The sequence below is a fragment of the Bacillus sp. Au-Bac7 genome (assembly GCF_021341655.1).
GTDB lineage: Bacteria > Bacillota > Bacilli > Bacillales > Cytobacillaceae > Niallia.
In genome coordinates, this window is sequence record NZ_JAJTTG010000004.1 from 1 (window position 1) to 57,671 (window position 57,671).

Here is a 57,671-nt window from a genome sequence, read left to right on the forward strand (position 1 = left end):
CTTAAAAAAGAGACAGCAGTCATTTTGACTGCTGTCTCTTTTTTTATTTTGTTTCTTTCAAGTATCGGTTCCTTTGTAATTTGTTTAAAGAAAACGCTTGCAAGATATTAGAAACTAGTTTATCATTTCCTTATCGAAACGTTTCGATAAATCAGATTAGGAGGAATCAATGATGGGCTTGAAAAAGAAGTGGTTTATTTTCGGCATTACAGCTTTACTGGCACTTGGTTTAATGGCAGGTTGTTCACAGAAAAGCAGTTCAAGTGATTCTGATGTATTAACAGTCTGGGGTATGGGAGATGAGGTAAAGCAGCTTCCAAAAATGGCAGAGGAATTTACGAAGGAAACTGGGATTGAGGTTAAAATACAGTCGATTCCGTGGGCGAGTGCTCATGATAAGCTGTTAACGGCAGTCGCCTCTAAAAAAGGACCGGATGTACTGCAAATGGGCACAACATGGATGCCTGAGTTTCAGGCAGCGGGAGCTCTTGCTGATATGGGGGAATACTTGGATAAATATCCGAATTTAAAACCAGACAACTTCTTTGAAGGTTCTGTTGAAACAACTCTTTTCGATAATAAATATTATGGTATTCCTTGGGCTGCGGAAACCCGTGTCCTTTTCTACCGTACGGATATTCTTGAATCCGTTGGATATAAAAAAGCACCACAGACTTGGGAAGAGCTTAAGAATGCTGCTAAAAAGTTATCTGAACGCGGTGAAAACATGTACGGACTTAATGTAGATGCAAAGGAACAAACCTTGGCATTTATGTTTGCAAGACAGAATGGATCTGCTTTGTTGTCTGAAGGGAAACCACAGTTTAATGAACAAGCGTTTAAAGACGCAGTTTCTTATTTAAATGATTTTATTCAAAAGGGTTATGCTCCAAAGCAGGATTTAGGTATGGATGTCTCCCAAACATTTTCAGGTGATGCCATTGTTCCGATGTTTATAAGTGGGCCATGGATGGTCAAGGCAGTGAACGATACAGTTGAAGGTATTGAGGGGAAATGGGCAACCGCGGTTCTTCCAACTGGCGCGGATAATAATCTGTCTAGTTTGGGCGGTTCGAATCTGACCATTTTTGAACACTCCAGTAAAAAGGATGAAGCAGCTCAGTTTATTGATTTCATGATGAAAAAGGAAAATCAGCTGAAATGGCTGGGACTGACTAATGCTATGCCAACAGTGAAATCAGCCTGGGAGGATGATAGATTAGCAAAAGATCCATTATATGAAGTTTTCGGTCAACAAATGGAGGCTTCCCGCTCGATGCCTTTAATACCTGAGTTTGAGGAAATCGCCCAAAATTACTTAAAGCATTTTGAACAAATCTATTTAGGTGGAAATAATGTTGAGAAGGAAATGGAAGCCTTTAATAGAGAGACAGAGGAATTGTTAAATAAGTAATAGATGAGTGAGGGTAGCTTAAACGGGAAGTTTACTCAGCAAGCATTTATTAGCAGCAGTTTAACATACCCTCCTTCATTTACAAAAGGGAGTGCTAGTTATGCGGAATTTTGTTAATAAAAGGGCGCCTTATTTATTCATTTCCCCTGCCTTAATTTTATTAATGATGTTTTCTTTAATACCTATTGTCGTAGCTTTTGTAATCAGTTTTACAGATATTAGCTTAATAGGCTTGGCAGATTGGTCACAAATTAACTTTGTTGGTATTGATAATTATATAGATATTATGACAGATCCTCTCTTTTTAAAATCTATTGGTAATACGTTATTTTATGTCATTATTGGTGTTCCGCTGGTGATTATATGTTCCTTAGGAATAGCTGTATTAATCAACTTTGGCGAGAGTAGAGTCTTTCAATTTTTTCGGCTGATTTTTTATACTCCATCCATTACAAATGTTGTTGCCGTAGCTGTTGTATGGAGCTACTTATATAACCCCAGCTTTGGTTTTCTTAATTATTTATTATCATTGGCAGATATCCCCCCAGTTCCGTGGCTTCAGCATCCAGTTGTTGCTAAAATTTCACTAATAATTTTAGCCCTTTGGCGTGCAATTGGAACAAATATGATCATATTTTTGGCTGCTCTTCAAGGCATTCCAAAAGAGTATTATGAAGCTGCTTCTTTAGATGGAGCTAACAAACGGCAGCAGCTGATTAAAATTACTGTGCCTATGCTGAAATTTGCAATCTTCTTTGTGACAGTCACGACGATGATAGGCTGGCTCCAATTTTTTGAGGAACCGTTTATTATGACGAATGGAGGACCTCTGGACAGTACTACTTCTGTATCTTTATTTATCTATCGCAATGGCTTTCAATTTAGTAAATTCGGCTATGCAGCAGCAGGATCTTTCCTATTATTTATAGCGATAATAATTGTCACCTTGATTCAATTCCGTATGCAAAAAGTTAAAACGGAGGATTAAATAGAGGAGGGATAAAATGAATACAGCACATAAAAAGACAAAAGCTAGCAAATGGGTTGTTGCCATCATCCTTACTGCAGGCGGTATGCTTATGGTGCTTCCTTTCATTTGGATGTTGTTATCCTCATTAAAAACAGACACAGAAATCATGCAGTTTCCACCAACGATTTTACCGCAAGATCCCACTATGGATAACTTTAAAGAACTATTCTCTGCTTTTAACTTCTTTGTTTATTTTAAGAACACAATGATTATCGTTCTTTGTTCATTTGGAGGACTTTTTCTTAATGCAATGGCAGGCTACGGTTTTGCTAAATACAAATTTAAAGGAAAAAACTTTCTTTTCTATTTAGTGCTTGCAACGATGATGATTCCTGGACAAGTCACGATGATTCCGGTGTATTTAATCTTGAATGCGATGGGATTAACGAATACAATGGCGGGAATAGTCCTTCCTGGCTTAGTAGGTGCATTTGGCATATTTCTGTTTCGGCAGTTTATGTCTACAATATCAAATGAAATGTTTGAAGCTGCAAGGCTGGACGGTGCTAGTGAATGGAAAATCTTTTGGAGTATAGTTCTTCCTGTTTCGCGCCCTGTTCTAGCAGTACAAGGCATACTGACTTTCATTGGAGCCTGGAATTCGTTCTTATGGCCGTTAATTGTCGCCAATGATGAAAAATATTATACACTATCTGTCGGGCTACAGCTGTTAAAAGGGCAATATGCAAGCAATTATGCCTTACAAATGGCTGGTTCAACCTTCATGATTATTCCCATTATTATCGTATTTTTAGTTTTTCAGAAGTATATTTTGCAAGGCTTCAATGTTTCTGGAATGAAGTAATAATAATAAATAATATGAAAAAGGCTTAAAAGGAGATTTTCCTTTTAAGCCTTTTCTATTTTAAATACTCATACATATAAATAGGAAGAGATTTGTTTACAATTAAAAATTAAGGTAATTATAAAAAGAAACGCACAATTAAATGCTGAAAAAAGGGTGATGGATTAATGCTGGAAAACAGTGTTACAATGGTCGTAATCATATTAGTCATTAATATTGTATATGTGTCATTTTTTACAATCAGGATGATATTGACTTTAAAAGGGCAAAGATATTTGGCGGCTTTTCTCAGCATGATAGAAGTAGTTATTTATGTCATCGGCCTCGGGCTGGTATTAGATAATCTTGATCAGATTCAAAATCTAGTGGCTTATGCTGTAGGTTATGGAATTGGTGTTATCGTAGGCATGAAAATAGAAGAGAAGCTTGCGTTAGGATACATAACAGTTAATGTTATTACGAAAGAATATGATAGAGATTTACCTAAGGCCTTACGGGAAAAGGGTTATGGAGTTACGAGCTGGGCTGCACATGGCTTAGAAGGAGACAGAATGGCTCTGCAAATACTGTCGCCGAGAAAATATGAGCTGCGCCTCTATGATACAATAAAGAACTTAGACCCAAAGGCGTTTATTATTGCATATGAGCCAAAGACAATCTATGGCGGCTTTTGGGTAAAGAGCGTAAAGAAAGGAAAGTTATTTAATGGGCAAAAAGATGAAGTTTGAAGTACAAGAAAATGAAACGATTGATCAGTGTTTAGATCGGATAAAGAGTGAAGGCTACACTCCTGTAAAAAGATTAGAAAAACCGATTTTTAAAGAAAATGTAGTTAATGGACAGAAATCTTATGAACCTGTAGCCAGCCAAATAGTGTTTGAGGCGGTTAAGCTGGAAGGGTAAATCACGAACAATAAATATGATATTAGTATAATTGTTCGATTTTTATGTTGACAACGGGTGAAAATGCTTGTTAATATGGTATTGTGTTAATAAATAATATAAATGACAAACTAAATTTTAATAGCCCTCATATATAATGGGAATATGGCCCATAAGTTTCTACCTGGCTGCCGAGAACTGCCGGACTATGAGGGAAAGCAATAGAACGCCAGCAGAAGGGATTGGTATTTTTCCAGTCTTTTCAGGTTATTTGAGCTCTGGACGGATGCTTTCTCTCTATGTAGTAGAAACATCTGGGCAGGGCTTTTTATATGTAATAATTCAGGAGGAGAAATATGACTGCTCAAATTGGCGTTATTATGGGAAGCAAATCAGATTGGGAGACAATGAAGCATGCTTGTGACATCTTGGATATGCTGGAAGTGAGTTATGAAAAGAAGGTTGTATCTGCACATCGCACCCCTGATTTAATGTTTGAATATGCCGAGAGTGCTAGAAGCCGGGGACTGCGTGCTATTATTGCAGGTGCTGGCGGTGCCGCTCACTTACCAGGGATGGTTGCAGCAAAAACGACATTGCCTGTGATTGGAGTTCCGGTCCAATCAAGAGCGCTTAACGGGCTTGACTCTCTGTTATCAATTGTGCAGATGCCAGGCGGTGTTCCTGTTGCTACAGTGGCAATTGGTAAGGCTGGTGCGACTAATGCAGGCTTGCTGGCTGCCCAAATAATAGCTGCCTTTGAACCAGAATTAGCTGAAAGAATTTCCTCTATGAGAGAGAAAACCAAAACCGAGGTTATAGAAAGTAGTGATGAACTTGTCTAACTCAGTGATTCTTCCAGGTCAAACTATTGGTATAATTGGTGGTGGGCAATTAGGCAGAATGATGGCATTGGCTGCAAAAGCGCAAGGGTATCGAATTGCTGTGTTGGATCCAACAGAGGACTCACCATGCGGTCAAGTGGCTGATTATAAGATTGTGGCTGCATATAACAGTATGGAAGGCATTAAACAGCTGGCGCAGGTGAGTGATGTTATCACATATGAATTTGAGAATATTGATGCAGAAGGATTGGAATGGCTGCAAACACATGCATATGTACCGCAGGGATCTTCCGTCCTGGAAATAACGCAGGACCGAATTAGCGAAAAATTAGCCATTCAAAAAGCCGGCGTTAAGGTTGCTCCATTCGAGGTAATCGAGGAGCCTGCAGACTTAAAAAAGGCACTGGAAACGATAGGTATTCCGGCTGTTTTGAAAACAGCAAGAGGCGGTTATGACGGTAAAGGTCAATTTGTAATCACTTCAAGCGCTGAAGTACAGGAAGCAGAGAAGCTGCTGACGCAAGGCATATGTGTTCTGGAAAAATGGATTCCTTTTGAAAAAGAAATCTCTGTTATTGTGACAAGAGGCACTAATGGAGAATCAACTGTCTTTCCAGTGAGTGAAAACATCCATATTAACAATATACTTCACCAATCAATTGTGCCTGCCAGAATAAGCGACCATGCAAAAGAGGCTGCGATTCAAAAGGCAGGAATTATCGCTGAACACCTGCAGCTAGTCGGCACATTGGCAGTGGAAATGTTCTTAAGCAAGGGTGACGATGTATATATCAATGAATTGGCGCCAAGACCGCATAACTCAGGACACTATACGATAGAGGCATGTGAAACATCACAATTTGAGCAGCATATTCGAGCAGTTTGTGGAATGCCGCTGGGAAGCACGAAGTTATTGAGACCAGCAGTAATGGTTAATATATTAGGTGAACATCAAGCTCCTATTATCAACGTACTTCCAGAACTGCAAGACTGGAAAGTCCACCTTTACGGAAAGCTAGAACCAAAGGAAAAGCGCAAGATGGGACATGCGACGTTGCTGCGTTCGTCTGTTGAAATTGCCCTTGATGAAATAGACAGGTCCAGTATTTGGAGCCTGCAAACAGAAAAAATCGGAGGATAAGATATGATTGATCGTTATACGAGACCAGAAATGGGAAATATTTGGACTGAGCAAAATCGTTTTCAAGCATGGCTGGAGGTTGAAATCCTTGCATGTGAAGCATGGGTGAAGCTAGGTGAAATACCTGAAGAGGATGTTAAGAAAATCCGCGAAAACGCGTCCTTTGACATTGCACGAATTCAAGAAATTGAGCAGGATACACGTCATGATGTTGTTGCGTTCACAAGAGCTGTTTCCGAAACATTGGGAGAAGAGCGCAAATGGGTTCATTACGGATTAACATCAACTGACGTAGTGGATACAGCATTATCTTACTTAATCAGACAAGCAAATGAAATTATTTTAAAGGACTTGGAGAACTTTATTGAAGTCTTGAAAAATAAAGCAATTGAACATAAATACACAGTCATGATGGGCCGTACACATGGTGTCCATGCAGAACCGACAACATTTGGGTTGAAGCTGGCATTATGGCATGAGGAAATGAAGCGCAATCTAGAACGCTTTAAAGCTGCAGCAGCAGGTGTAGAGTTTGGAAAGATTTCAGGAGCAGTTGGAACATATGCCAATATCGATCCATTTGTGGAGCAATACGTATGTGAGCAGTTAGGTTTGCAACCAGCACCGATTTCCACACAAACATTACAGCGTGACCGTCATGCAGACTATATGGGGACAATCGCTCTCATTGCAACATCAATCGAAAAGTTTGCTGTTGAAATCCGCGGACTGCAAAAGAGTGAAACTAGAGAAGTGGAAGAATTCTTTGCTAAAGGGCAAAAAGGTTCTTCAGCAATGCCGCATAAGCGTAATCCGATTGGTTCAGAAAATATGGCAGGTCTTGCTCGTGTTATCCGCGGCTATATGATGACTGCTTATGAAAATGTTCCGCTATGGCATGAAAGAGATATCTCTCATTCTTCAGCTGAACGAATTATCATTCCAGATGCAACAATTGCTATCAACTATATGTTAAACAGATTCAGCAATATTGTTAAGAACTTAACTGTATTCCCAGAGAACATGAAACGCAATATGGATCGCACATTAGGATTGATCTATTCGCAACGAGTACTATTAGCCTTGATCGATAAAGGACTTACAAGAGAAGAGGCTTACGATACAGTTCAGCCGAGAGCAATGGAATCTTGGGAAAAGCAAGTTCCTTTCCGTGAACTAGTAGACAATGACCCAACTATCTCATCTAAGCTGACTAAAGAAGAAGTTGATGATTGCTTTGATTACCATTTCCATATCAAGCATGTTGATACTATCTTTAACAGATTGGGACTTTAATAAATTTGGCATAAAAGCACCATGGGGCGCTTTTATGCCGAATACCCTAATTTAGCAAGTTAATCTTACATTCGTTTTATCCCTAATTTTTTTGATAAGGAGACTCTTCAAATGGAAAAGAGAGCTTTATTGTACGAAGGAAAGGCAAAAAGAGTTTATGGAACGTCTGATGAAAATATCGTCTGGCTTGAATATAAAGATTCTGCAACAGCATTTAACGGTGAAAAGAAGGCAGATATCACAGGTAAGGGCCGTTTAAATAACGAGATTACGAGCTTGCTATTTTTAAAGCTAAAAGACATGGGCATAGAATCCCACTTTATCGAAAAACTGTCAGAAACAGAACAGCTAGTGAAGAAGGTTTCCATCATTCCATTAGAAGTTGTTGTTAGGAATTTAGCTGCTGGGAGCTTTTCAAAAAGATTAGGAATAGAAGAGGGGCAGCCATTATCAAAGCCTCTTGTTGAATTTTATTATAAAGATGACTCGCTAGGAGATCCGATTATGACGGAGGATCATATAGAAGAGCTAAAGCTTGCGACAGAAAAAGAAGTTGCAATATTGAAAAAAAACGCTCTTGAAGTGAATAAAGCATTAAGTGCTTTCTTTGCAGAGTTAGGCATCCGTCTTATCGATTTTAAGCTTGAGTTCGGCAAGGACAGCAATGGAGAAATAATGCTAGCTGATGAGGTTTCTCCTGATACATGCCGTTTATGGGATATAAAAACAAACGCGAAATTAGATAAGGATGTATTTCGTCGCGATTTAGGAAATTTGACAGAAGCATATGAGAATATTCTAGCTAGATTAGGGGGAAAACAGCATGTTTAAAGTTAAAGTATATATCACATTAAGAGAGAGTGTTTTAGATCCACAAGGAAATGCAGTGAAAGGGTCTCTTCATTCCCTTAACTATCAAGAAGTAAATGATGTACGCATCGGGAAGTATTTAGAGCTTACTCTAGAAAAATCGGATAGAAATGTAGATGAGCTTGTAAAGGAAATGTGTGAAAAATTGTTGGCCAACACTGTAATTGAAGATTACACATATGAGGTTGAGGAGGTTGTTGCACAGTGAAATTCGCGGTAGTCGTATTTCCAGGGTCCAATTGTGATGTCGATATGTTGCACGCAATAACGGATGAATTGGGAGAAGAAGCAGAATACGTATGGCATGACGCAGATAGCTTGGAAGGTTATGACGGAATTTTACTGCCTGGCGGATTCTCATACGGTGACTATCTTCGCACCGGCGCCATTGCAAGATTCAGCAATGTCATGAAGGAAGTTGTAAAAGCAGCCGAAGCGGGCAAACCAGTATTGGGTGTCTGCAATGGATTCCAAATTTTACTGGAGGCTGGACTTTTGCCAGGAGCAATGAGACGGAACGATCAGCTTAAGTTCATCTGCCGTCCTGTTGAACTGAAGGTCGAAAACAACAGCACAATGTTCTCCAATGCATATAAAGAGCAGGAAGTCATCACTGTTCCTATCGCCCATGGAGAAGGAAACTACTATTGTGATGAAAAAACGTTAGCTAGATTACAAGAAAACAAGCAAATTGTATTCACATATAATGGCGAAAATCCAAATGGAAGCCTAGAAAATATTGCAGGAATCACTAATGAAAAAGGAAATGTCCTTGGCATGATGCCGCATCCAGAAAGAGCAGTTGATGAGCTGTTAGGCGGAGCGGATGGCCTAAAGATTTTCCAATCAATCGTTAAACAGTGGAGGGAAGCAAATGTCGTTAATGCTTGAGCCAAGTCCAGAACAAATTAAGTCAGAGGAAATTTACAAACAAATGGGTGTTACGGACGAAGAATTCGCTATGGTCGAAAAGATTCTTGGCCGCAAGCCTAACTACACAGAAATTGGACTGTTTTCAGTTATGTGGTCTGAGCATTGCAGCTACAAAAACTCTAAACCAGTGTTAAGAAAATTCCCGACATCTGGTCCGCAAGTGCTTCAAGGTCCTGGTGAAGGTGCAGGGATTGTGGATATTGGGGATGGGCAAGCAGTGGCCTTCAAAATTGAAAGCCATAACCATCCGTCTGCAATCGAGCCGTATCAAGGAGCTGCAACTGGAGTGGGCGGCATTATCCGCGACGTTTTCTCCATGGGAGCAAGACCGATTGCTATTCTGAACTCTCTTCGTTTTGGCGAATTGGATAATGCTCGTACAAAGTATCTTTTTGAAGAAGTTGTTGCAGGGATTGCAGGTTACGGAAACTGTATCGGTATTCCGACAGTGGGGGGAGAAATTGCCTTTGATTCATCCTATGCAGGCAACCCGCTTGTAAATGCGATGTGTGTTGGTTTAATTAACCATGAAGACATTAAAAAAGGCCAGGCACATGGAGTTGGCAACACGGTAATGTACGTAGGAGCAAAGACAGGCCGTGATGGTATTCATGGGGCAACATTCGCATCAGAAGAGCTGACAGAGAATTCAGATGAAAAGCGTCCGGCAGTTCAAGTTGGCGACCCGTTCATGGAGAAACTTTTACTTGAGGCATGCTTGGAACTGATCAAATCAGATGCTCTAGTCGGTATTCAGGATATGGGTGCAGCAGGACTTGCGAGCTCAAGTGCAGAGATGGCAAGCAAAGCTGGATCTGGAATTGAAATGAATCTTGATTTAGTGCCGCAGCGTGAAGTGGGCATGACAGCTTATGAAATGATGCTGTCAGAATCTCAAGAACGTATGCTGATTGTTGTTAAAAAAGGCAGAGAGCAAGAGATTAAGGATCTATTCGATAAATATGATTTGGAAGCAGTTGCTATCGGTGTTGTTACAGATGATAAAATGCTGCGACTTCTTCATAAAGGGGAAGTAGTTGCGAACGTACCAGCTGATGCTTTGGCTGAGGATGCTCCTGTTTACCAAAAACCTTCTGCAGAACCGCAATATTTCCGTGATTTCCAAGCAATGGAGAACACAATCCCTGCAGTTGATAATTATGGAGAAGCACTTGCTAATCTTCTTAAACAGCCGACAATCGCTTCAAAGGAATGGGTTTATAACCAATATGACTATATGGTTCGCACAAGTACAGTAGTTGCACCAGGATCAGATGCTGCTGTTGTCCGTATTCGCGGAACGAAAAAAGCGTTAGCGATGACGACTGACTGTAATGCGCGTTATCTTTACCTAGATCCAGAAACAGGCGGGAAAATTGCTGTTGCAGAGGCTGCTCGCAATATCGTCTGCTCAGGGGCAGAGCCATTGGCAATTACAGACAACTTAAACTTTGGTAACCCTGAAAAGCCAGAAATATTCTGGCAGATTGAAAAAGCTGCTGACGGTATAAGTGAAGCATGCTTAGCACTTAATGCACCGGTTATTGGCGGTAACGTGTCCCTATACAATGAAACAAACGGAACAGCAATCTATCCGACACCAGTAATCGGAATGGTTGGTCTGATTAAAGATACAAATGATATAACAACACAAAGCTTTAAAGCAAGCGGAGATCTTATTTATCTTCTTGGTGAAACGAAGGATGAATTCGGAGGAAGCGAACTTCAAAAGATGCTTGAAGGCTCCATTTCAGGAAAATCACCTGAATTAGACTTAGAAGTAGAAAAGAGCCATCAAGCTGCAGTGCTTGCTGCTATCAGAGCAGGTGTTGTTGAATCTGCTCATGATCTAGCTGAAGGCGGCTTAGCAGTTGCAGCTGCAGAAAGCTTGTTTGGACCGAACGGTTTGGGTGCGAAGCTTGATTTGGAAGGCAACCCTGTTTCTGCTCTATTCAGTGAATCTCAATCACGTTTCTTGCTTTCTGTTAAACCAGGTAACAAAGAAGAATTCGAAAAGCTAGTTCCTGCAACATTGATTGGAAAAGTAACAGACGACAATATTCTTGCTGTTAGCCAAGGGGAAAATATCCTAATTAAGGAACAGGTGGAAGTGTTAGAAGCCGCCTGGAGAGGAGCTATTCCATGCTTGCTGAAATAAGAGGGTTAAATGAAGAATGCGGAGTCTTTGGTGTTTGGGGCCATAACGATGCTGCGCAGCTTGCTTATTACGGGCTTCACAGCCTGCAGCACAGGGGACAAGAAGGTACAGGAATTGTTACAACAGACGGGAAACAGCTAAAAGGCATTAAAGGGGAAGGACTTGTTGCAGAGGTCTTCACACAGGATGCCATGAAGGAATTGACAGGAAAAGCTGCAATCGGTCATGTTCGTTATGCAACAGCAGGAGGTGGGGGCTATGAAAATGTCCAGCCCCTTCTGTTTCATTTCCAAAGCGGAAGCATGGCACTTGCTCATAATGGAAATCTTGTTAATGCTAATGCGCTCAAAAGCCAATTGGAAGCGCAAGGCAGCATCTTTCAGACTAGCTCTGATACAGAGGTACTTGCTCACTTAATTAGAAGAGGCGGTTTTTCTGCCTTTAATGAAAGAGTGAAAAATGCTTTGACAATGATTAAAGGGGCATATGCTTTCTTAATCTTGACAGAGACAGAGCTGATGGTTGCACTAGATCCAAATGGTATGAGACCACTTTCTTTAGGAAAACTGGGTGATGCTTATGTTGTTGCCTCAGAAACATGTGCATTTGATGTTGTCGGTGCAGAATTTATCCGCGATGTCCTGCCGGGAGAGCTTTTGATTATTGACGATAATGGTTTCCGTTCTGAGATGTTCTCAGTGGCTTCCAATATTGCAATGTGTACGATGGAGTATGTGTATTTCTCAAGACCAGACAGCAATATCAATGGTATCAATGTTCATACTGCCAGAAAAAACTTAGGGAAAAGACTGGCTTTTGAAGCGCCAATTGAAGCAGATGTCGTAACAGGCGTTCCTGACTCAAGTATTTCTGCAGCAATTGGCTATGCAGAGGAAACAGGCATACCTTACGAGTTAGGCTTAATTAAGAACCGATATGTAGGACGCACCTTCATTCAGCCATCCCAATCATTGCGTGAACAAGGGGTGAAAATGAAGCTTTCAGCAGTCCGTGGTGTCGTTGAAGGCAAACGTGTCATCATGGTGGACGATTCTATCGTTAGAGGAACAACAAGCAGAAGAATCGTGTCCATGCTTCGTGAGGCTGGTGCAACAGAAGTGCATGTATTAATCAGTTCACCACCTATTAAAAACCCGTGTTTTTACGGAATCGATACATCTACAAAAGAAGAGCTGATTGCATCGAGATACTCGGTTGATGAGCTTCGGGAAATCATTGGTGCTGACTCTCTCATTTTCTTGAGCACAGAAGGAATGGTAGAAGCGATCGGCAGAAATGAAGAAGGGGAGAATAGAGGTTCCTGCTTAGCTTGCTTTACAGGCAAATATCCGACAGAAATCTATCCTTCTGCACTGCAATCATATGAAAAGGTGTAAAAGTAAACAGAAGTGAAAAGCGGCATATGGGTGTGTCGCTTTTCCATTGAAATGCACATAAGAGATGTCTTTGAATAGTAGGAGGATACGTATGGCTGAAAGCTACAAACAAGCAGGAGTTAATATCGAGGCAGGCTATGAAGCAGTTTCGAGAATGAAGAAGCATGTAAATAAAACAATCAGACCTGGTGTAATGGGAGGTCTTGGCGGTTTCGGAGGCATGTTCGATCTGTCAGTATTAAACCTGAAAAATCCAGTGCTGGTTTCTGGAACAGATGGGGTAGGTACAAAGCTGATGCTTGCATTTATGCTTGATAAGCATGATACAATCGGCGTAGATGCTGTGGCAATGTGTGTAAATGATATTGTCGTACAAGGAGCAGAACCTATTTACTTCCTTGATTATATTGCGTGCGGCAAAGCAGAGCCTGCAAAGATTGAAGCTATTGTAAAAGGGATTGCAGATGGCTGTGAACAAGCTGGCTGCGCATTAGTCGGCGGGGAAACTGCTGAAATGCCAGGGATGTACAGCGAAGAGGAATATGACCTTGCTGGATTTGCTGTTGGTGCTTGTGAGAAAGAACGTGTCATTACAGGGGAGGATATTAAGGCTGGAGATGTTCTGATTGGTTTGGCTTCAAGCGGAATTCACAGCAATGGCTATTCTCTTGTCCGCAAGCTTTTCTTTGAAAAAGCTAATATGTCTTTATCTGATTATGTAGACGAATTAGGCTGTACGCTTGGAGAAGAATTAATCAAGCCGACGAAAATCTATGTAAAATCAGTTCTGTCTGCTCTTCAAAAGTTCGAGATTAAGGGATTATCCCATATAACAGGCGGAGGTTTCATTGAAAATATTCCTCGCATGCTTCCAGAAGGATTAGGGATCGAACTTGAAGAAACTAATTGGGAAGTGCCTCCTGTTTTTAAGGTGATGGAAAAAATAGGAGATTTACAGCGCGAGGAAATGTATAATATTTTTAACATGGGCACAGGAATGGTTCTTGCTGTGGACAGCGATGCGGAGCAAGATGTTCTAAAGCATTTTCAGGCAATCGGCGAAAAGGCATATACAATCGGCAAGGTAACAGATGATGGGGAAATCAACATCATTCTGAAACAATAACGGAGGAACAGACATGAAAAATATTGCTGTTTTTGCGTCAGGCAGCGGCTCCAATTTCCAAGCACTTGTAGATGCTGCAGAAAAAAATGAGCTGCAGGCGTCTATTAAATTACTAGTCTGTGACAAACCTAAGGCGTATGTTGTAGAAAGAGCTGCGAACCACAATGTTGATGTGTTTACATTCACAGCCAAAGATTATCCTTCAAAGGCGGAATATGAACAAGATATACTTCGGAAACTAAAAGATTACGAGATAGAGTGGATTATCCTTGCAGGTTATATGCGTTTGATTGGAGATACACTGCTTCAGGAATTCCCTGGTAAGATAATAAATATCCACCCGTCCTTGCTTCCTAATTTTCCTGGCAAAGATGCTGTCGGCCAAGCGCTTGCAGCAGGTGCAAAGGAAACAGGGGTAACGGTTCACTATGTGGATGAAGGAATGGATACAGGACCGATAATTGCTCAAGAGGCCGTCGGTATCATAGAAGGAGAAACGAATGAAAGCCTTCAAGCGAAAATCCAAAGCATCGAGCATGGACTGTATCCGAAGGTAGTTCAATCATTAGTCCTTTCCAATTGAGTAATTGCAGCAATAGACTACTATATGAAACAGGGGGAAATAAAGGAAATGAAAAAGCGTGCATTAATAAGTGTTTCAGATAAAACAGGAATTACAAGCTTTGCAAAAGAGCTTCATGAATTAGGATTCGAGCTGATTTCTACAGGTGGAACAAAAAAGGCCATTCAAGAGAGCGGCATCCCAGTACTTAGTGTCAGTGACGTAACTGGATTTCCGGAAATCCTGGAAGGCAGGGTAAAAACTTTAAATCCGTATATTCATGGCGGTCTTTTGGCGAAATTTGACGAACCTGGACACCAAGCACAGCTTGAGGAGCATAAAATTCAGCCAATCCAGCTAGTTTGTGTGAATCTTTATCCTTTCCAAGCAACAATTGCGAAGGAAGACGTAACAGTGGAGGATGCCATTGAAAATATTGATATCGGCGGTCCAACAATGCTTCGCGCTTCTGCAAAAAACCATCAATATGTAACAGTTGTAGTGGACCCAAGTGATTATACAACGGTTGTCGATGAACTAAAGCAAGATGGAGAAGTGAAGTTTGAAACAAGAAGAAAGCTTGCTGCTAAAGTGTTCCGTCACACTGCTGCTTACGATTCCATGATTTCTCAATACATGAGCGATCTTTCAGGTGAAGAAAACCCTGAATCATTGACTGTCACATATGAACTGAAGCAATCTTTAAGATATGGAGAAAACCCGCATCAAAATGCAGCGTTTTACCGTAAGCCTTTAGGTTCTGCATTTTCTATTGCGAATGCAACACAGCTGCATGGCAAGGAGCTTTCTTACAATAATATCAATGATGCAGATGCTGCAATTCAAATCGTCAAAGAATTCACAGAACCAGCAGCTGTTGCAATTAAGCATAGCAACCCATGCGGAGTTGGAACAGGCGAGGATATTTTCACTGCGTACACAAGAGCATTTGAGGCAGATCCTGTTTCTATTTTCGGAGGAATTGTCGCATTGAACAGAGAGGTTGACGCTGCAACAGCTCAGAAGCTGCATGAAATCTTTTTAGAAATCGTCATTGCGCCATCTTATTCAGAAGAGGCTTTAGAGATTCTTAAAGGGAAGAAAAACATTCGTCTGTTAACTATTCCATTCTCTGCAGGCAACAAGAAGGAAATGAAATTTACGACAATTGAAGGCGGCTTGCTTGTTCAAGATTTCGACCATTTTACATTGGATGATGCAACAATCACTATCCCAACTGACAAAAAGCCGACAGATGAAGAATGGGAAGCACTGAAGTTTGGCTGGAAGGTTGTTAAGCATGTGAAATCGAATGCGATTGTCGTTAATAATCAGGAAATGACTTTAGGAGTAGGTGCAGGTCAAATGAACCGTGTTGGTTCAGCAAAGATTGCCTTGGAACAGGCTGGAGAAAAGGCAGTTGGAGCAGTATTGGCTTCCGATGCGTTCTTCCCAATGGATGATACAGTCGAAGCAGCAGCAAAAGCTGGAGTCACTGCAATCATTCAAACAGGCGGCAGTATCAGAGATGAAGATTCCATCAAGAAAGCAAACGAGTATGGAATTGCCATGGTATTGACAGGAGTAAGGCACTTTAAACACTAAAAGCTTTGATGGAGGATGGAAATGATGAAGGTACTCGTAATCGGCCGTGGTGGAAGAGAGCATACGATTTGCACAAAAATTAAAGAAAGCAAATTAGTTGAAACTATCTTTGTAGCACCAGGCAATGTAGGAATGACAGATGTTGCCGAACGCGTTTCAATTGAAGAGACAGAAGTAGATAAGCTTGTTGAATTTGCTCTAGATAATAAAGTGGACCTGACGGTAGTAGGACCTGAAGTTCCTTTGCTGTTAGGTGTTGTTGATAAATTGGAGGCTGCTGGGCTGAAGGTTTTCGGACCAAGGCAAAAAGCAGCAGAAATTGAAGGAAGTAAATCCTTTGCGAAGGATTTAATGAAGAAATATGAGATCCCGACAGGAAAGTATGAAACATTTTCTGATTATGAGCAAGCTAAAGCATATATATTAGAGCATGGGGCGCCGATTGTTATTAAGGCAGACGGCCTTGCAGCAGGCAAGGGTGTAACAGTTGCAATGACATTGGAAGAAGCTTTGGCAAGCATTGAAGAAATGCTTGTCGGTGCGAAATTCGGTGATGCATCTGCGACTGTTGTTATTGAAGAATTCCTGGCTGGTGAGGAGTTTTCCTTAATGTCCTTCGTCAATGGGGACACAGTCATTCCATTAGAGATTGCTCAAGACCATAAAAGAGCATATGATGGTGATCAAGGACCGAATACTGGCGGCATGGGAGCTTATTCTCCTGTTCCTCATATCGATGAGAAAATCGTGCAGACTGCCATTGAAACAATCGTTAAGCCGACTGCACAGGCAATGATTACAGAAGACAGATCGTTTACGGGAATCTTATATGCCGGTCTTATTGCTACAGAAGAAGGCCCAAAAGTGATTGAATTTAATGCTCGCCTCGGCGATCCAGAAACACAGGTTGTTTTGCCTAGGATGAAATCTGATTTAGTTGAAGTGCTGCTTGCTATCCTTGAAGGAGAGACTCCTGTTATAGAGTGGCACGATGAGGATATGCTTGGTGTTGTCGTTGCAGCGAAAGGATATCCAGAAAGCTATGGAAAAGGTGCTGTCATCAAAGGTTTAAACACGATGGAGGATGTATCTATTTTCCACGCTGGCACAAGTTTGGACGAAGACGGTAACTTTACAGTGGACGGCGGCAGAGTATTGCTTGTTGCTGCTAAGAGCAAAACAATTAAGGCTGCCCAAGACAAGGTATATAAAGAGTTAGAAAAGCTGGAAAGCGATGGAGTTTTCTACAGAAAAGACATCGGCTTTAAAGCAATTAAATAATATGAAAAAAGATCCCAGTTGGGATCTTTTTTTGTTAGGCTAGTTCAATACCGCCTGTAATTCCATATACTTGTGCTGTTACGTAGCTTGATTCCTCAGATGCAAGGAACACATATACGGAAGACAATTCAACAGGCTGTCCGCTTCGCTGCAACGGTGTATTTTGACCAAATTGTGGAATTTTGTCACTAGGCTGTCCTCCAGTAACCTGCAATGCTGTCCAAATTGGACCTGGTGCCACCGTATTTACACGAATGCCTTTTGAGGCAACTTGTTTAGCCAACCCGCGTGTAAATCCGGTAATCGCAAATTTAGTAGAAGCGTAATCAAGCAGGTTCGGGCTTGGATTATAGCCTTGAACAGAAGTAGTCGTAATAATGGAAGCCCCTTTTGGCAGAAGTGGCAACGCTGCTTTTACAACCCAGAACAATGAAAATACATTAATTTCAAATGTGCTTCGAAGCTGTTCTGTCGTCAAATCAGCAATATCTTCAACTGCTTGCTGCTTGCCTGCTACTAACGCCAGCACATCAAGACCGCCGAGCTCATCATATGCTTTTTTAACTAATTCACCACAAAAAGCCTCATCACTTAAATCACCAGGGATAAGAACAGCTTTTCGTCCTTCCGCTTCAATCAGTTCCTTTACTTCTTCTGCATCGGGCTGTTCTTCTGGCAGATAATTGATTGCGACATCTGCGCCTTCTCGAGCATAAGCAATAGCAGCTGCACGGCCGATACCAGAATCTCCTCCGGTTACAAGAGCTTTGCGGTTTGTCAATCTGCCATTTCCTTTGTAGCTTTTTTCTCCGCAGTCAGGCACTGGCTCCATTTTTTGCTGCAGTCCTGGCGGGTCCTGATATTGCTTAGGGAAGTCTCCTGTAAAGTATTGTTCTAATGGATTGTTTAGATTAGACAATGCAATCTCTCCTTTTTGTTTTATTTCCGTTTACTCTTTTTCCATGCTTCTCTATTTGGATTCCCAATCATACACAACAATAAACAATACTTTGGTGAAAAATTACAAAGAGAAATAAAAGTAAGAGGTATGGATAATGAGTCTTTTGCATATTATTTACGAATACAATAAGAAGCCTGCAGGCTAGCAAGGCTGCAGGCATTAGTGGTTTATTTTTTCATATCCTCAGGTGAAAAGATGGTTGCAGGATTAAATTCGCTCATGATGTTTTGAATGTCCGCAGGAGAAGCTTTTTCACTATCCTTAGGTTTTTCCTTATTTTCCTTGTGGGCAGTGTGCTCATTGTCTTTTTTAGGTGTATGTCCCTTACTGTTGTCAAATAGAGCAACAATCGGACAATAACGCACAATTCCTTCTGCGATTTTCATTCCAGCAAGCATAGCTATCCATAAATAGGATTGCTGATTAGGTCTTTTTGCGAGCTTAGCTGTGCTCCAGGCTAAAAAGGTAAAGCCAAGTGTGATGCGAATCATTGCATTTATCAAGCTGATATTTTGCTTAGGGTTCATAATAAAAACAGCCTCCTTAGAAAATTTAACGTAATAGTAATATTAGAAAAATCTTTCTGTGATAAAATGATTTTAATGATAAACATTTCCATTTTTTTAAAATAAAAACAAAAGCTGCAAATACAAAGGGGAGAAAACAATGTTAGAGCAACGTTACCGTTGGAAGAACAAATTGTTAAGAAAACATGTTTCCGTCCTAAATGGCGAAATTGCGCCATCCATCATATTGCAAAACGCAAAATATCTTAATCAGATTTTGCGAAAATGGATTTGTGCAAACATTTGGATATACCAAGATAGAATCATTTATGTCGGGCAAGAGATGCCTGGAAATGTCCGCGGCAGTGAAATTATTGATTGTGATGGTCAATATTTAGTGCCGGGCTATATAGAACCGCATTCCCATCCTTTTCAAATATATAATCCCCTTACACTTGCTCAATATACATCTCAATTTGGAACAACAACGCTCATAAATGATAACCTTCTATTGGCTTTGCAGTTAGAAAAAAAGAAAGCGTTTTCTTTTATGAGTCAGATGCGGAACCTTCCAACGTCAATGTTTTGGTGGTGCCGGTATGATTCTCAGACAGAGCTTGCAGAAGAGGAAAAAGTATTCTCCCACAGCAATGTTAAAAGCTGGCTTGAGCATGATGCTGTCATTCAAGGTGGGGAGCTTAGCGGTTGGCCGCAACTGTTGGATGGTGATGATATGATGCTCCATTGGATTCAAGAGACGAAACGGATGCGAAAGCAAGTAGAGGGACATTTTCCCGGAGCATCGGAAAAAACATTAGCAAAGCTGATGCTGCTTGGAGTTGACAGTGATCATGAGGCAATGACAGGCAAGGAAGTGCTTGACCGGCTGATGCAAGGTTATATGGTCAGTCTCAGATACTCATCTATACGCCCTGATTTGCCAAAGCTTGTCAAAGAAATGAAGGAGCTTGGAATCAGCCAGTTTGATAAATGCATGCTGACAACAGATGGGTCTCCGTCCTATTTTTATGAAAGCGGGCATATTGACCAGCTTATCCGCATAGCAATGGAACAAGGAATTCCTTCTGTGGATGCCTATAATATGGCAACCATAAATATTGCAAGATACTACAATATTGAGCACCTGCACGGAAATATTGCGACTGGCAGAGTCGCTAATATAAATTTCCTAAAGGACATCGCTGATCCAACACCTCACTCCGTTTTGGCAAAAGGAGTCTGGGTAAAGCGGGCAGGTGAGATAGTGACAGAAGCGTACCCTTCCATTGATTGGGTGGAATTTGGTTTTGAGCCATTAAAGCTTGACTGGGAATTGACTTATGACGATATGCAATTCTCCATGCCATTCGGAATAAAGCTTGAAAACTCTGTTATCACAAAACCATACTCCATTTCCATTGATGTATCTGGTGAGGCGCTTTCCCAAAATCATGATGAGTGTTTCTTTATGCTGTTAGGAAGAAACGGAAATTGGAGAATAAACACACTTCTTAAAGGATTCTCGAAGGAAATAGGCGGTTTGGCAAGCTCTTATACAGGCGATGGAGATATTATCCTCTTAGGAAAAAATCAGAAAGACATGATAAAGGCTTTCAATAGGATGAAAGAGATAGGCGGAGGAATTGTCATATACAAGGACGGCCAATTGGCTTTAGAGCTGCCGCTGCCTTTAAAAGGTGTAATGGCTGATATGTCTGTTAATGAATTGATTAAGACAGAAAAAAAGTTATTACAATATATTAAGGATGCTGGCTTTCCTTTTGACGATCCAATATATACGCTTGTTTTCTTTTCTGCTACCCATCTACCGTATATAAGAATTACCCAGAGAGGTTTATATGATGTCATGAATAAAAATGTACTCTTTCCGTCAATAATGCGTTAAAATATAAAAGAGATCCTTTTATAAATGAGAATATTCTGATATATGTATAAAAAGGCAACAATATAGCAATAAAATATTGATTGTAGCCCGTGTAACAGCAAATCAATCTGGTACGTATTCTTAGTAAGTGCAGCCTTTTTAGCCTATTTTTACAGAGAACCACTGTTTGCCTTCAGCGTTTTTCCGCCCATTCTTCCTAGCAGGTTTAAAAAAAACGCGCTATTAGGAGGATTTATGAAAAAGAGCATAGTATTGTTTTTGGCGGCAGTTTTTCTTTTATTGACAGCATGCAGCAAAGAACCGGAAAGTGTAGGCACACATGATGAAAATCATCAGGGCGGTGATGCTGGCAAGGACGAAGGCAGTGTGGAGGATTTAGGGTATACATTTCCTCTGACAGGCCTGTCTGCAGATGTGAAAAGCAGTGAGCGAGCAGTCAGCGTTATGGTGAATAATCATCCGAAAGCAAGGCCGCAGACTGGTTTAACTGATGCTGATATTGTATATGAGGTTCTGGCTGAAGGAGAGATAACAAGGTTTCTTGCCATCTATCAGAGCAAGGCTCCAAAGCTGATTGGGCCTGTCAGAAGCGCAAGGGACTACTATATTGAACTTGCTAAAGGTTATGATGGCCTTTATATTGCGCATGGCTATAGTCCGGAAGCAAAGAGGCTGTTGACAGAGGGCTTTATTGATAATCTTAACGGTATGCAGTATGACGGAACATTGTTTCAGCGTTCCGCTCAAAGGCAAGCGCCTCATAATTCGTATATCAGCTATAGCAATATATTAAAAGGGGCGCAACAAAATAATTATGATATGGATGTATCACCTAGACCGCTCACCTTTTTAAAAGAACAAGAGGTAAACCAAATACAAGGGGAAGCAGCGAATAAAATATCCATATATTATGGTTCGAACCCACAGTACAATTCTTTATTCTATTATGATAAAGACACTGAAAAGTATATCAGGTATTCAAACGGCGAAAAAACCGTGGATTACGAATCCGGCATGCCTGTTGCCGTAAGCAATGTGTTCATTTTGGAAGCAGAACATCACACAGCCGACAGCAAAGGCAGACGAGATATAGATTTGCAATCTGGTGGAGATGGCTACTTGCTTCAAAAAGGCAAGTGGAATAAGGTTGAATGGAAAAACATAGATGGCCGGCTTCTTCCGTTTGACGGTGACCGGCAAATAGGACTTGTTCCCGGAAAGACATGGATAAATATCATACCTTCTGATCCTGGATTAGACGCAGCCGTTTCATTAGAGACACAATAAACTAATATACGTAACCGATGGAGGTCATGAAATGCAAATTGATAAACTAAGAGGGAAAGAGCTGGATCAGCTATTTAAATCCATCCTTTCATTAGAGAATTTAGAAGAATGCTATCAATTTTTCGATGATTTATGCACAGTTAATGAAATTCAATCACTTTCACAGCGTCTTGAGGTTGCAAGAATGTTGCGAGAAGGAAATACCTATCATAGCATTGAAAAAGAAACTGGTGCTAGCACAGCTACAATCTCCCGTGTGAAAAGATGCTTGAACTACGGCAATGACGCCTATGTTATGGCATTGGACAGAATTCAAGGAGACAAGACTTCGGAAGAAGAAAGTGAATAAGATATTTTCCTGAGCAGGCAATGATTGCCTGCTTTTTTGTTTAGTTAAAAAAGCTGAGCTTGCTGAAACATTGTCTCTTACAAAATCGTCCTATTATAAAGCAGAACTACGTGAAACTTATTGTTATTCATAACGAAATATCCTGCAAATATTTACATGCATAATTCCCGCCTTTCATTTCTTTTTTGTAACATACACAAATGCTATAATGATGTAATGGAAGTTAGAATGGAGGATTTTTGCATGTACAATGTCCGTGAGTGGCGTCACGTTTTTAAATTAGATCCGAATAAAGAAATTTCAGATGAACATTTAGAGAAAATAGCTGAATCAGGAACAGATGCGATTATCATTGGCGGGACAGATGGGGTTACGCTTGAAAATGTGCTGAGCATCATGTCCCGAGTCAGAAGATATACAGTTCCTTGCATACTAGAAATATCAACAATCGATGCTATTACTCCCGGTTTTGATCTTTACTTCATACCAACTGTCTTAAACAGCAAGGATACAAAATGGGTGACAGGTCTGCATCATGAAGCAGTAAAGGAATATGGTGAGATTATGAATTGGGAAGAGATACTTGTCCAAGGCTATTGCATCTTAAACAGTGATTGCAAAGCAGCTAAAGCAACAGATGCGAATACCGACCTCGATGCCCTTGATGTTGCTGCATATGCAATGATGGCAGAGAAAATGTTGCACCTGCCTATTTTTTATCTTGAGTACAGCGGTTCTTACGGAGACGTGGAGGTTGTCAAGGCAGCGAAAAGAAATCTGACCGATACTGTCCTTTTTTACGGCGGAGGAATAAGATCACTGGATGACGCGCAGAAAATGGCGCTCGAGGCAGATGTAGTGGTTGTTGGAAATATTATTTATGATGATATAGCGGCTGCTTTAAGCACCGTGAAAATAAAGAATCTGCATTGATTACAAAAACGGAAAAAGGTATTATAGAATATATGTTCTTATGGCGGTGAGATAATGCAATTTTTAACAGATAAAATATTAAATGGTTTAAATCCTGAACAGCAAAAGGCTGTTAAGGCAACAGAAGGCCCGCTTCTTATAATGGCAGGAGCAGGAAGTGGAAAGACAAGAGTGCTTACACAAAGAATCGCTTATTTGATGGTTGAAAAAGGGGTTAATCCATACAACATCTTAGCGATAACATTTACGAATAAAGCAGCAAAGGAAATGAGACATAGGATTGCAGGAGTGCTTGGCGGCGCGAGCGAGGATATCTGGATTTCCACATTCCACTCCATGTGTGTCCGCATCCTGAGGAAGGATATCGACAGAATCGGCTATAACAGAAACTTTACGATTTTGGATACGACAGACCAACAGTCTGTAGTAAAGCAAATTTTAAAGGAAAGAAACATCGATCCGAAGAAACATGATCCTCGGGCGATATTGGCAAGTATCAGCTCTGCTAAAAACGAACTGATTACACCAGAGGAATATGCAAAAACAGCAGGGGATTATTTCGCTCAGATTGCCAGTGATGTATATACCGAATACCAAAGACGTTTAAGAAAGAACCACGCTTTGGATTTCGATGACTTGATTATGCAGACAATCCACTTGTTCCAGCGTGTACCGGAAGTTCTTGAATTTTATCAACGCAAGTTCCAGTATATTCATGTAGACGAGTATCAAGATACGAATAGATCTCAGTATATGCTTGTAAAACTGCTTGCAAGCAGATTCCGCAATCTTTGTGTTGTAGGTGATTCTGACCAGTCTATTTATCGTTGGCGCGGGGCGGATATTGCCAACATCCTTTCATTCGAGAAGGATTACCCGAACGCAACGGTGGTCATGCTTGAGCAAAACTACCGTTCTACGAAGAAGATTCTTCAAGCTGCCAACAAAGTTATTGAAAACAACACAGGCAGAAAAGATAAAAATCTGTGGACGGAAAATGAAGATGGAAATAAAATTCATTACTATCGTGCAGACAGTGAGCAAGGGGAAGCACAATTTGTAATTGGTAAGATCCAAGAAATCAGAAGAGAAACCTCAAAAAAACTGGCTGATATTGCGATTCTTTACCGTACAAATGCTCAATCTCGTGTAATGGAAGAAATGCTTCTAAAATCAAATATTGAATATTCCATTGTCGGGGGAATAAAGTTCTACGATAGAAAAGAAATTAAAGATACACTTGCTTATTTAAGACTGATTGCAAATCCCGATGATGATATTAGCTTGCAAAGGGTCATAAATGTGCCGAAACGAGGGATTGGTTCAAGCTCTATCGATAAAATCGCTAATTTTGCAGCAATGCATGATATGTCTATGTATGATGCGATTGAATCAGTTGAGCTAATTGGATTAAGCCCAAAAATCACAAAATCAGTAGCAGAATTCCACAACTTCATCCGTAAGTACAGTGAAATGCAGGAGTACTTGTCTGTAACGGAGCTGGTGGAGGAAGTGATTGAAAAGTCTGGTTATCTAGAGGCGCTAAAAGCAGAGAAATCGATTGAATCCCAAAGCAGAATTGAGAATATCGAGGAGTTCATGTCTGTTACGAAAAACTTTGAGGACACAAATGAAGACAAGTCTTTAATTGCCTTCCTGACAGATTTAGCTCTTGTTGCAGACATCGATAAGCTTGATGATGACGGCAATCAGGCAGATGCTGTTGTACTAATGACGCTCCACTCGGCAAAAGGACTGGAGTTTCCAGTAGTATTCTTGATTGGTCTGGAAGAAGGGGTTTTCCCGCATTCCCGTTCCCTTATGGAGGAAGTGGAAATGGAGGAGGAAAGAAGACTTGCCTATGTTGGGATTACAAGGGCAGAACAGCAGCTGTTCATAACAAACGCTCAAATGAGAACATTGTTTGGTCGTACGAATATGAATCCTCCTTCCCGTTTCATTAAGGAAATACCAGAAGATTTATTAGAAGGAGTTCCAGAAAGAAAGAGCGAATCGAGATTCAGTGCCAGACCGGCAGCACCTGCAGCAAGAAAAGCAGTTATACGCCCTGCGGCAAGGACAACAGGTGGAGAGGATATTGGCTGGAATGTCGGAGATAAGGCGGTTCACGGTAAATGGGGAACCGGTACGGTAGTAAGCGTTAAGGGAGACGGAGACTCCAAGGAGCTTGATATTGCATTCCCAAGTCCGGTAGGCATAAAGAGACTATTGGCGAAATTTGCGCCGATCCAAAAAGGCTGATGAACGAGAAAGGAATGGAAGTATGGATCTACAAGCAGCAGAAAAAAGGGTAAAGGAATTGCATAACCTTTTAAATAAATATAACTATGAATATCATGTACTTGATAATCCCTCTGTTCCCGATGCAGAATATGATGCTCTTTTAAAAGAGCTTGTTGATTTGGAACAAACATTTCCTGAATTAAAGACAAGCGACTCTCCTTCCCAAAGGGTTGGAGGGGAAATTTTGGATATGTTCTCAAAGGTCCAGCATGAGACACCGATGCTTAGTCTTGGGAATGCCTTTAATGAAGCTGATTTACGTGATTTTGACAGAAAGGTGCGCCAAGCAATTGGAGACAACTTTTCTTATGTTTGTGAGCTGAAGATAGATGGACTGGCTGTGTCGCTTCGCTATGTAGATGGATTGTTTGAACTGGGAGCGACACGCGGTGATGGCACTACTGGGGAGGATATTACAGCGAATTTAAAGACAATTCGCTCCATCCCTCTTCGGTTAAATCAGCCTGTAAGCATTGAAGTGCGAGGCGAAGCCTTCATGCCGAAGAAATCCTTTGAAGCACTGAATAAAGCAAAAGATGAGAACGGAGAAGAGCCGTTTGCCAACCCAAGGAATGCGGCAGCTGGCTCTCTCAGACAGCTTGATCCAAGGATTGCGGCTTCCCGAAATCTTGACATCTTCCTTTATGCGATTGGAGATCCTGGAGAAACAGGTGTGCGATCTCACAGCCAAGGACTTGATTTGTTAGATGAGCTAGGCTTTAAAACGAATAAAGAAAGACAGCGTTGTGCAACAATTGAGGATGTACTTCAGTATGTGGAAGGCTGGCAGGATAAGCGCCCTCATCTTCCATATGAAATCGATGGAATTGTTATTAAGGTTGACAGCTTGGAGCAGCAAGACGAGCTAGGTACTACTGCGAAAAGTCCAAGATGGGCAATCGCCTATAAGTTCCCTGCTGAAGAGGTTGTCACAAAGCTCCTTGATATCGAGCTAAGCATCGGACGAACAGGTGTGTTGACGCCGACAGCGTTGCTTGCCCCTGTTAAGGTGGCGGGGACTACTGTCAAACGGGCATCTTTGCATAATGAAGATTTAATTCGCGAAAAAGATATTAAAATCGGCGACAGTGTTGTTGTAAAAAAAGCGGGCGACATTATTCCTGAGGTCGTGAATGTTCTTGTGGAAAGACGAACAGGCGAAGAGCAGGACTTTATCATGCCGACTGAATGTCCTGAATGCGGCAGTGAACTGGTAAGAATTGAAGGAGAAGTGGCTCTGCGCTGCATTAATCCTAAATGTCCTGCCCAAATAAGAGAAGGGCTAATCCACTTTGTGTCCCGCAATGCCATGAATATTGACGGACTTGGCGAAAGGGTTGTTAGTCAGCTGTTTTCTGAAAAGCTGATTGAAGATGTTGCTGACCTCTATAAGCTTACATATGAGCAGCTTATTAATCTGGAAAGAATGGGCGAAAAGTCTGTGACGAACTTGTTGAATGCTATTGCTGCATCTAAAAGTAATTCCTTAGAGAGGCTGTTGTTTGGGTTAGGAATTCGTCATGTTGGAGCGAAGGCTGCTAAGACGATTGCGATGGAATTCAGCAATATGGACGCATTGGCTAATGCGAGTGTTGAAGACTTAAAAGCAATTAATGAGATAGGCGATAAAATGGCTGATTCAATTGTTGCATTCTTCGAGCAGGAAGAGGCTGCAGAGCTGATTGAGGAGCTTAAAGCTTCTGGAGTAAACATGGAATATACAGGTGCAAGACCTGTTGCACTTGAGGATTCAGACAGCGTGTTTGCCGGAAAAACAATTGTTTTAACTGGTAAACTAGAGCAGCTTTCCCGTAATGAAGCGAAAGAAAAAATCGAGCTTTTAGGCGGGAAGATTACGGGAAGTGTCAGCAAAAAAACAGATCTCGTAATCGCCGGTGAGGATGCAGGCAGCAAATTGACGAAAGCAGAACAGCTGGGAATTGAAGTTTGGGATGAGGATAAGCTGTTGGAAGAACTAAAGGTTAAAGGTGTGTAATGTTGATGAAAAGAAGCTTTTTATTTATAGCCAGTCTCGTTTTTCTACTTACTGCCTGTGCCCCCAACTTCCAGAAAGAAGAGGAAGTAAAGAGTGAAACAGGCGATAATGAAACGGAGACAGCCATCCTGCCGAAATTCAAAATATCGGATGAGTATTACAGCATGAGTCTTCCTTTCAAAACATCGGAGGCGAGAGGGCTTGTCGTCAATAATTTGAATTCAAGGTACGACATCAGTGAGTTTGAGAGCGGTTTGATGCGAGTTGCCCAAAACACATTCAGTACAGAAAACTATTATTTTCAAGAGGGGCAGTATTTGAATAGTTCAACAGTTGCTTCATGGCTGAACAGAAAGTACACAGCGAAGGAACTGAAAGATAAGAAAATGTCTGAAAGTGACAATGTCGGGTTGAATCCTTCTGATGAAGATAAGAGCCAAGCAGAAAGTGGAGAGATGGATCCGATATATCTTGCACATATTCTCGAGCATGATTATTTAGTGAAAAATGAAGAAACAAATAAATTGGAGCTGGGCGGTGTGACAATCGGCCTTGCACTAAATTCGGTTTATTATTATCAGGAAAAAAATAACGGATCTACAAAAAAGAAAGATATTAGTCAGCAAACACTTCAAAGAGAAGGGAAGAAAATTGCTGCAGAGGTTATCAAAAGGCTCAGAAAAATCGAAGGCTTAGAAAATGTACCAATCAACATCGCCTTGTTTGAACAAAAAGAGACGTCCTCTGTTGTACCAGGCAATTTTATTGCTTATGAGAATGCAGGAAGTGGAGAATCTTCTTTAGGTGAGTGGAAAAGTATAAATGAGAAGTATGTGATTTATCCGAATAATGATAGCCAGTATAAAACAGAAAATGCTGCCTTCTCAAAATTTCAAAATGATATTGAAGAATATTTCCCGAATTTCAATGGTGTAATCGGCAAAGGATTTTATATAAACAATAAGCTGCGGAGCCTCAGCATTGAGATGAAGATACAATTTTATGGAGCGACAGAAGTCATCGGTTTCTCCCAATATGTAGCTGGGAAAGTGATGGATCGTTTCAAAGACACAAACCAGGCAGTACAGGTTAGCATAACTTCTGCAAATGGAGAAGAAGCACTGATAGTCAGAGATGCAGGTCAGGATGAACCGTTCGTTCATATTTATCAGTAAGGTATAAAGATTATCCCAATACGGGGTAGTCTTTTTTATTTTCCTTTTTTTGCAACAATTTCAATGACTGTAGGTGGAATTTTTTTAGTATAGTGGTAAAGAGTATCTATATAAGGAGTTGGAAAGAATGACAAATCCAAATTTAGATGATTACCTGCAGCAAGGTATGTACGGCACTAAAGAAACAAAGCCTGAAGAAAGAAGGCAGTTTCTCGGAACAATCAGGGAAAGGATTGTTCTTGCTTTGAGGCAGAGCCAAGTAAGAGAACCAGATGTCTATAAAGAGGCAGAGGAAGCTATTAAAGGCAATAAGGGGGCAAAACTTTATTTAAACGGCCACTTGGATTATTCCTATTTGTCTAAGTACTTAAAAATCGCCAATCAGCAAAACATGGAATATACAATTGTAACAAATAACGATTATAACAGTGATATCGGTTTGCTGATAGCATATGACCATGCAGTAGACAAAGAAGATATTTATGTAACAGAAAATTCAGCAGAAAAGAAGGCAGACGAACCGAAAGAGAAAAAAGGATTTTTTGCTAAGCTCTTCAAAAGATAATAAGGTTTATGGCGAGAGGGAAAAGAATGCTGATTCTTTTCCCTTGTTTCTTTAGATGAGGTTTAAAAGGGACAGGCACGTGATATACAAAAAACAACAGGATATTTCGTTTATTTATGGGAAATGTAAAAAAAGTAAGTTATATAACTTGTAATGTAAAATTAAATTGTGTACAATACAATTGTGTAAAACATTATTTAATTGGAGGGTTTAACGATGTCAGAAACATTGTTCACTACATCTGTAAAAGCGGTTGGCGGAAGAGAAGGAAGAGTAGAATCAGAGGATTATGTCATTCAATTAGAAACAGCAATGCCTGGAACACCAAGAGCAAAACAGCTTGAGGATGCAACTAACCCAGAGCAGCTGTTTGCAGCAGGCTATGCAGCTTGTTTCGATGGAGCTCTTCAGATGATCGCAGGAAAAGAACGTGTGAAATTTGAATCAGAAGTGACAGCAAGTGTCAGCCTGATAAAAGATCCAACAGATCAAGGTTTTAAACTTGGTGTTAAATTGTCTGTCAAAGGTACTGGCGTAGATAAAGCTACTTTAGAAGATCTTGTTCATAAAGCACATAATTTCTGCCCATACTCTAAAGCAACTAGAGGCAATATTGACGTTACACTTGAAGTTATTGCTGCATAATAAATCAAAAAACCATCGCCTACATGTGATGGTTTTTTTATACCTAAAAAGAAGCGCCTTTTTAAAGACGCTTCTTTTTTATTTGGCAAGCTGCTGTAAAAGATGAGCCAGGGAATTTTTTAACTGACTAAATTCCTGTGGTTCTTTATTAGAAAGCTTGAATATTTCTGCTGGAATGCAGGCTGCTTTTTCTTTAAGGCTTTTGCCTTGTTCTGTTAACGATACCATAACAGAGCGCTCGTCTTCTTGGGAACGTTCCCTCTTGATAAGACCGTTCTGTTCCATCCGTTTTAACATTGGAGTTAATGTGCCTGAATCAAGGTACAGCTCTTCTCCCATGCTTTTCACACTTAGCACCTCATGCTCCCATAATAACAGTAGAACTAAATATTGAGGATAAGTCACATCAAGATCCTCAAGCAAAGTTTTGTATTTTTTAGTCATTTCTCTTGAACTGGCGTAAAGCAAAAAACAGAGCTGATTTTCCAGTTTAAGCATATCTATTTCATTTGCCATTGTAGTTCACCAACTTTAAAGTATCTTAATAATATTACTATTGTAATCCAATTATAGCTTTTTTCCTAATGAAGTAAATTGGGGCAGCATTATAAAGGCAAGATTTTTGGAAGGATAACAAATACTTCATTGTTCTTGTTGCCTTAATAGAGGCTTGTTTGATATCATCAGATTATTGCATGGAACGTACTTGGAGGTGACAATTATGTCAAGGATTACAAAAGAAGAAGTAAAGCATGTTGCAAACCTTGCGAGGCTTGCGATTACAGAAGATGAAGCTGAAAAATTTCAGAAACAGCTTGATGCAATCATTTCATTTGCTGAGCAGTTGAATGAGCTGGATACAGAAGGTGTTGTACCAACATCCCATGTGCTCGATACGAAAAACGTATTGCGTGAAGATGTTGCAGGAAAAGGCCTGCCAATCGAGGATGTCCTGCGAAATGCTCCAGAGCATCAGGACGGCCAGATCAAGGTGCCATCAATTATAGAGTAAGGAGGGAAGAGGATGAGCTTATTTGATCAAAAAGCGGCAGATTTACAAGAAATGCTGCTTAAAAAAGAACTTTCTGTTACAGATTTGGTGCAGGAAGCATACACGAGAATTAAGGACGTAGATGAAAAAGTACAAGCCTTTATGACATTAGATGAGGAAAATGCCTTTAATCAGGCGAAGCAGCTTGATGCAAGATTGGCTGCAGGTGAAACGACAGGTCCACTGTTCGGTTTGCCAATCGGGATAAAGGATAATATTGTCACTAAGGATTTAAGAACAACATGTTCTAGCCGCATATTGGAGAACTTCCAGCCAATCTACAATGCGACAGTTATGGAGAAATTACATAATGCAGGCACGATTACAATCGGGAAGCTGAATATGGATGAGTTCGCGATGGGGTCATCAACAGAAAACTCCTATTATATGAACACAAAGAACCCTTGGAGTTTAGATAGAGTGCCAGGTGGTTCATCAGGCGGATCAGCAGCTGCAGTTGCTGCAGGAGAAGTTCTGTTTTCACTTGGATCTGACACAGGCGGCTCTATCAGACAGCCGGCTGCCTATTGCGGAGTTGTCGGCTTAAAGCCTACATACGGACGTATTTCACGTTTTGGTCTTGTGGCATTTGCGTCTTCTTTAGACCAAATCGGACCGATTACAAGAACAGTTGAAGACAATGCCTTCTTGCTGAAAGCTATTTCAGGAGTAGATCCGATGGACAGCACATCAGCAAATGTGGCAGTTCCGGACTTTACGAAGAGCTTAACAGGTGATATTAAGAACTTGAAAATCGCAGTGCCAAAAGAATACTTAGGCGAAGGTGTAAGCGAGGAAGTGCGTCAATCTGTGCTTGATGCTCTTAAGGTGTTAGAAAAGCTTGGAGCAACATGGGAAGAAGTATCATTGCCACACAGCAAATATGCGTTGGCAACTTATTATCTGCTGTCTTCTTCAGAGGCTTCTGCTAACTTGTCCCGCTTTGACGGAATCCGCTACGGCTACCGTGCAGAAGATGCAGGAAGCTTAATTGAACTCTATAAAAAGACTAGGGCAGAAGGCTTCGGAGATGAAGTGAAACGCAGAATCATGCTTGGAACTTTTGCATTGAGCTCTGGTTATTATGATGCTTACTATAAAAAAGCACAAAAAGTCCGCACACTTATTAAGAAGGACTTTGAGGATGTATTTGAGAAATACGATGTAATCGTAGGACCTACAACCCCAACACCAGCATTCAAAATCGGTGAAAATGTGAATGATCCATTGACGATGTATGCAAATGACATTCTGACAATTCCAGTAAACCTTGCTGGAGTGCCTGGAATCTCTGTTCCTTGCGGATTCACAAACGGATTGCCGCTTGGCTTGCAAATTATCGGTAAGCACTTTGATGAAGAAACTGTTTATAAAGTGGCATATGCATTTGAACAAGCAACGGACTATCATAAGCAAAAACCAACGCTGTAAGGGGTGAAATAAATGGAATTTGAAACAGTCATAGGACTTGAAGTCCATGTGGAATTAAAAACAGAATCGAAGATATTTTCTGCAAGCCCGAACCATTTTGGGGCTGCACCAAATACAAATACGACAGTTGTCGATTTAGGTTATCCAGGCGTATTGCCGGTCTTGAACAAAAAAGCTGTCGATTACGGTATGAAAGCGTCAATGGCATTGAACTGCCAAATTGCAACAGAAACAAAGTTTGACCGTAAAAACTATTTCTATCCAGATAATCCGAAAGCATATCAAATTTCTCAGTTTGATAAACCAATCGGTGAGCATGGCTATATCGATATAGAAGTGGACGGTTATAAGAAAAGAATCGGAATCACACGTGTTCATATGGAAGAGGATGCTGGAAAGCTGAACCATGGTGACGGTTATTCTCTAGTCGACTTTAACCGCCAAGGAACACCTTTGATTGAGATTGTTTCAGAGCCTGATATCAGAACACCAAACGAAGCATATGCATACCTGGAAAAATTGAAATCAATCATCCAGTATACTGGAGTATCTGACTGTAAGATGGAAGAAGGCTCTTTACGCTGTGATGCGAATATTTCCATTCGCCCTGTTGGACAAGAAGAATTCGGAACAAAAACAGAATTGAAGAACTTAAATTCATTTAACTTTGTTAGAAAAGGTCTTGAATACGAGGAAAAGCGTCAGCGTGAAGTTGTTCTTGGCGGCGGTGTGATAGAGCAGGAAACACGTCGTTATGATGAAGCAGCAAATACAACAATATTGATGCGTGTTAAGGAAGGTTCAGATGATTATCGATATTTCCCAGAGCCAGACTTAATGGACCTATATATCGATGAAGATTGGAAAGCTAGAATTCGTGCGGAAATTCCAGAGCTTCCTGATGCTCGTCAGAAGAGATATGTAGAAGAATTAGGCTTGCCTGAATACGATGCTAATGTATTGACTGTTACGAAAGAAATGGCAGATTTCTTTGAAGCGACAGTAAATGCTAAAGCAGATCCTAAGCTTGCCTCTAACTGGATTATGGGTGATGTATCAGCATACTTGAATGCAGAAGGAAAAGAGCTGGCAGATGTTGCACTGACTCCAGAGAGTCTTGCAAGCATGATTAAACTCATTGAAGATGGGACAATCTCCAGCAAAATTGCTAAGCAAGTGTTCAAAGAGCTGATTGAAAACGGCGGCGACGCAGAACAAATCGTTAAAGATAAAGGATTAGTGCAAATTTCGGATGAAGGAGCTCTCCTTCAGGTAATTTCCGAAGCATTGGACAATAATCCGCAATCAATTGATGACTTCAAGAACGGCAAACAAAAGGCTGTCGGCTTCCTTGTTGGTCAAATCATGAAAGCAACAAAAGGACAGGCTAACCCGCAAATGGTCAACAAGCTGCTTGTTCAAGAAATAAACAAAAGATAATGTAGAAAAACCAAGAGCTAACTGCTCTTGGTTTTTTCATTTATTTCGACATTTTCTCTGCATATTTCCCAGGAAAAGTGTTCTCTTGGCAATTTTCGAACTTTTTTTTGCAAAGCTTGTCCTAATGAAGATACTTAGCTAATCTTTTTCGGTCCGATGCGGTCTTTTTTTATTGTTTTATCATTTATTTTCGGTTCAGTGTGATTAAAGAAATTAATAATATTGGATCTGTGCAAGTATATAAGCAGTAAAAGATAGATGATAAATATAAGTTCATGTTCTAAAGTAGCATCGAATAGGGCATACAGCAATATCGTAATTCCGACAGATATGCTGCCGAGGAATACATATTTAGTTATCCAGATAACAGCGATAAATGTTAAGTAGACAACCAAGAACATAACAGGATTTGCGACAATCAGCATACCTGCTGTAGTGGCGATGGCCTTTCCGCCACGGAAGCCTGCGAACACAGGGAAACAATGGCCGATTACAGCCGCCAAACCTGTGTAAATCGGATCGATATCCTGGTGCAATAAAATTGGAAGAGCTGCAGCTAGTGCACCCTTGCCGATATCGAAGATGAGTACGGCGAGACCAGCTTTTTTCCCAAGAACGCGAATAGAGTTCGTTGCTCCTGGATTAAAGCTGCCGTGCTTTCTTATATCGATACCAAAAAACATCTTACCTATTATAATGGCAGCTGGAATAGATCCTATTAAATATGCGATTAATATCGTATACAAAAGCATTCTCCTTTGACGGTATGATAAATATTCCCATTTCCTATGTTAGTATATGCAAGCAGAAAAGTATACTTGTTCCTGAATAACATGATTTTAAAAAAACGGCAAAAAAGCCGCCAATTTTAATTGATAGGCGGCTCTTGTGACAAATATAGTCTATTCAAATCCTGCCATGACAAGTTCTTGGACACTGACAACAACCTCTTCTGTATCCATATATTTCACAGAAACATTCATCCCTTTTTCTAGGAAGATGCTGTAAGGGAAATCATTAGATGACACTTGGAATATTCGTTTATCTTTATCTACCATAAAGCGGACGACAGTGCTGCCTTCCATTTCTGATTTATAGACATTGCTGATTGTCCCTTGTAATTCCTTCATATCAGCCAAATCGGTAGGAACTGTGTTATCGTCCTTTAGCAATGTAGCAATTGCATATTTATAATCATTAAATAGCTTTGATTTTTCATTGCTGTAGCTGTAAACCTTCTCATCCTTGGCGTTGACAAGAACAATTTGTCTCAGCACGTTGTTGCTGTCCATCAAAGGAACTACCCATGTAAACTGGCCATAGATCGTATAAAGTATAGGCGTGCCAGCTTCATATTTTTCCGCTCTGAATGTCTTTTCCGCCACATTGATGGCAGACTTTCCATTTAACGATCCATTTGCATTCTCATAGAATGTGAGCTTGCCATCTCTGGCATTTATGAGAGAGTAGCCGACCATGCTGCCGCTGTCTGATTTAGGACGAGTGAAATCTGTAAACCAGTTTAACGCAAGATCCTTATTGAACACTCCATTCACTTCATCTATGTCTTCCCATTCTGTTGGCACCTTTATATCTTCTTTAGAGAAAATAGTATTCCAGAAGCCATGCACATATTTTCCATACCATTCATTCCAATCTTCCGCTACACTTGTTGGGATGACATGATCGATAAATGCAGGAATCTCGTTCATCTTATAATCTTTTATTTCCCCGCTTTCTGGGTCAATAATATAAATGCCCTTTACATCGACAATTTCCCTAAATTTATTGTAGTCCCCATATGGAACAACATAATAGGGCTTATCATTATCATCGGGTTCAAAGCTTGCTTCGAGCAGGACAGAGTCCTTGTGTTTTTTTCTTACAAGACGCTTTAAGTCTTCGTTGAAATAGGCAGATGGAACATAAGTCATTTCTGATTTTACTAAAACGGCATCTTTATTTTCATCCTCTGCACTCATTTTAACGAATCCAGGAACAGGCACATCTTTCATCCATTTAAAGAAGCCTGTGTATTCAATGGGCGTTACCCAATAAAGATGATCGTCGATTTTTTGCAAAGTAGATTCCCCGAGGTCATAGTAGGAGGCATGTGACAGCTCCCCAAGCTTTTTTTCACTTCGATACCTTGCGTATTTTTCCGGAACCACAGCAATATGCTGTTCATCTGTAGATTCTTCTTGCTCTTTGGCAACAGTGGCCTTTGCTGCTACAAAATCATACTTATCATTAGCTATTGTCAAAGGATAAACAAATTGGAAGTAAGCACTTGCGACCAGCATGGCAATCCCGAGAAAGCTTGTGTAATAAAATCCTTTTGCTTTCCGATAAATGATGTCAGCCAAAAAGAACAGCGCTAAATAAAATAAGCTAAACTTAATTGCAGCCTGCACAGAATAATCGATAAGCTGGAAATAAGTTAAAATAAAGATGATAATCGCTCCAAGTATGACGCGCAGAAGCTGTGTGTATAAAAAAACTTTACTGCGATAATAAGCTTTCCAAACAATTGGATTAAGCGTTAACGCGAGCAATGATAATAAATATATCATTAACATAAACCTCCTTATGATAATTGCTTCCATTGTAATACGGAATGTTCCCCATAATAGTTTCATAAATCATTCCTAACTTAATCCGACAAAAAACATCTTTATAAGATCAGAAAAATGTTACTATAAAAAAGTATGACTCGCTGGAAAGCTTATTAATTGAAAAAAATATAACATTGGTGTAGGGGTTGAGCATTTTATAACGTCTATTATGTGAACATGTTTAGAAGGGGGGAGAGAATAATAGCAGATCAAGAGTTGATTGAGTTAGTCAAACTTGGAGATGATGATGCATTTAGACAGCTCGTCGAGAAGTATCGCCAAGATGTATTTCGCACAATTTACAGCATCCTGAAGGATCAGAAGGAAGCTGAAGATGCTGCACAGGAAGTATTCCTTAAAATTTATTACTCTCTCCCTAAATATGAAAACCAAGGATTTAAGACTTGGATAACGAGAATTGCTGTCAATCATTCGATTGATGTTAAGCGAAAACAGCAAAGAAGAAAAGAGGACATTACAGAACAAATCGAGCTGGATACAGGAAAAAAAGACAATGTAGTAGCAGAAGTGCTCATTAGGCAGCAGCGCAAGCTGTTAAGAGAAAAGCTCAACGATATTCCAGATAACTACCGTGATGTTATTTATGGCTACTATATTGCGGAAAAGAGCTATCAGCAATTGGCAGAAGAGCAAAATGTTCAAGTCAAAACAATTGAAACAAAACTGTACCGGGCAAGAATCTGGTTGAAGAAGCATTGGAAGGAGGAGGATTTCTTATGATAACACACTATTCTTTTGAACAATGGCTAGAGTATGCAAAGGATGAACTGGACGAGGGTAATCGTTCACAAATGGAAGACCATCTATATGGATGTGATCATTGTCTTGATTTGTATGTCCAAGCAGTAGAAGCACAAGAACAGGAACTACCGTCTATTTCGGATGTGGAAGGCTTCACAGATCAAATCATGCAAAAAATTACACAGGAACAGGCAGAATTAATGGATATACCTGTTGTAAAACCGAAAAAGAAAAAATCATTCTATCAATCCTCTATCTTTCACTACGCAATTGCGGCCAGCATTACACTAGTTTTGATGACGACTGGAGTTTTCCAATCGATTATCAAACATACTGAAAGCATTCAGAAGGCAGAAATGCCAATGAAACAGGAAGAGGTAAAAGTAGGCTTTGTTGATAAAACATTTTCTTGGCTAAATACATTTGATGGGAGTATGAGTATGAAGGAGGAAAAGAAAAAATGAAAAACCCGTTTGCCGCATTTATATTAGCTTTCTTTCCGGGAGGCGGACTATTTTACATTGGAAACCGGATAAGAGGGTCCTTGTATGGAGCAGCTGTATTCGGACTGGCTGTATTCTCGATATTTCTGTTTAGCATGTCTGGATATATGGATGGGGTTGTTGCAGCCGTTATTTTTATTGGCTTTCTCATCTATTGCATAAGCATTTTGGACACTTATATTACAGCTAGCCGCTATTTTAAAAGACAGGTTCTCCCAAGCAGTCAGACAGGTGATGGAACGGAGAGAACAGTGCTTGTAAATACAATAGAATCACAGCGTTTTTACACCATTGTTTTATCCTTTGTGCCTGGTTTAGGACATATTCAATTAGGATTGATGTACCGAGGGATAACTCTATTGTCCACTTTCTTAGGGCTGATTATCATGGTGCTGTTTGTTTCCATATTGACAGGTGCAGGAGAGTTTCTGCTGTTTCTTGCTATCCTGCCGGTCATTTGGGTATATGGATTTTTTGATGTGATGCAGCAGTTTACCAAAAAGCAAAATGGAGAGGAATTGGTTGACCAGACGATTTTCCAAGACTTTGAAAAAAATCGTGAAGACGGAAAGAAAAGCAAAATCATTGCCACTTTTTTATCCATTTTTCCAGGAGCCGGCCATCTTTATTTAGGGTTGCAGCAAAGGGGGCTGCAGCTGATGGCAGCATTCCTGTTTGCAATCTTTTTAATCAATGAGCTTTACTTAGGGATTTTCCTATTTCTAATTCCGATTATTTGGTTCTACAGCTTTTTCGATGGACTCCAAAAAGCATCTAAAATAGGAGAAGTGGAGCTGGAGGATACACCTGTTATCGCCTATTTGACCAATTATCAAAAATGGGTTGGAGTTGGACTTCTTCTTGTAGGCTTCTATTACATGATCGTTAATATCCTGCTTCCTGCCTTTTCTTCAAGGCTGAAGGTATGGCTTGGAATTGATTTGCAATTCTTGTTCTATCATTATTTCCAGACAGGAGTAGTCTGCATCATTCTTATTCTAGGCGGATTGCGGGTGCTTGTCGGCAATAAGAAAAATACAGACAAATAAGCAGTCAGCAAAAAAAAATTGCATAAAGGGGGAGAAGCACGGAATGAGAACATGGAGAGTTGGAACATTTTCGATGGGGTTGTCACTTTTGTTTCTGGGGGTTTTCTTGTTATTGTCGCAAATATTGGATTGGAATATCACAACGGCATTAAAGCTGTGGTGGCCTGTCATTCTTGTAGTCCTTGGGTTGGAAATCCTTGTGTATCTGTTCCTTAGCAAGCAAGAGAAGCCATATTTGAATTTTGACCTTTTCAGCATCGTTATCGTTGGGATATTAGGTACAGCAGGGGTCATCATGGTTTTTTTGCAGACTTCAGGCGTTATGGATTTAATTCAAGATGAAATTAAAAAGGAAGCAATAACATTGGACCTTCCAGCCTTTAACCAAGATATAAGTAAGGATATTAAAAGAGTCGTAGTAGAAGGTGACGGCATAGAGCAATTTAGAGTCGAAGGAATAAACGAAAGAAATGTCTCCATGTTTGGTACATACAGACAAGACAGTACAATCGAAAAGATAGAAAAAGCAGAGGATTATCTTACCATTACGGATAAAGGAGATACACTGTATATTAGGGTGAAGGAGCGTCCGCATCAAACAGGATTGTATGAAGATTATTCAAGTTTGGATGCTACTCTGCTTGTGCCGACAGATGTCCAACTGGAGCTTGCTGATCTTTGGAGCAATATTTCTCTTAATCCAAGAAATTTGAACAGTGATTGGAAAATAGCAGGTACAGGGGAGATCGGATTGGATATTAGAGAGACAGATAATGTTCGTGTCTCCGTCCAAAATACGGACATATACAATAAAGAGGACCAGAATTGGAAGTTTGCTAAGCTGGATAATGACATAGACGGGAACGCGGATTCAGCTAGTGAAGTGGAAGTCACAACGCCTAATGCTACCCTTGAAAAAGGAAAAGCGGAAAATCATATATATGTATCCAATAGTGACACATTGATCTTAAATAATATGAAATAAGAATTTAATCAAACGTTTGTTTAATTTTATAAAACAGGCAAAAGCGGTTGGAACGCCTATTATTAGGGTATAATTGATAGCAGATTTCTAAATCCTGCAGAGCATTTTTCGCAGGATACTAAATATTGCCTAATGAAGTAGTTTTCGTATATGATGTTAGATGGTAGAAACAAGTCATGAAATTATGAAATAGGATGATGGGTATGAAAAGGGCTAGAATTATATATAATCCTACATCAGGCCGGGAAGCTTTTAAGAAGCATTTACCGGAGGTGCTGAAAAAACTGGAGAACGCAGGGTATGAAACATCCTGCCATGCTACGACAGGTCCAGAGGACGCTACAACAGCGGCAAGGATTGCAGTAGAAAGAAGATATGATCTTGTTGTTGCTGCAGGCGGTGACGGGACGATTAATGAAGTAGTAAATGGGCTTGCAGAGCAGGAGTACCGGCCGAAGCTTGGGATTATCCCAGTGGGAACGACTAATGATTTCGCAAGAGCCTTGCATATCCCCCGAGATATTGAAGCTGCTGCCGATATAATTGCAAAAGGAGACACAATTCCTGTTGATATCGGACGGCTGAATGAAGATAAGTACTTCATCAATATTGGCGGCGGAGGCAATTTGACAGAGCTTTCTTATGAAGTGCCAAGCAAGTTAAAAACAATGCTTGGACAGCTTGCCTATTATTTAAAGGGTATGGAAAAGCTGCCTTTCATTAAAGCAACGAAAGTAAAGATAGAATACGACGGCAAATTGTTTGAGGGAGAAGTCATGCTGTTTTTAATTGGGCTGACTAACTCTGTCGGAGGGTTTGAGAAACTTGCGCCAGGCTCTTCCATTAATGATGGTCTATTCTCTTTGCTAATCTTGAAAAAGGCAAATTTAGCTGATTTTATTCGAATCGCTACATTGGCTCTGCGCGGAGAGCATATTAATGATCCAAGCGTTATCTATGTTAATGCCAACCACATTAAAGTAACATCAGAGGAAAAGGTTCAACTAAATCTCGACGGTGAATTTGGCGGGGTTCTTCCAGCTGAATTTGTTAATTTGTACAGACATTTTGAAGTGTTTGTTCCAATAGACAGTATCCGTGATGAGGACCGTCCTGATAAAGAGACAGCAGTAAAAGAAACAGACGAGTAAAGCTATAGAGTGAGGATGACTCACTCTATCCACCACTCTTTTAACCCCCAAAAAAGCCCCTTTTTTCCATTGTTTTCAACTGACCAAAAACGAACAAGGATTATAGATTACAGGAAAAGTATGATACAATTTGTTCGGTATACTTTTTAAAAGATAAATGTAGCAAAGGAAGTAGACAATGAGCAGAACATTGCCCGTTCAAAAGAACGATATAATAGATATAGTATTTGAAGATTTGACACATGACGGCTCTGGTGTAGCAAAAGTTGAAGGTTATCCACTGTTTATCCCCAATGGACTTCCTGGAGAAAAAGCAAAAGTTAAAGTTATTAAAACGAATAAGAATTACGGCTTTGGCAGAATGCTCGAGCTGGAGGAAAAAAGCCCTTACCGAGTGGAAGCACCATGTCCTATTTATAAAGAATGCGGCGGCTGCCAGCTTCAGCATCTTAATTATGAAGGCCAGCTTATAATGAAGCATAAGCATGTCCAGGACGTTCTTACAAGAATCGGGAAAATAGACGCTGTTGTACACCCGACTATCGGGATGAGTGAGCCGTGGCGCTACCGCAACAAAGCACAAGTGCCGATAGGAGAGCATGAAGGCGGACTGATAGGCGGTTTCTATCAGCAGCGCAGCCACCAAATTATCAATATGGAAGCTTGCCTTATTCAACAAGAGGAAAATGATGATGTCGTAAGAGCAGTGAAAGAAATCTGCCAAAAACACGGAGTAAAGGCATATAATGAAGAGCGTCACAAGGGTGAGCTTCGTCATATTATGGCCCGCCGCGGGTTAGTTACCGGTGAAATTATGGTTGTTCTTATCACCAGAACAAATGAAATTACTAACAAAAATAAAATTGTGGATGAAATTGCACAAGCTGTTCCAGGCTTAAAATCAATTATCCACAATGTGAATAACAAAAAAACAAATGTAATTATGGGAGATACGACTAAGGTATTATGGGGACAAGAAACAATCACTGATTATATTGGTGATGTTAAGTTCGCTATTTCTGCCCGTTCTTTCTATCAAGTGAATCCAGAACAGACAAAGGTTCTCTATGAAAAGGCGCTCGAATATGCTAATTTGCAAGGAGAAGAAAGTGTTATTGATGCCTATTGCGGTATAGGCACCATTTCCTTATTCCTCGCTAAAAAAGCGAAAAAGGTATTCGGTGTAGAAATCGTTCCCCAAGCAATAGAAGACGCAGGCAAAAACGCCTTGCTCAATGATATCCACAATGTGGATTTTGCTGTCGGCAAAGCAGAAGAAGTTATCCCCAACTGGTATAAGGAAGGGAATACAGCAGACGTGCTCGTAGTCGATCCGCCAAGAAAAGGCTGTGATGAAGCACTATTGCAGACAATCATTGACATGAAACCGAAAAAGGTCGTATACGTTTCCTGTAATCCGGCAACATTAGCAAGAGATTTACGCGTCCTTGAAGACGGCGGCTATAAAACACTTGAAGTACATCCTGTGGATATGTTCCCGCAGACAATGCATGTAGAGGCTGTTGCGCAGTTGGTATTAAAATAGAATGCTTCCCGGGTTTTTTTCATGAAATCCGGGATTTATTTTTTTATGCATCTAATTTTAAAGTGCAGGGGAGCTATATGTAGAATTTAAAAGGGGAACTATTAACAGCATAAATAGCAACTAGACTTAGGGATTAATGTGTAAGGATGAAACTATTTATTTTTTTATGGAGTTATTGCTTAAAAACCATTGTTTCTTTCCATCCGAAGACCCCTAATCTTCCTTTTTGCAGTTCTCTAATGATTAATTCGTTTTGCTCTTTTAACAAACGACTTTTTACATCTGCAAGAGGTATGTTTGCTGTTCTTCTTATTTTTTTAGTTGGAGCTATTGCCATCACTATCACCGCCTTGAGTTCATATACGATAAGTAAAGAATTAATCACCTGTGCATCAAGAAATGTGCCCCATTTTTCTCTTAGTCTTATCTAATGATTCTTGCGTTCTATATCTATCTTCACTATCTCATAACCATTTCTCATCCTCTGTGCTTCCGTTAATGAGTAGTTGATTATTCTGTGAACAACAAGATAACTTAAAGGGAAGCCTCTAGTTAAAAGTCGAAATTCCTCGAAAAATAAAGCTATTCAGTTATTGACAGAGCCTATACAGCAACTTATAATTAACCTGTAAATTGAAAGGGTTTTCATTTTTGGGTTATCACTTTATGTGATATTTTTTTGATGTATTGATAAAACGTTTAATCATTTTTTACTTAAATATATAGTTGGTTTTATTCCTATATTTTTTACATAATGATAAAACGTTTAATCAATTTTTTTATGCTGCAAAATTATATAAAAGGTGGGGAAAATGAATGAAAAAATCTTTGTCAGTAATACTAGTTTTCATGTTGATTGTGTTGGCTGCTTGCAGTAAACCTGGCAGCAGTTCAACGGGAGGAAATGAAGCAAGTTCTGATTCTTCGAATGACTCTAAACAGGAAAACAGTGCAGAGATAGAACCGGAGGATGGAGCCGAGCTGGTAATGTGGACAAATGGAGATGAAGAAGCAGAATGGTCCAAATTTGTTGCAGAAAAGTACACCGATAAATATGGGGTTCCTGTCAAAATTGAAGAGGTGAGCCATGTGGAGGCTGCCGGGAAACTGGAAACAGACGGACCAGCAGGGCTGGGTGGTGATGTATTTACCGGGGCACATGATCATGTAGGGACAATGAACGCAGCAGGACTAATTTATGAAAACTATTTTGCTGATGAATATAAACAGCGTTTCATGGAAGGAGCCATCACTGGAGTTTCTTCAAAGACAGATGAGGAGATGAAAGTTTATGGATATCCAGTTGGTATTGAAACAATAGGATTATTTTACAACCAAGATTTATTAGATGAGATGGGCTTTAAGCCGGCAGAAACGATGGATGAGCTTATTGACCAATCAAAGCAATTTATGGAAAAGAATCCTAAGTCATACGGATTTATGGTTGAGCCAGGCAACTATTATTTAGTGCATGGGTTTCTTGGAGGATACGGCGGTTATATCTTTGGTGAGGATAATACAAATCCAGAGGACATTGGTTTGAACGGGGAAGGCGGACTTAAAGCTGCAGAGCTGATGACAAAAATACATGATGAAATTCTGCCGCTTAAAAAAGAAGACATTACTGGTGATGTTATCAGTTCCCAGTTTAATGAAGGAAAGTTGCTGTACTATATAACAGGTCCATGGGCAGTAAAAGGGCATCAAGATGCTGGAATTAACTTTGGTGTTAAAACAATGCCTTTATTGGACAATGGGGAACATCCTCAAACCTTCTCAAGTGTTAAATCATTATTTGTAAACGCATACAGCAAATATCCAAAGGCTGCAACATTACTTGCACAATTTGCAACCTCTGACGAAATGCTGCTGGAACGTTATGAAATGACAGGGCAATTACCGCCTGTAAAAACATTGATGGAGAATGAAACAATTAAAGCAGATGAGATGAATGCTGCTTTCTTGGAGCAAGCGCAATATTCTATATCAATGCCTAACATCCCAGCAATGCAGCATGTGTGGGCAAGTATGGAAGTCGCATTTACAGCATTATGGAATGGCCAGTCTGAACCAAAAGAGGCCCTTGATAAAGGTGTTCAGCAAATTAAAGATGCAATTGCTTCACAAACTGAATAGACATGTGTTGAGCCAATGCCTTCTTGGGATTGGCTCAACAGCATAACTAAGGAGGGAATGATAAATGGCAACACCAGAACGGAAGCTGAATGAGGGTCTGTTGACAAACAACGAAAAGGCGGCACCGCCTGTAAAGAAACAGTTCTTTACAAAACCTATGCTTGCAGCAGGTTTATCTGTTCTTTTTATGGGACTCGGACAGCTCTATAATAAACAATACTTAAAGGGATTAACTTTTCTGTTGCTAGAATTGTATCTTCTTATTTTTTGGACAGTGCCCTTCCAATGGGCGATGTGGGGTCTCACAACTTTAGGAGAAACTGTTCAGACTAGACAAGGGTTTGAAATTATTCAAGGAGACCATTCCATCTTTTTAATGATTGAAGGGATATTGTTTCTGATTTCATTCTTGCTGTTCCTGTGGTTTTATTATTTAAATATTCGCGATGCCTACAAGGTTGCTGCTAAAGCAGAAAAAGGCATCAAGCCTAATAATGCGAAACAAATGCTCAAAAACATTTGGGATAATGGGTTTCCTTATATTCTTTTGACTCCCTCTATCCTCTTTACCGCCTTCTTGACCATTTTGCCTTTGCTGTTCGGAGTATTGATTGCTTTTACAAACTACTCAGCACCAAACCATTTGCCGCCGAAGGCTTTAGTGGACTGGGTAGGTTTTGACACGTTTGTTCAACTTTTCAAAATGAAAACATGGAGCGCTACATTTTATGGTGTGTTTTCTTGGACAGTAATCTGGGCTGTTCTAGCGACGATTACAACTTATTTTCTGGGACTTGTTTTTGCTGTTTTGATATCCCAAAAAGGAATAAAACTGAAAAAGTTTTGGAGAAGTATATTTATCTTGCCATGGGCAATTCCACAGTTTGTATCCATTTTAATCTTCCGCAATATTTTTAATGGAGAGTTTGGACCAATTAATAAGTACTTAATGGACTGGGGAATTACAGACCAGGCAATTCATTGGCTTTCAGATCCAATTTTAGCAAAGCTTACACTGGTTATTGTAAACATGTGGTTTGGCTTTCCGTTTTGGATGGTGCTGATGAGCGGTGTTATGACAAGTGTGGATAAGGAAATTTATGAAGCTGCAGAGGTGGATGGTGCTTCTTCTGTACAAAAGTTTTGGAAAATTACAATGCCGCTTATCATGTTCTCAACAGCTCCACTGGCAATCATGTCGTTTGCGAACAATTTTAATAACTTCAACATTATTTACTTAATGACACAGGGTGGACCAGTTAATACTGATTACTCATATGCAGGTTCCACAGATATCTTAATCAGCTGGATTTATAAACTGACATTAGATAATAGCCAGTTTGCTGTTGCATCTGTTGTGTCTATCCTGATTTTCATTATTATCGCGATATTCTCGATCTATAATTTCAGGAAAACACGAGCATTTAAAGAGGAGGATATGATGTCATGATAGGGATATCTTTAAGAGAGAAAATAAGCAAATTTTTCACTTATACTATTTTAATCATTACAGCCATTTTCGTCTTGTATCCTGTTATTTGGATTATAACTGGATCTTTAAATCCCGGGGATTCACTATTTTCTACAAGTCTCATTCCAGATTCCTTATCATTAAAACACTATGTTTATTTATTCAATGAAACAGATTATTTAAATTGGTATAAAAATACGCTGAAAATTGCTTTTTGGAATATGATTTTATCTACCTTCTTAGTAGTAACAGCAGCATACGCCTTTTCCAGATTCCGCTTTCCAGGCAGGAAGCAGGGGCTGATGACCATGCTTGTCTTGCAGATGTTTCCAGGATTTATGGGGATGATTGCAATCTATATCCTGTTATTGCAGCTTAATCTATTAGACAATCATTGGGGATTGATTTTAGTTTATGCAGGTGGTTCAATTCCATTTAATGCATGGCTCGTAAAGGGTTATTTTGATGGCATGCCGAGAAGCCTGGAGGAAGCAGCAAAGATAGATGGTGCCAGCAATGTGAAAATTTTCTACAAGATTATGATGCCGCTTTCCAAACCAATCTTAGTTTTTGTGGCGGTAACTAACTTCATCGGACCATGGATGGATTTTATTTTTGCCAGATTAGTATTGCGCTCAAGCGAGAAAAAAACATTGGCTATCGGACTTTTTGAAATGGTGACTGGGCGCGGGAACAGTGAATTTACTACATTTGCAGCTGGAGCAGTTCTAGTGGCAGTGCCAATTACTATTCTGTTCTTTATCTTCCAGGATCAGCTGACAGACGGCCTAAAGGCAGGAGCTAATAAAGGTTGATTCCTTTAAAACTGCGCTCATATGGATAAAAAAATAGCTTCTTCTTAGATTGGGAATCTTAGTTATTTATAGGTTTGGCGTGATAAAATACAATTACTCTATAAAGATGGAATGATACAAACCAATTTAAGAACAGCAATTGATTTATATATATGAGAGGAAAGCCATAATGGAGAAACCAACAATTAAAGATATAGCAAGAATGGCTAATGTTTCAATAGGCACTGTTTCCAATGTAATAAACGGAAAAGGAAGATACTCTGTTGAAACAAAGAAGAAAATTGACAAAATCATTAAAGAACTAAACTTTATGCCAAATGTGGCAGCAAGAAGCTTAAAGGATAAATTAAACCCATTAATTGCACTGGTTGTGCCATTTGCCGATAAAGGAGAAGTCTTTGTTAATCCATTTTTTACACAGCTCATTTCTGGTGTTGAAAGCGGAGCAAGAGACAGGAATTTTCATGTGATTGTTGCTGCGGTCAAAGATGAACCTCAATTATCTGTTTTGCTGGAGAAGCAAATAAATGGTTTGATTGTTTTTGGTGCAAATGAAAACCAAGTAATACTGGAAGAGATAAAAAAGCTGAGACTGCCGACGGTTTTTATGGACAGCTATCTTTCTGATCCTGAGCTTTATCAGTTAGTGATAGATGACGAATTGGGAGGATACTTAGCAACGAAATATTTAATCAGCTTAGGGCACAAGTCAATCAATGTTATTGCTGGCAATCTTGATCCTATCGGCAATCCGGCAGAAAAGACAAAAATGAATACAGTCGGCCATTTGCGGCTTTTTGGTCATATAAAGGCATTAGAAGAAGCAGGAATTGAGTTTGACCCAAGCTTAGTTTTTCCACATGAATTTTCAGTAGAGGGCGGTTATACAGCCGCACAGCAAATTATAAAACAAAAGGGGAATTCGACTGCTGTATTTGCTTTTTCAGATATGACAGCCATGGGAGTTATTAAAGGCTTTTATGATCTCGGTGTCTCTGTGCCAAATGATTTCTCTGTAGTAGGATTTGATGATTTGTACTTCTCGGAATATTTAACACCAGGATTGACAACTGTTAGACAGGATATTTATGGAAGAGGTCATTCTGCTGTAAAACTTCTCATCGATCAAATAGAGGAAAAGACTATGGAACACAATCGCAAAATAATTTCTCCAGTCAGTCTAAAGATTAGGCAAAGCACGGCTTCGTTCAATAGCTAATCTTATAGGAGCAAAAACGTAGAAAAGCTTCTGTAAGGCACACTGACGCATATCCCCTTATCCTAAAGGGAGGGATAACTTGTTATGTTAAAAGAAGCGATTTTCCATAGACCTATAAATAATTTTGCTTATGCTTATGATAAAGAAAAACTGCATATACGTCTCCGTGCTAAAAGAAATGATTTAACGAAAGCCTATTTAATTTATGGTGACCCATATGAGTGGAGCGAGGATGGCTGGCAAAATCGGACAAAACCGATGCATCTGGAAGGAACAGACGAATTATTTGATTATTGGTTTGTGGAGATAAAGCCGGAATACCGCCGTTTGCGGTATGGTTTTGAGTTATATTCAGGGAATGATTTACTCATTCATGGAGAAGGTGGCTTTAAAAACCATTATCCGAAGGAAATAAGCTTTTACTACTGTTTTCCATTTTTAAATGAGACAGATGTCTTTCATGCTCCAGATTGGGTGCAGGATACAGTCTGGTATCAAATTTTTCCTGAGAGATTTGCAAACGGAAATCCTGAATTAAATCCAAAAGAGGCACTAGCTTGGGGAAGTGAAGAGCCAAAGCCAGACAGCTTCTTTGGCGGAGATTTTGAAGGAATTATCGAACACATAGACCATTTAGTTGACCTAGGGATAACGGGAATTTACTTCACACCTATCTTCCAATCCTTCTCCAATCATAAATATGACACAATTGACTATATGGAGATTGATTCCCAATTTGGTGATAAAGAAACGTTTAAAAGATTAGTAGAAATCTGTCATCAAAAAGGCATTAAAGTGATGCTGGATGCTGTTTTTAATCATAGCGGCCTCTTTTTTGCTCCGTTCCAGGACGTTTTAACAAATCAAGAAGCATCTGTTTACAAAGACTGGTTTCACTTTAGAGAATTTCCTGTAAAACCATTGCCAGTTCCTAATTATGATACATTTGCCTTTACGCATATGATGCCTAAACTGAATACAGAAAACCACGAAGTAAAAGAATATTTGCTGGAAGTGGGCCGCTATTGGATAAGAGAATTTGATATTGACGGCTGGCGTCTTGATGTGGCAAATGAAGTGGACCACCAATTTTGGCGTGAGTTTAGAAAAGCAGTGAAAGAAGTAAAACCAGATGCATATATCCTCGGTGAAGTTTGGCATGATTCCATGCCTTGGCTTCAAGGAGACCAATTTGACGCAGTAATGAATTATCCTTTTACAGAAGCAGTGTTAGGCTACTTAGCAAAGGATGAGCTCCATGCAGAGGAATTTGCAGAAAAAATTACAACTGTTCTTACAGCCTACCCCAAAAATGTTAACCAAGCTGCATTTAATTTGCTAGGCAGTCATGACACACCAAGAATATTAACAGTCAGCAATAACAGCAAAGAAAAGTTAAGATTGTTGTTCTTATTTCAGCTGTCCTTTATGGGAAGTCCTTGTATTTATTATGGAGATGAAATTGGTCTGACTGGAGAAAATGACCCTGGCTGCCGCAAGTGCATGGTGTGGGAAGAAACAGACCAGGATCGTAATCTGTTTGACTTTGTTCAAAAACTGATAGAGCTTCGAAAAAACATAGCTGCTTTTGGCAGCAATGGCGACTTTCAAATACTTGAAGCAAACCGGCAGACAAACCACATCGTCTACAAAAAACAAACCAAGACAGAAACGCTTCTTATAACTATCAACAACTCTAATGACTCGATTGCAGTGTCTATTCCATACGATTTTACGGACAAAAATCCTGTAGATCTATGGAGTGGCACGCAAATGGAAGAGAATTCGAGGATTAATTTAGATCCATATGGGTTTTCTATAATCATGCTGAAATAAAATAATGTTGAAAAGCTTGTGGATAAAGCTATCAACACTTAATGAAATTAGTTGAAAGTCTCCTGTTGTGGATGGGGGGCTTTTTTTGTGGATATCTTCTTATTAATTATAAGATATCCACAATGTAATCAATAGTTTCTATTTTCTCTAAAGGGATAAATTATAAAAGTGTCATTATTTTGTCAAAAAGCAATAGTTAGCAATTAGAAAAGGGATAGTATACTTTAAAATAATAGGATTTCTCCTCTATAAGAAGAATTAGCCGAATAGACTGATTTTCTTCATAGAGGTTTTTTAGTGTCTATAGGTTTCTCAGGGACACATATCAAGAAGAGGGAGGTAGAAATGAATATAGTAATTAATAGAATTAATGAACATTTAAGAAGACTATCACCAGCACATAAAACACTTGCTAACTATATACTGGATAATCCAGATCAGGTTGAAAGCATGACAGCAAGAGATTTAGCTAAAAGGACACATAATGTTCCAAGTACAGTAATTTCTTTTTCTAAAAAAATTGGTTTTAAAGGATTTAACGAATTAAAATTTCAATATTTAAATGATGAGCAAAATAATCATTCTATCAATGAAGAAATCATTTATTCTTTTAAGAAAGCGGAGCAAGTGACAAAGAATCAAGCTTTTATAGATGCTGTTCAGCTGTTAATTTCTGCACGTAAGATATTTATTATGGCGTTTCAGATGTCCCAAATACCAGCAAAAGACTTTTATTTTAGAATGAGAAAGATAGAGCCAGCAAAAATGATTTTCTTTGATTCGTATGCAGATCAATTCCGAATGGCGTCTCTCATGGAGGACAAGGATGTTATTCTAATTGTATCTAACAGTGGTGAATCTGATGAAATTCTTGATATTGAAAGAGAGTTAAGTAAAAAAAACTGTAGGCAAATATTAGTGACGAATGGAGTTAATAGTTCTCTAGCTAAATATGCAACTATTGAATTAAGCATTGGTTATTTAGAGGAAAATCCAATTCTGTTTAAGGAAGCTCCTACAACAGCTAGATATGCTTTAATTTATCTGTTAGAGAAACTATATTTAAACATTCTTCATGCTAATTATGATGAATCATTTCAGCGAATAAAAGAAACGAGTCAGTTCTTTAAATATTGATATGGTATTAGACAAATGATAAAATTTGTCTTTTTTTTAAAAGGAGTGCGAACAAATTTCCAAAAGTTATTAAGCCATTGAAAATCTGTTTCTATGTCTGTACTATCTATTTTAGAAAGCGCTTTCTAAAATCTCTTGATTCAATGGAGGAGTAAACATGGCAGTTAAGTTTTTTGTTGCAGTGACTGGTTGTGCAGCAGGGATAGCACATACGTATATGGCGCAAGGGGCGCTGGAAAAAGCAGCAGAAGAATTAGGAATAACAGCAAAGGTTGAAACTCAAGGAACAATTGGTACAGAGAACGAATTAACAGAGCGAGAAATTGAGCAGGCTGATGTAGTTATTATTGCAGCAGATATCCATGTTGATAAAAGCCGTTTTGTAGGGAAAAAAATACTTGAAGTAGATACAAATCAGGTATTAAAAGATGCAAAGAGTTTGATTGAAACTGCTTCAGAAAAAGCTGTGCTATTCAGTGGAAAAGGAATGAAAGTCGGAAAGAACATGGAAGTGGGTTCATCATCAAACAAAGTGGTCAAGTTCCTAATGTCAGGCTTAACGGACATGATTCCTATTGCAATAGCGGCAGGGTTACTGCTAGCTTTTGCCAATACATTTGCTTTTCAACCAGATCCAAATAATGCAGATCTAGTTGTCTGGGGATTCTCCGATGATGCGAAGGGAATGTTTTTCTCAAAGCTATTCGATTTAGGGAAAATAGGCTTTACTTTAATGATTCCAATATTTGCGGCAGGAGTTGCTAGAGCAATTGGAGACAAGCCAGCTGTTGCTCCTGCTTTTATTGCAGGATATATGATTAATGATGCAGGGTTCTTAGGAACAGAGACAGGGGCCGGCTTTTTGGGAGCGATTATTGTTGGCTTTGGCGTTGGCTACCTTGTCCGTTTGCTGAAGAGTATCCCTTGGCCAAATATGCTTAAACCTGTTGTGCCTATTTTGATTATCCCACTCATCTCAACTTTTATTTCGTTTATTGTCATCTACTACTTAATCGGACAGCCAGTAGCTTTAGGTATGAATTCTCTCTATACCTTTATTAATGATATTACAAAAAATTACGCTGCTGCTCCTATCATATACGGAGCAATATTAGGCGGCATGATGGGAGTGGATTTAGGAGGTCCAATCAATAAAACAGCAATATTAGTTTCCCAAGCGATTTTTGTTGATACGATGGCGCAATTTGGGCCAGATGGGGTTAATGCCATTCCGCAAGCAGCGGCATGCTCTGCGATTGCAGTAGCGCCACTAGGAGCAGCGTTTGCTACATGGCTGTTTAAAAAATATTTTACGACAGATGAACGCGCACTGGGATCTTCAGCGTTTGTTATGGGGATTGTGGGCATTACTGAGGGAGCAATACCTTTTGCAGCAGCACATCCTAGTCTAATCATAGCTAATACAATATCATCAGCAATTTCAGGGGCATTTATTGCTGCTGTTGGAATACAATTTTACGGCGGAATTGGTTCACCGCTAGGAGCCTTTATAGGGTATACAACAGGTCCAACCCTTGCCTGGCTATGGTGGATTTTGATTATTTTATTTTCTGCATTAATTAATGCGGTACTGTACAGAATGACATTAAGAAAGCGGGTAATTGTAAATGGCTGAGATTTTTAATGAGAATAATATTTTTATAGTTGAAGACAATTTGGAAGATAAGGAACAGTTATTTAAACTTATTGCAAATGATGCATATAATTTGGGATATGTAAAATCAAATGAGGAATGCTTTAGGGGTCTTTTAACACGTGAAAGTCAACAGACTACAGGATTTCAAGATGGATTTGCTATACCTCATTGTAAAGATCAAACTGTACAAAATCCAAGATTATTAATATACAAAACCTCACCTATTCCGTGGAACAGTCTTGATGGACAGGCAATCGTGTTTTCTTTTGTTCTGTTGATACCTGAAGATTCTGCTAAAGAGCATTTGCGATATTTAGCTAAAATTTCAAAGTCATTAATAGATGAATCATTTCGGCAAAGATTGAAAACAGCTGATAAAATAACCATTCATCAATTAGTTTGCAGGAACTTGGAGGTGTAAAATGAGTAAAGTTCATATCGTTAACCATACTCATTGGGATCGGGAATGGTATTTTACAACAGCAGATGCTTTAGTGTTAAGTGAGAGTTGTTTTACACAAGTTCTAGATGAGCTAAACAATAATAAGGATGCAATGTTCTGTTTGGATGGGCAAACGTCTATTTTAGATGATTATGTAAGATTAAAGCCTGAGCGTGCCAAACAAATTGAATCCTTTATAAAGCAGGGACGATTAGCTATTGGCCCATGGTATACGCAGACAGATGCTTTTTTTGTAAATGCAGAGTCTATTATCCGAAATCTAACTATTGGTATTAGAGACAGTCTGAAGTATGGGGGATACATGAACGTAGGCTATTTGCCAGATACATTTGGATTTAACGCACAAATGCCTACTATTTTAAAGAATTGTGGCATCGACAACATTGTTTTTTGGAGAGGTATTAATTTTAAAAAACATGCTATTGGACCCTATTTTAAATGGCAGGGTCTTGGAGGCCAAGAAATAATTGCTGTTAATTTAGTAGACGGGTATGGTGCAGCGGCACATCTTCAGGATACAGATGAGTATATTGCAAAGAGACTAGTTCCAGTTACAAATAAACTCAAGCAATTAACGGACAGTGATGAGATTATAATGGCGTCAGGCGGAGACCAACTGGATATTATTCAAGATTTGCCTCAGAAATTAACAACTATAAATAAACAAACGAAAGACTGCTATGAAGTAAGCACATATGCACATTTTCTTGAATACCTCAGGCAACAAAAAAATCTGAAACTATACATCGGTGAACTTAGAGAACCTTGCGAATCCCGTGTGCATAAGTCGATAGGTTCAGTAAGATATGATATTAAGCTTAATAGCTTTTTGCTGGAGCAAAAGCTTCTGTACCGTGTTGAACCCATGATGGCTATTGCTAGGGCAAAGGGAATTCATATTGGAGAAAAATTACTTTCAGTAGCTTGGAAAAAGTTACTTGAGGGCCATGCGCATGACAGTATGGGAGGATGCATATCAGATGATGTAGCAACTGATGTACTTCATCGCATGAAAGAAGCAAACGAAATTGCTGACGGCATCGAAAATATGATGAAGAAGCGGTTATCTGAACAGATGCAGTTAACCGAACAAGAGTTATTGATTGTTAATACAACACCTTTTCCATTTAGTGGTTTAAGAATCATAGAATTTATGAGTCCTTCAAAAAATATTAAACTAGTGGACTGTGAGGATGCTGTTATACTAGAGGCAATCTATTATGAAGGTAGGAGTAACATCCTCTTAGAAACACCGAAAGGACCAAGGTATATACAGGAAGAACCTTACTACATGCTGAGGGTGCTAGCTCCTATTGAGATACCAAGTATGGGCTATCGTGTCATTAAATACGAAAACTCTAATCATTCACTATTAGAGTTGGAATCATCTAGTGATACGTCTATTGCTAATAAATATTGCAAAATTTTCTTCGAAGAGGACCAACTCAAGCTAACTACTCATTTTGGTAAAACTATCGACAACTTTATAGAGTTTGAAGACTGTGCAAATGATGGAGATACTTATGACTTCTCTCCGTTGAAAGGCGATATACCAAAACTACTTTCATTAGAACTTAAAAAAGTTAGGAAATCTTCACTTATGGAAATGATGACATTAGAAGGTACTTTTCATTTACCTCTAAATTTAAAAGAGAGACTCAAAGAAAATGGTAGAACAGGTACGCTTTCTATTAAGTTGCAAATTAGCTTGCTGAAAGACGTAGATCGGGTTGAGTGCGTATGTATAGTAGACAATCAAGTATATACCCATCGGTTGCGTGCAAAAATTAACACAAATATAAAGGCAAAAGAAACAATCTCATCGGTGCCCTTCGGTTTCATTAATCGTCCAGTTTTAAACGGTGATCCAGTAGACTGGGAAAATGAATATGTGGAGATCCCAACAGATATAGAACCTTACGATGCTTCTGTAGCAGTGGAGAGCAACGAATATCATTTCACTGTGTTCAGCAAGGGGATGAAGGAATATCAATTTATTGAAGATAGTTTTTACCTGACATTATTTGCATCGACAAGTCAGCTAGGGAAACCGGACCTGCTTTATAGACCTGGACGTGCTTCTGGAGATACAACAAAAAAAGGGCATGTAATGATTCCAACCCCAAAAGCAGAACTGATTGGAACACACCAATTTAACTTTGCTTTTCGAATTGCAGAAGATAAGTATGATGAGGAATCTACTGCAAAGTGTTGGGAGGACTACACTGTAGAGCATATAAGCTATCAATCTCAAACACTAAATAAGTTTATTCATCGTCTCGATAATAAGCTTCAGCCTCGTGAACAAGGACAACAGCTATCCTATGCTTTTTCATTATTGGAAGTACCTAAAGACAATCATTTCAGCAGTTTGTCCCCGTCTCTGTATGAAGATAATGCATTTTTATTACGGTTGAAAAACCCAACAGATAAATTTAAACGTCTAACCGACTATAAATTTACAAGTTTTACAAAGATAGCTAAAGTAAATTGTATTGAAGAAATACTAGAAGAGGATGAGTATATTATTCCTCCATATGATATGTTGACTCTTAAACTTTGGCTGTAAACATTTAAAGTGAAAAGCATAGTTTATGCCATTGGAGAGAGTTTAACTTTAACAATTAGTCCAATTCATTAACTCTGAAAAAAATCTCATATATGAAAAAACAATATCACCGAAAACAGATATTGTTTTTTTGTCGAATTTCCACTTTATTTTGCCAGATTATTGAAATATAAATATGTAAGCGCTATAATTATATTATGGAACAACGTACCACATCGTGGAACGATAAAAGAGGTGATGGATAGAGAAATTATTTTTTACCATTAAAAATGTAAGCGTATTCCAACTATTGAAAAGCAGCAGTATGACTTTAGCAGTAATGTTTTTCTGGCTTTATCTATCGTTAACTACTAAACAAGCAAGAAGAATTGGATGACGCGTTTAATGGTATTTGGAAAGGACTAAAATCCTTTTACAGAACTGTATAAGCTATTAGACTACATAATTACTTATATTATATGCAGCGTCTTTTTCGATTGCTTAATTACCTATATGGAAAGGTAAGGATGCCGAATGAAAATCATGAAGTCGATTGAGAAGATTCCAGGGGGCCTAATGCTGGTTCCGTTGTTTTTAGGAGCTATTATTCATACGTTTGCACCAAAATCAGGAGAGTATTTCGGTTCATTTACGAATGGGCTGATGACAGGTACAATTCCCATTCTTGCTGTCTGGTTTTTCTGCATGGGGGCAGGGATTAATTTAAAGTCGACAGGAGTCGTTTTGCGGAAATCAGGAACGCTGCTGGTGACAAAGATTGGGGTTGCATGGATTGTTGCCCTTGTGGCCGGAGCATTTTTGCCGGAAGGCGGAGTGCAGACAGGCTTTTTTGCCGGGTTTTCGATTCTGACACTTGTTGCGGCGATGGATATGACAAATGGTGGTTTATACGCGTCGATGATGCAGCAATATGGAACAAAGGAGGAGGCTGGGGCATTTGTTTTGATGTCGCTGGAATCCGGTCCTCTTGTGACGATGCTTATTCTTGGTTCAACTGGAATAGCGTTTGAGCCTCAGGCATTCGTCGGAGCGGTGCTTCCATTTTTGATTGGGTTTATTTTAGGTAATCTAGATTCTGATTTCAGAAATTTTTTCAGCAAAGCTACACATACGATGATTCCGTTCTTTGGATTTGCGTTAGGTAATACGATTGATCTTGGCGTTATTGTGAAAACTGGCTTTGCCGGTATTTTACTAGGCATTCTTGTCATTGTTGTTACAGGCATTCCGTTAATGCTGGCTGACAAATATATTGGCGGAGGAAACGGAACGGCCGGAATTGCTGCATCAAGTACTGCTGGAGCAGCGGTTGCTAACCCGATGATTATTGCTAGCATGAAGCCTGAATTTATGCCAATTGCCCAGTCTGCAACGGCACTGGTCGCTGCATCTGTAATTGTTACGTCTATCCTAGTGCCGATATTGACTGCTTCCTGGTATAAATATATGCAAAAGAAAAATAAAACAAGCAGCGGTAGCGGCTTGGACTCACGGGCAATTTAGGAGCAGTTTCTTCCTATATATATAGAAGGAGTTGGTGAATGATGAGCAGGATTGTCACTGTAGGTGAACCGATGGCCCTTTTTGCTGCAGAGCATGAGGGGCTGTTGGAGGAAGCAGAGAAATTTAGTCGGTTTGTAGCAGGCGCAGAAGTAAACTTTTCAATTGGAATGGCTCGGCTAGGTCATCAAGTAACTTATATAACTAAGCTTGGAAATGATCCGTTTGGTAAAAATATTCAAACATTTTTAGAAAAGAACAATATTGATACTAGTTTTGTTTCCTATGATGATAAGCATGTTACAGGTATGCAATGGAAGCAAAAGGTTGTTAAGGGAGATCCAGAGGTGTTCTCTTTAAGAA

General features: G+C 39.6%; 52 protein-coding genes and 1 riboswitch (1 of these 53 running past the window's edge). Of the genes, 46 read left to right on the plus strand and 6 right to left on the minus strand.

Annotation, left to right across the window (positions count from 1 at the left end; translation table 11 throughout):
- The first annotated feature begins 178 nt into the window (after nt 1-178).
- The 17 genes from LXM54_RS15665 to purD all read left to right on the plus strand — a co-directional run bounded on the left by LXM54_RS15665 (nt 179) and on the right by purD (nt 17,345).
- The gene (locus LXM54_RS15665) at nt 179-1,414 is read left to right on the plus strand and encodes a sugar ABC transporter substrate-binding protein (protein ID WP_233316398.1); all 1,236 of its coding nucleotides are present in this window, start codon (nt 179-181) and stop codon (nt 1,412-1,414) included.
- Between the two features lie 100 nt (nt 1,415-1,514).
- Entirely contained in the window at nt 1,515-2,402 is an 888-nt protein-coding gene (locus LXM54_RS15670; RefSeq protein WP_233316171.1) for a carbohydrate ABC transporter permease, read from the plus strand.
- A gap of 16 nt (nt 2,403-2,418) precedes the next feature.
- Nucleotides 2,419-3,249, plus strand: a complete 831-nt coding sequence (locus LXM54_RS15675; protein WP_233316173.1) for a carbohydrate ABC transporter permease — start codon at nt 2,419-2,421, stop codon at nt 3,247-3,249.
- A gap of 167 nt (nt 3,250-3,416) precedes the next feature.
- Nucleotides 3,417-3,977, plus strand: a complete 561-nt coding sequence (locus tag LXM54_RS15680; RefSeq protein WP_233316175.1) for a DUF2179 domain-containing protein — start codon at nt 3,417-3,419, stop codon at nt 3,975-3,977.
- Nucleotides 3,955-4,152, plus strand: coding sequence for an NETI motif-containing protein (locus LXM54_RS15685; protein ID WP_233316176.1), 198 nt, complete (start codon nt 3,955-3,957; stop codon nt 4,150-4,152). Before LXM54_RS15680 ends, LXM54_RS15685 begins: the two co-directional genes overlap by 23 nt.
- Before the next feature lie 107 nt (nt 4,153-4,259).
- Nucleotides 4,260-4,360, plus strand: a riboswitch (purine riboswitch).
- A gap of 127 nt (nt 4,361-4,487) precedes the next feature.
- The gene (purE, locus tag LXM54_RS15690; RefSeq protein ID WP_233316177.1) at nt 4,488-4,976 is read left to right on the plus strand and encodes a 5-(carboxyamino)imidazole ribonucleotide mutase; all 489 of its coding nucleotides are present in this window, start codon (nt 4,488-4,490) and stop codon (nt 4,974-4,976) included.
- Nucleotides 4,963-6,117, plus strand: coding sequence for a 5-(carboxyamino)imidazole ribonucleotide synthase (gene purK / locus LXM54_RS15695; protein WP_233316399.1), 1,155 nt, complete (start codon nt 4,963-4,965; stop codon nt 6,115-6,117). The genes purE and purK overlap by 14 nt, the downstream gene beginning before the upstream one ends.
- A 3-nt stretch (nt 6,118-6,120) precedes the next feature.
- Nucleotides 6,121-7,413 carry an adenylosuccinate lyase gene (purB, locus tag LXM54_RS15700; protein WP_233316179.1) on the plus strand — a complete coding sequence of 431 codons (1,293 nt, stop codon included), beginning with the start codon at nt 6,121-6,123 and terminating at the stop codon, nt 7,411-7,413.
- 111 nt (nt 7,414-7,524) lie between these two features.
- The gene (gene purC / locus LXM54_RS15705; protein WP_233316181.1) at nt 7,525-8,244 is read left to right on the plus strand and encodes a phosphoribosylaminoimidazolesuccinocarboxamide synthase; all 720 of its coding nucleotides are present in this window, start codon (nt 7,525-7,527) and stop codon (nt 8,242-8,244) included.
- Nucleotides 8,237-8,491 carry a phosphoribosylformylglycinamidine synthase subunit PurS gene (gene purS, locus LXM54_RS15710; protein ID WP_144456273.1) on the plus strand — a complete coding sequence of 85 codons (255 nt, stop codon included), beginning with the start codon at nt 8,237-8,239 and terminating at the stop codon, nt 8,489-8,491. The genes purC and purS overlap by 8 nt, the downstream gene beginning before the upstream one ends.
- Nucleotides 8,488-9,174, plus strand: a complete 687-nt coding sequence (gene purQ / locus LXM54_RS15715) for a phosphoribosylformylglycinamidine synthase subunit PurQ (protein ID WP_233316183.1) — start codon at nt 8,488-8,490, stop codon at nt 9,172-9,174. The genes purS and purQ overlap by 4 nt, the downstream gene beginning before the upstream one ends.
- Nucleotides 9,158-11,374 (plus strand): phosphoribosylformylglycinamidine synthase subunit PurL, encoded by a 2,217-nt coding sequence (gene purL / locus LXM54_RS15720; protein WP_233316185.1) that lies wholly within the window; start codon nt 9,158-9,160, stop codon nt 11,372-11,374. The genes purQ and purL overlap by 17 nt, the downstream gene beginning before the upstream one ends.
- On the plus strand, nt 11,359-12,771 hold the full coding sequence (gene purF / locus LXM54_RS15725) for an amidophosphoribosyltransferase (RefSeq protein ID WP_233316187.1): 1,413 nt from the start codon (nt 11,359-11,361) through the stop codon (nt 12,769-12,771). The genes purL and purF overlap by 16 nt, the downstream gene beginning before the upstream one ends.
- 91 nt (nt 12,772-12,862) lie before the next feature.
- The gene (gene purM, locus LXM54_RS15730; protein WP_233316188.1) at nt 12,863-13,897 is read left to right on the plus strand and encodes a phosphoribosylformylglycinamidine cyclo-ligase; all 1,035 of its coding nucleotides are present in this window, start codon (nt 12,863-12,865) and stop codon (nt 13,895-13,897) included.
- 13 nt (nt 13,898-13,910) lie between these two features.
- Nucleotides 13,911-14,480: a phosphoribosylglycinamide formyltransferase gene (gene purN, locus LXM54_RS15735; protein ID WP_233316189.1), complete on the plus strand. Its 570-nt coding sequence runs from the start codon at nt 13,911-13,913 to the stop codon at nt 14,478-14,480.
- 48 nt (nt 14,481-14,528) lie between these two features.
- On the plus strand, nt 14,529-16,064 hold the full coding sequence (gene purH / locus LXM54_RS15740; protein WP_233316191.1) for a bifunctional phosphoribosylaminoimidazolecarboxamide formyltransferase/IMP cyclohydrolase: 1,536 nt from the start codon (nt 14,529-14,531) through the stop codon (nt 16,062-16,064).
- Nucleotides 16,065-16,088: 24 nt separating this feature from the next.
- The gene (purD, locus tag LXM54_RS15745) at nt 16,089-17,345 is read left to right on the plus strand and encodes a phosphoribosylamine--glycine ligase (protein ID WP_233316400.1); all 1,257 of its coding nucleotides are present in this window, start codon (nt 16,089-16,091) and stop codon (nt 17,343-17,345) included.
- Nucleotides 17,346-17,379: 34 nt separating this feature from the next.
- Here the strand turns inward: purD and LXM54_RS15750 are convergent, their stop codons facing one another.
- Together LXM54_RS15750 and LXM54_RS15755 are read right to left on the minus strand one after the other, a co-directional pair.
- Nucleotides 17,380-18,270, minus strand: coding sequence for an SDR family oxidoreductase (locus LXM54_RS15750; protein ID WP_233316401.1), 891 nt, complete (start codon nt 18,268-18,270; stop codon nt 17,380-17,382).
- A gap of 203 nt (nt 18,271-18,473) precedes the next feature.
- The gene (locus LXM54_RS15755) at nt 18,474-18,833 is read right to left on the minus strand and encodes a YgaP-like transmembrane domain (RefSeq protein WP_233316192.1); all 360 of its coding nucleotides are present in this window, start codon (nt 18,831-18,833) and stop codon (nt 18,474-18,476) included.
- 139 nt (nt 18,834-18,972) lie between these two features.
- On the opposite strand from LXM54_RS15755, the gene LXM54_RS15760 reads away from it, so the two are divergent.
- The 9 genes from LXM54_RS15760 (at nt 18,973) to LXM54_RS15800 (ending at nt 29,972) form a co-directional block, all read left to right on the plus strand.
- Complete coding sequence (locus tag LXM54_RS15760; protein ID WP_233316194.1) at nt 18,973-20,718, plus strand: adenine deaminase C-terminal domain-containing protein; 1,746 nt, start codon at nt 18,973-18,975, stop codon at nt 20,716-20,718.
- A 234-nt stretch (nt 20,719-20,952) separates the two neighbouring features.
- The gene (locus LXM54_RS15765; protein WP_233316195.1) at nt 20,953-22,005 is read left to right on the plus strand and encodes a DUF3048 domain-containing protein; all 1,053 of its coding nucleotides are present in this window, start codon (nt 20,953-20,955) and stop codon (nt 22,003-22,005) included.
- A 31-nt stretch (nt 22,006-22,036) separates the two neighbouring features.
- On the plus strand, nt 22,037-22,354 hold the full coding sequence (locus tag LXM54_RS15770) for a YerC/YecD family TrpR-related protein (protein WP_233316196.1): 318 nt from the start codon (nt 22,037-22,039) through the stop codon (nt 22,352-22,354).
- A 243-nt stretch (nt 22,355-22,597) separates the two neighbouring features.
- A complete protein-coding gene (locus LXM54_RS15775) occupies nt 22,598-23,287 on the plus strand; it encodes a heptaprenylglyceryl phosphate synthase (RefSeq protein WP_233316197.1) in 690 nt (229 codons plus the stop codon).
- A 54-nt stretch (nt 23,288-23,341) separates the two neighbouring features.
- The gene (pcrA, locus tag LXM54_RS15780; protein ID WP_233316198.1) at nt 23,342-25,549 is read left to right on the plus strand and encodes a DNA helicase PcrA; all 2,208 of its coding nucleotides are present in this window, start codon (nt 23,342-23,344) and stop codon (nt 25,547-25,549) included.
- 22 nt (nt 25,550-25,571) lie between these two features.
- Complete coding sequence (gene ligA, locus LXM54_RS15785; RefSeq protein WP_233316200.1) at nt 25,572-27,587, plus strand: NAD-dependent DNA ligase LigA; 2,016 nt, start codon at nt 25,572-25,574, stop codon at nt 27,585-27,587.
- 5 nt (nt 27,588-27,592) lie between these two features.
- Nucleotides 27,593-28,762 carry a CamS family sex pheromone protein gene (locus tag LXM54_RS15790; protein WP_233316202.1) on the plus strand — a complete coding sequence of 390 codons (1,170 nt, stop codon included), beginning with the start codon at nt 27,593-27,595 and terminating at the stop codon, nt 28,760-28,762.
- A gap of 127 nt (nt 28,763-28,889) precedes the next feature.
- Nucleotides 28,890-29,327, plus strand: a complete 438-nt coding sequence (locus tag LXM54_RS15795) for a YueI family protein (protein WP_233316204.1) — start codon at nt 28,890-28,892, stop codon at nt 29,325-29,327.
- 216 nt (nt 29,328-29,543) lie between these two features.
- A complete protein-coding gene (locus LXM54_RS15800; protein ID WP_233316206.1) occupies nt 29,544-29,972 on the plus strand; it encodes an organic hydroperoxide resistance protein in 429 nt (142 codons plus the stop codon).
- A gap of 78 nt (nt 29,973-30,050) precedes the next feature.
- Here the strand turns inward: LXM54_RS15800 and LXM54_RS15805 are convergent, their stop codons facing one another.
- The gene (locus tag LXM54_RS15805) at nt 30,051-30,488 is read right to left on the minus strand and encodes a MarR family winged helix-turn-helix transcriptional regulator (RefSeq protein WP_233316208.1); all 438 of its coding nucleotides are present in this window, start codon (nt 30,486-30,488) and stop codon (nt 30,051-30,053) included.
- Between the two features lie 205 nt (nt 30,489-30,693).
- Between LXM54_RS15805 and gatC the strand changes: the two genes are divergently transcribed.
- From gatC to gatB, 3 genes are read left to right on the plus strand one after another with little or no spacing between them, the layout of a single operon-like run.
- On the plus strand, nt 30,694-30,984 hold the full coding sequence (gene gatC / locus LXM54_RS15810) for an Asp-tRNA(Asn)/Glu-tRNA(Gln) amidotransferase subunit GatC (RefSeq protein WP_233316210.1): 291 nt from the start codon (nt 30,694-30,696) through the stop codon (nt 30,982-30,984).
- 12 nt (nt 30,985-30,996) lie between these two features.
- Nucleotides 30,997-32,454, plus strand: a complete 1,458-nt coding sequence (gene gatA / locus LXM54_RS15815; protein WP_233316211.1) for an Asp-tRNA(Asn)/Glu-tRNA(Gln) amidotransferase subunit GatA — start codon at nt 30,997-30,999, stop codon at nt 32,452-32,454.
- A 12-nt stretch (nt 32,455-32,466) separates the two neighbouring features.
- Nucleotides 32,467-33,894 (plus strand): Asp-tRNA(Asn)/Glu-tRNA(Gln) amidotransferase subunit GatB, encoded by a 1,428-nt coding sequence (gene gatB, locus LXM54_RS15820; RefSeq protein ID WP_233316213.1) that lies wholly within the window; start codon nt 32,467-32,469, stop codon nt 33,892-33,894.
- 134 nt (nt 33,895-34,028) lie between these two features.
- On the opposite strand, the gene plsY is transcribed toward gatB, so the two are convergent.
- Together plsY and LXM54_RS15830 are read right to left on the minus strand one after the other, a co-directional pair.
- Nucleotides 34,029-34,646: a glycerol-3-phosphate 1-O-acyltransferase PlsY gene (plsY, locus tag LXM54_RS15825; RefSeq protein WP_233316215.1), complete on the minus strand. Its 618-nt coding sequence runs from the start codon at nt 34,644-34,646 to the stop codon at nt 34,029-34,031.
- Between the two features lie 150 nt (nt 34,647-34,796).
- A complete protein-coding gene (locus tag LXM54_RS15830; protein WP_233316217.1) occupies nt 34,797-36,467 on the minus strand; it encodes a hypothetical protein in 1,671 nt (556 codons plus the stop codon).
- 219 nt (nt 36,468-36,686) lie between these two features.
- Here LXM54_RS15830 and LXM54_RS15835 point away from each other — a divergent pair, with 219 nt between their 5' ends.
- From LXM54_RS15835 to rlmD, 6 genes are all read left to right on the plus strand, one after another.
- Entirely contained in the window at nt 36,687-37,250 is a 564-nt protein-coding gene (locus LXM54_RS15835; protein ID WP_233316218.1) for an RNA polymerase sigma factor, read from the plus strand.
- A complete protein-coding gene (locus LXM54_RS15840; protein WP_233316220.1) occupies nt 37,247-37,735 on the plus strand; it encodes an anti-sigma factor family protein in 489 nt (162 codons plus the stop codon). Before LXM54_RS15835 ends, LXM54_RS15840 begins: the two co-directional genes overlap by 4 nt.
- Nucleotides 37,732-38,823, plus strand: coding sequence for a hypothetical protein (locus LXM54_RS15845; protein WP_233316222.1), 1,092 nt, complete (start codon nt 37,732-37,734; stop codon nt 38,821-38,823). The genes LXM54_RS15840 and LXM54_RS15845 overlap by 4 nt, the downstream gene beginning before the upstream one ends.
- 43 nt (nt 38,824-38,866) lie before the next feature.
- Nucleotides 38,867-39,808, plus strand: a complete 942-nt coding sequence (locus LXM54_RS15850; protein WP_233316225.1) for a hypothetical protein — start codon at nt 38,867-38,869, stop codon at nt 39,806-39,808.
- A gap of 203 nt (nt 39,809-40,011) precedes the next feature.
- On the plus strand, nt 40,012-40,959 hold the full coding sequence (locus LXM54_RS15855) for a diacylglycerol kinase (protein WP_233316227.1): 948 nt from the start codon (nt 40,012-40,014) through the stop codon (nt 40,957-40,959).
- A 178-nt stretch (nt 40,960-41,137) separates the two neighbouring features.
- Complete coding sequence (gene rlmD, locus LXM54_RS15860; protein ID WP_233316229.1) at nt 41,138-42,505, plus strand: 23S rRNA (uracil(1939)-C(5))-methyltransferase RlmD; 1,368 nt, start codon at nt 41,138-41,140, stop codon at nt 42,503-42,505.
- Between the two features lie 172 nt (nt 42,506-42,677).
- On the opposite strand, the gene LXM54_RS15865 is transcribed toward rlmD, so the two are convergent.
- Nucleotides 42,678-42,845, minus strand: coding sequence for a hypothetical protein (locus LXM54_RS15865; RefSeq protein ID WP_233316231.1), 168 nt, complete (start codon nt 42,843-42,845; stop codon nt 42,678-42,680).
- Nucleotides 42,846-43,321: 476 nt separating this feature from the next.
- Between LXM54_RS15865 and LXM54_RS15870 the strand changes: the two genes are divergently transcribed.
- The 11 genes from LXM54_RS15870 to LXM54_RS15920 all read left to right on the plus strand — a co-directional run.
- Nucleotides 43,322-44,641 (plus strand): sugar ABC transporter substrate-binding protein, encoded by a 1,320-nt coding sequence (locus LXM54_RS15870; protein WP_233316233.1) that lies wholly within the window; start codon nt 43,322-43,324, stop codon nt 44,639-44,641.
- A 157-nt stretch (nt 44,642-44,798) separates the two neighbouring features.
- Entirely contained in the window at nt 44,799-46,091 is a 1,293-nt protein-coding gene (locus tag LXM54_RS15875; RefSeq protein WP_233316402.1) for a carbohydrate ABC transporter permease, read from the plus strand.
- The gene (locus tag LXM54_RS15880; RefSeq protein WP_233316234.1) at nt 46,088-46,927 is read left to right on the plus strand and encodes a sugar ABC transporter permease; all 840 of its coding nucleotides are present in this window, start codon (nt 46,088-46,090) and stop codon (nt 46,925-46,927) included. The genes LXM54_RS15875 and LXM54_RS15880 overlap by 4 nt, the downstream gene beginning before the upstream one ends.
- Nucleotides 46,928-47,096: 169 nt before the next feature.
- A complete protein-coding gene (locus tag LXM54_RS15885; RefSeq protein WP_233316236.1) occupies nt 47,097-48,146 on the plus strand; it encodes a LacI family DNA-binding transcriptional regulator in 1,050 nt (349 codons plus the stop codon).
- An 84-nt stretch (nt 48,147-48,230) separates the two neighbouring features.
- Complete coding sequence (locus LXM54_RS15890; protein WP_233316237.1) at nt 48,231-49,982, plus strand: alpha-glycosidase; 1,752 nt, start codon at nt 48,231-48,233, stop codon at nt 49,980-49,982.
- A 345-nt stretch (nt 49,983-50,327) separates the two neighbouring features.
- Nucleotides 50,328-51,119, plus strand: a complete 792-nt coding sequence (locus LXM54_RS15895; protein WP_233316239.1) for a MurR/RpiR family transcriptional regulator — start codon at nt 50,328-50,330, stop codon at nt 51,117-51,119.
- Between the two features lie 157 nt (nt 51,120-51,276).
- Complete coding sequence (locus LXM54_RS15900) at nt 51,277-52,755, plus strand: PTS fructose transporter subunit IIC (protein WP_233316240.1); 1,479 nt, start codon at nt 51,277-51,279, stop codon at nt 52,753-52,755.
- Nucleotides 52,748-53,197: a PTS sugar transporter subunit IIA gene (locus LXM54_RS15905; protein ID WP_233316241.1), complete on the plus strand. Its 450-nt coding sequence runs from the start codon at nt 52,748-52,750 to the stop codon at nt 53,195-53,197. The genes LXM54_RS15900 and LXM54_RS15905 overlap by 8 nt, the downstream gene beginning before the upstream one ends.
- A 1-nt stretch (nt 53,198) precedes the next feature.
- Nucleotides 53,199-55,808: a glycoside hydrolase family 38 C-terminal domain-containing protein gene (locus tag LXM54_RS15910; RefSeq protein ID WP_233316242.1), complete on the plus strand. Its 2,610-nt coding sequence runs from the start codon at nt 53,199-53,201 to the stop codon at nt 55,806-55,808.
- A 513-nt stretch (nt 55,809-56,321) separates the two neighbouring features.
- Nucleotides 56,322-57,311 (plus strand): 2-keto-3-deoxygluconate transporter, encoded by a 990-nt coding sequence (kdgT, locus tag LXM54_RS15915; RefSeq protein WP_233316243.1) that lies wholly within the window; start codon nt 56,322-56,324, stop codon nt 57,309-57,311.
- 41 nt (nt 57,312-57,352) lie between these two features.
- Nucleotides 57,353-57,671 carry the 5' portion of a sugar kinase gene (locus tag LXM54_RS15920; protein ID WP_396953829.1) on the plus strand. It continues 629 nt past the right edge of the window, so only the first 319 of its 948 coding nucleotides appear in the window; its start codon is at nt 57,353-57,355; the stop codon falls past the right edge of the window.

What these genes read in the sequence shown, in the direction of transcription:
- LXM54_RS15670 (WP_233316171.1), top strand. Translation starts at nt 1,515, where the DNA reads ATGCGGAATTTTGTTAATAAAAGGGCGCCTTATTTATTCATTTCCCCT.
- LXM54_RS15675 (WP_233316173.1), top strand. Translation starts at nt 2,419, where the DNA reads ATGAATACAGCACATAAAAAGACAAAAGCTAGCAAATGGGTTGTTGCC.
- LXM54_RS15680 (WP_233316175.1), top strand. Translation starts at nt 3,417, where the DNA reads ATGCTGGAAAACAGTGTTACAATGGTCGTAATCATATTAGTCATTAAT.
- LXM54_RS15685 (WP_233316176.1), top strand. Translation starts at nt 3,955, where the DNA reads ATGGGCAAAAAGATGAAGTTTGAAGTACAAGAAAATGAAACGATTGAT.
- purE (WP_233316177.1), top strand. Translation starts at nt 4,488, where the DNA reads ATGACTGCTCAAATTGGCGTTATTATGGGAAGCAAATCAGATTGGGAG.
- purK (WP_233316399.1), top strand. Translation starts at nt 4,963, where the DNA reads ATGAACTTGTCTAACTCAGTGATTCTTCCAGGTCAAACTATTGGTATA.
- purB (WP_233316179.1), top strand. Translation starts at nt 6,121, where the DNA reads ATGATTGATCGTTATACGAGACCAGAAATGGGAAATATTTGGACTGAG.
- purC (WP_233316181.1), top strand. Translation starts at nt 7,525, where the DNA reads ATGGAAAAGAGAGCTTTATTGTACGAAGGAAAGGCAAAAAGAGTTTAT.
- purS (WP_144456273.1), top strand. Translation starts at nt 8,237, where the DNA reads ATGTTTAAAGTTAAAGTATATATCACATTAAGAGAGAGTGTTTTAGAT.
- purL (WP_233316185.1), top strand. Translation starts at nt 9,158, where the DNA reads ATGTCGTTAATGCTTGAGCCAAGTCCAGAACAAATTAAGTCAGAGGAA.
- purF (WP_233316187.1), top strand. Translation starts at nt 11,359, where the DNA reads ATGCTTGCTGAAATAAGAGGGTTAAATGAAGAATGCGGAGTCTTTGGT.
- purM (WP_233316188.1), top strand. Translation starts at nt 12,863, where the DNA reads ATGGCTGAAAGCTACAAACAAGCAGGAGTTAATATCGAGGCAGGCTAT.
- purN (WP_233316189.1), top strand. Translation starts at nt 13,911, where the DNA reads ATGAAAAATATTGCTGTTTTTGCGTCAGGCAGCGGCTCCAATTTCCAA.
- purH (WP_233316191.1), top strand. Translation starts at nt 14,529, where the DNA reads ATGAAAAAGCGTGCATTAATAAGTGTTTCAGATAAAACAGGAATTACA.
- purD (WP_233316400.1), top strand. Translation starts at nt 16,089, where the DNA reads ATGAAGGTACTCGTAATCGGCCGTGGTGGAAGAGAGCATACGATTTGC.
- LXM54_RS15755 (WP_233316192.1), bottom strand. Translation starts at nt 18,833, where the DNA reads ATGAACCCTAAGCAAAATATCAGCTTGATAAATGCAATGATTCGCATC.
- LXM54_RS15760 (WP_233316194.1), top strand. Translation starts at nt 18,973, where the DNA reads ATGTTAGAGCAACGTTACCGTTGGAAGAACAAATTGTTAAGAAAACAT.
- LXM54_RS15765 (WP_233316195.1), top strand. Translation starts at nt 20,953, where the DNA reads ATGAAAAAGAGCATAGTATTGTTTTTGGCGGCAGTTTTTCTTTTATTG.
- LXM54_RS15770 (WP_233316196.1), top strand. Translation starts at nt 22,037, where the DNA reads ATGCAAATTGATAAACTAAGAGGGAAAGAGCTGGATCAGCTATTTAAA.
- LXM54_RS15775 (WP_233316197.1), top strand. Translation starts at nt 22,598, where the DNA reads ATGTACAATGTCCGTGAGTGGCGTCACGTTTTTAAATTAGATCCGAAT.
- pcrA (WP_233316198.1), top strand. Translation starts at nt 23,342, where the DNA reads ATGCAATTTTTAACAGATAAAATATTAAATGGTTTAAATCCTGAACAG.
- ligA (WP_233316200.1), top strand. Translation starts at nt 25,572, where the DNA reads ATGGATCTACAAGCAGCAGAAAAAAGGGTAAAGGAATTGCATAACCTT.
- LXM54_RS15790 (WP_233316202.1), top strand. Translation starts at nt 27,593, where the DNA reads ATGAAAAGAAGCTTTTTATTTATAGCCAGTCTCGTTTTTCTACTTACT.
- LXM54_RS15795 (WP_233316204.1), top strand. Translation starts at nt 28,890, where the DNA reads ATGACAAATCCAAATTTAGATGATTACCTGCAGCAAGGTATGTACGGC.
- LXM54_RS15800 (WP_233316206.1), top strand. Translation starts at nt 29,544, where the DNA reads ATGTCAGAAACATTGTTCACTACATCTGTAAAAGCGGTTGGCGGAAGA.
- LXM54_RS15805 (WP_233316208.1), bottom strand. Translation starts at nt 30,488, where the DNA reads ATGGCAAATGAAATAGATATGCTTAAACTGGAAAATCAGCTCTGTTTT.
- gatC (WP_233316210.1), top strand. Translation starts at nt 30,694, where the DNA reads ATGTCAAGGATTACAAAAGAAGAAGTAAAGCATGTTGCAAACCTTGCG.
- gatA (WP_233316211.1), top strand. Translation starts at nt 30,997, where the DNA reads ATGAGCTTATTTGATCAAAAAGCGGCAGATTTACAAGAAATGCTGCTT.
- gatB (WP_233316213.1), top strand. Translation starts at nt 32,467, where the DNA reads ATGGAATTTGAAACAGTCATAGGACTTGAAGTCCATGTGGAATTAAAA.
- plsY (WP_233316215.1), bottom strand. Translation starts at nt 34,646, where the DNA reads ATGCTTTTGTATACGATATTAATCGCATATTTAATAGGATCTATTCCA.
- LXM54_RS15830 (WP_233316217.1), bottom strand. Translation starts at nt 36,467, where the DNA reads ATGATATATTTATTATCATTGCTCGCGTTAACGCTTAATCCAATTGTT.
- LXM54_RS15835 (WP_233316218.1), top strand. Translation starts at nt 36,687, where the DNA reads ATGTTTAGAAGGGGGGAGAGAATAATAGCAGATCAAGAGTTGATTGAG.
- LXM54_RS15840 (WP_233316220.1), top strand. Translation starts at nt 37,247, where the DNA reads ATGATAACACACTATTCTTTTGAACAATGGCTAGAGTATGCAAAGGAT.
- LXM54_RS15845 (WP_233316222.1), top strand. Translation starts at nt 37,732, where the DNA reads ATGAAAAACCCGTTTGCCGCATTTATATTAGCTTTCTTTCCGGGAGGC.
- LXM54_RS15850 (WP_233316225.1), top strand. Translation starts at nt 38,867, where the DNA reads ATGAGAACATGGAGAGTTGGAACATTTTCGATGGGGTTGTCACTTTTG.
- LXM54_RS15855 (WP_233316227.1), top strand. Translation starts at nt 40,012, where the DNA reads ATGAAAAGGGCTAGAATTATATATAATCCTACATCAGGCCGGGAAGCT.
- rlmD (WP_233316229.1), top strand. Translation starts at nt 41,138, where the DNA reads ATGAGCAGAACATTGCCCGTTCAAAAGAACGATATAATAGATATAGTA.
- LXM54_RS15870 (WP_233316233.1), top strand. Translation starts at nt 43,322, where the DNA reads ATGAAAAAATCTTTGTCAGTAATACTAGTTTTCATGTTGATTGTGTTG.
- LXM54_RS15875 (WP_233316402.1), top strand. Translation starts at nt 44,799, where the DNA reads ATGCTTGCAGCAGGTTTATCTGTTCTTTTTATGGGACTCGGACAGCTC.
- LXM54_RS15880 (WP_233316234.1), top strand. Translation starts at nt 46,088, where the DNA reads ATGATAGGGATATCTTTAAGAGAGAAAATAAGCAAATTTTTCACTTAT.
- LXM54_RS15885 (WP_233316236.1), top strand. Translation starts at nt 47,097, where the DNA reads ATGGAGAAACCAACAATTAAAGATATAGCAAGAATGGCTAATGTTTCA.
- LXM54_RS15890 (WP_233316237.1), top strand. Translation starts at nt 48,231, where the DNA reads ATGTTAAAAGAAGCGATTTTCCATAGACCTATAAATAATTTTGCTTAT.
- LXM54_RS15895 (WP_233316239.1), top strand. Translation starts at nt 50,328, where the DNA reads ATGAATATAGTAATTAATAGAATTAATGAACATTTAAGAAGACTATCA.
- LXM54_RS15900 (WP_233316240.1), top strand. Translation starts at nt 51,277, where the DNA reads ATGGCAGTTAAGTTTTTTGTTGCAGTGACTGGTTGTGCAGCAGGGATA.
- LXM54_RS15905 (WP_233316241.1), top strand. Translation starts at nt 52,748, where the DNA reads ATGGCTGAGATTTTTAATGAGAATAATATTTTTATAGTTGAAGACAAT.
- LXM54_RS15910 (WP_233316242.1), top strand. Translation starts at nt 53,199, where the DNA reads ATGAGTAAAGTTCATATCGTTAACCATACTCATTGGGATCGGGAATGG.
- kdgT (WP_233316243.1), top strand. Translation starts at nt 56,322, where the DNA reads ATGAAAATCATGAAGTCGATTGAGAAGATTCCAGGGGGCCTAATGCTG.